The organism is Herbaspirillum sp. C9C3 (genome assembly GCF_013359625.1).
Classification (GTDB): Bacteria; Pseudomonadota; Gammaproteobacteria; order Burkholderiales; family Burkholderiaceae_D; genus Herbaspirillum.
Genome location: NZ_JABFMQ010000001.1, coordinates 1 through 57,337, shown reverse-complemented (window position 1 = coordinate 57,337; position 57,337 = coordinate 1). Strand labels below are relative to the sequence as shown.

Below are 57,337 nucleotides of genomic sequence, written 5' to 3'. Positions count from 1 at the left end.
GCAACCGCAATGGATCCTGGCGGGCAAGAGTGCCGAGGGCATCAAGGGGGTGCTGATCCCCAACGATGCCGATGGCCTGGAAGCGCTCATGGATGCCATGAAGACCCGCCTGCCCGGCTATGACGACGACAAGAATTACGAGACCGTGATCGCCGCCATGTCGGCCATGGAAGGCAGCTTCCACGTCTGGCACCGTCCTGCGGCCTGACGGGCTTCAAGGCGCAGGCTTGGCACCCGGCGCCAGGGCCGGTTCCTGCGCCAGGCGCTGCGCTAGGAACTGCACGAAGGCGCTCAGGCGCGGTGGCAGGTGGCGCGTGGCCGGATACAGCGCCCACAGCTCGCCGCAATAGCGCGTCCTGAAACTCCACTGCGGCAGCACCTGCACCAGACTCCCCTCCTCCAGCCGTGGCCTGGCGATGAAATACGGCAGGCTGGCAATCCCCAGATGGCGCAAGGTGGCATCGAGACGCACGCCCGTGTGGTTGGCCGCATACCTCCCCCGTACCTCGACATTGACTGATTTGCCCTGGCGGCGAAAGCGCCAGCGCGCGTCTGCCGGCGACTCACCCAGGTAGATGCAGTCATGCTCCTTCAAGGCCCGGGGATGGTCCGGCATCCCGTGGCGCTGCAGGTACTGCGGCGTGGCGCACAGCAGATGATCGATGCGCATCAGGCGCCGCCCCATCAGGCCCGGCGGCGGCTGGTCGGTGATGCGGATGGCCAGGTCGACCTGGTCGTCGATGAGATCCATGTAGCGGTCTTCCAGCCTGAGCAGCACGTCCACCTTGGGATGGGCCGCCAGGAAATCCGGCATGTGCGGGTGAATCAGTGCATGCCCGACCGCCTTGGGCACACTCACCCTCACCTGCCCCTGCGGCTCGGCGTCGAAGGCACCGGACACCGACAGCACGGCCTGCGCGGCGTTGAGCATGTCGCGGCAACGGGCGTGGATCTCCTCGCCGCTTTCGCTCAGGCGCAGCTTGCGGGTGGTCCGTTGCAACAATTGCGTGCCGAGGGCTTTTTCCAGGCGGGCGATGGCGCGGCTGGTGGCCGACGGTGTTGCACCCAGCTGGCGGGCCGCTTCCGAGAAGCTGCCGGTCTCCACTACCTTGGCGAAGATGGCCATTTCGTTGAGCAGGGCGATGCTTTTATTTGTGCTCATGGAGCAAAGATCCTTTGCAGTGTTGCTGGATTATCGCAAGTCCATCCTGTCGATACAATGCACGACACTCGCCGCAGTTTCATTGAAAGCCTCGTCATGACCGAACGTCTCTACCTCACCGACCCCGCCTTGCGCGCCGACATCCAAGTGCTGGACTGCACTGCGCAGGACGATGGCCGCTACGCCGTGCGGCTGTCGGCCACACCCTTTCATCCGCAGGGTGGCGGACAGCCCAGTGATACCGGTCGGATCGGTGCGGTGGAAGTACTGCGCGTGAGCAGCGAAAGCGAGGGCATCGTCCACTACACCACCGCCCCCGTGGCGCCTGGCCCGGCGCTGGCCTGCGTGGATGCGCAGCCGCGCCAGCTGCACGCCCGGCTGCATTCAGCGGGCCACGTGATCGGGCAGGTACTGGCCGAACTGGGATGGAAGCCCACCAAGGCGCATCACTGGCCGGGGGAAGCGCGCGTGGTGGGCGTGGCTGCCGCCGCAGATGGCACAGCCCAGGAACTGGTGCCGGCAGAGCTGGAGCGCCGCTGCAATGACTTGCTGGCGCAGGATTTACCCTGCGTGATGGCCATGGAGAATGGCTTGCGGCAGATCGGTTTTGGCGAGCTGCCTGCCTACCCTTGTGGCGGGACGCACGTGGCGTCGCTGGGAGAGATCGGGCGAATTCGTATTGACTCCATACGGGTCAAGAAGGGGGAGGCGTCGGTGCGTTATGACGTTACTCCCTGAGCGAATATCTGCCCTCAAAAAACACTGGTTTGATTCGCGCTCATGGCGGTGAAAAAAACCGTCTCAAAAGACGGCTACTCCCCAAGAATTGACTCACTCTTTTTGCGCATCTTCATCCCACTGCCGCAAGGTCGCCAGCTTTTCGCCTATCTTGATTTCCAACCCCCTTGGAACCGGCTGGTACCAGCCCGGCTCAGCGATCCCCTCCGGCAAATAAGTCTCCCCCGCCGCATAGGCATTGGGCTCATCATGGGCATACCGGTATTCATGCCCGTAGCCCAATTCCTTCATCAACTTGGTCGGCGCATTGCGCAGATGCACCGGCACTTCCCGGCTCTTGTCCTGTTTCACGAAAGCGCGCGCAGCGTTGTAGGCGTTGTAGCCGGCATTGCTCTTGGCCGCCACCGCCAGGTAGATCACCGCCTGCCCCAGTGCCAGTTCGCCCTCGGGGCTGCCCAGGCGCTCATAGGTCAGCGCGGCATCGTTGGCGATCTGCATGGCGCGCGGGTCGGCCAGGCCGATGTCTTCCCAGGCCATGCGCACGATGCGCCGCGACAGGTAGCGCGGATCGGCGCCACCATCGAGCATACGGGTCAGCCAGTACAACGCCGCATCCGGATGTGAGCCGCGTACCGACTTGTGCAAGGCCGATATCTGATCGTAGAAATTGTCTCCACCCTTGTCGAAACGACGGCTGTTGAGCGTCAGCGCATTCTGCAGGAACTCGGCCGTAACCAGCTGCGTGCCGGTCGTGCGGGCGGCCGTCTGAGTCTGCTCCAGCAGATTGAGGAAGCGGCGAGCATCGCCATCGGCGTAGCCGATGATGGTGTCGGTGGCCTGTCCGTCGAATTGCAGATCCCCCAGCGCCTTGTCCTGCGCACGCTTGAGCAACTGCTTCAGTTCCTCATCGGTGAGCGACTTGAGCACGTAGACCTGCGCCCGCGACAACAGCGCCGAATTGACCTCGAAGGAAGGATTCTCGGTGGTGGCGCCGATGAAGGTCACCAGGCCGCTTTCCGCATAGGGCAGCAAGGCATCCTGCTGCGACTTGTTGAACCGGTGAATTTCATCCACGAACAGGATCGTGTGCTTGCCCATCGCCAGATTCTGCTCGGCCTGCTCCATGGCCGCACGAATATCCTTGACCCCCGAAAACACCGCCGACAGCGCAATGAATTCACACGCAAAGGCGGTGGCGGTCAGCCGCGCCAGCGTGGTCTTGCCCACACCCGGCGGCCCCCAGAAGATCATCGAATGCGGCTTGCCGGACTGGAAGGCCAGCCGCAAGGGCTTGCCTTCGCCCAAGAGATGCGACTGCCCGATCACCTCGTCAAGCGTCTTGGGGCGCAGCGCTTCAGCCAGCGGCGCAGCGGGTTCTTGCGCGAACAGGTCAGCCATGCACCGCCCCCCGCAAACTCGGAAGATCGGAGAAGAAGAACCGCAACAGGGCGGCCAGGGAAATAAAGTTCATAGTCATCAGGATGCGGGCGCGGCGCCGGATTGCAAGGCGCATTCACCAAAGGCCGTAGTCTAACGCAGCAGGCCGCTACAGGGGCGATGGCGCAGCCATGCCCGCGCCTGCAACCATCCGGCCCAGCGGGTAAAATGCAGCCTGCGCTTTTTTCTTCATATCGCCCTTTTTCCTGCCTCTCCCTGCGTCTCCATGCCCTTCGTCGTCACCGATTCCTGTATCCAGTGCAAGTACACCGATTGCGTCAGCGTCTGCCCCATGGATTGCTTCCTGGAAGGCCCCAATTTCCTGGTCATCGACCCGGACGGCTGCATCGACTGCTCCATGTGCGTGCCGGAATGCCCGGTCGGTGCCATCTACAACGCCACCGACCTGCCCGCCGCCCTCTCCCACTTTGAGGACCTCAACGCCCGTCTGGCCAAGCTGCCCGGCTGGAAGCCCATCACCCAGGCCAAAGCGCCCCTGCCCGACCACGAGCAATGGAAGGACCTGCCCGACAAGCTGCCCCAGCTGAAGATGCCCGACCTCTGAAGCACCAGCAAAACAGCCCCGCAAGCGCAAGCCTGCGGGGCTGTTTTGCTACGGGCGGACAAGCTCAGTTGTTGAATACGTCCGCACCCTTGGGAATGGTGAAGCTGAAACTGTTGCTCTTGAGCGGCGGATTCTTCTCGAAGCTGTCGAAGCTCAACAAAGAAACCTGGCCGAAGGAATCATGCAGCTCCATCGCCACCGGGGTGCCGTTCTTCAAGCCAATGCCGATGGTGTCGAAGGTCGTGTCCTTGCTCTTGGGGATGGCTTGCAGCCATTCCAGGCCATCCTTGGTGCCGGCTTCCTTCAGTGTGAAGTTTTTTTCCAGATCATTGCTGCCGAAGAGGATGGCGGCCGGCGAAGAGCCCAGCGCATTGCCCAGTTTCTTGGTGGTGACCTGGTTGAGGTCCTTGTCGTAGATGAAGAGTTTTTCCCCATCGGCCTGGATCACCTGTTCATACGGCTTCTGGTAGGTCCAGATGAATTTGCCCGGACGCGAAAACACGAAGCTGCCGCTGGAGGTGTTGACCACCTTGGACGTGCCATTCTCCACCCGCACCATGCGCTGGGTGAACGCACCCTTGGCCGACTGCGTGCTGCTGACGAATTGCTTGAACTGGTCCAGCGCGGCAGCCGAGGCACGGTTTGGTGTCAGCGCGGTGATGGCGATGGCCCCGGCCACGGCCAGCGCGGAAAGACCGGCCGCCATCATCAGGCGGCGCAGGTTGAAGGTACGGGCTTGCGCAGGGCGCGAGCGGAAAGCGTTTCTGGAATTGTCCATGTTGTTTGATTCCTTCTTGACTAGGCGCCACCGGCAAGGTGGCGGCCGGCGCGACGGTGGCCGGCCTTCAGGGCAGCTTGATGTGGAGGGAAGACCGCTTATTCAGCCGCATCGCCAGCACCCGCCGGCACCAGGATTTCACGGTTGCCATTGGACTGCATGGTGGAGACCAGACCGCTTTGCTCCATCTGCTCCAGCAAGCGCGCCGCACGGTTGTAGCCGATGCGCAGGTGACGCTGCACCAGCGAGATCGAGGCCCGGCGATGTTTCAGGACCACGGCCACGGCCTGGTCGTACATCTCGTCGCCTTCTCCACCGCCTCCGGCGCCAGCTGCGGCACCGCCGCCAGCACCGCCGTCGGCGTCTTCCAGCACGCCTCCCTCTAGGATGCCCTCGATGTAATTCGGTTCCCCCTGGGATTTCAGGTGCTCCACCACGCGGTGCACTTCATCATCCGACACGAAGGCGCCGTGCACCCGCACCGGCAAGGCCGTACCCGGCGGGTTGTAGAGCATGTCGCCCATGCCCAGCAGGGTTTCAGCGCCCATCTGGTCGAGAATGGTGCGGGAGTCGATCTTGGAAGAGACCTGGAAGGCAATGCGCGTCGGCACGTTGGCCTTGATCAGGCCGGTAATGACGTCCACCGACGGACGCTGCGTGGCCAAAATCAGGTGGATGCCAGCCGCGCGCGCCTTCTGGGCGATGCGGGCGATCAGTTCTTCCACCTTCTTGCCCACCACCATCATCAGGTCGGCCAGTTCATCGATGATGATGACGATGGTTTCCAGCTGCTCCAGTGGTTCGGGGGCATCGGGCGTGAGGCTGAAGGGATTCGGAATTTTCTCGCCGCGCTTCTCGGCATCGATGATCTTCTGGTTGTAACCAGCCAGGTTGCGCACGCCCAGCTTGGACATCTTCTTGTAGCGGCGCTCCATCTCTTCCACCGCCCAGTTCAGCGCGTGGCCGGCCTGGCGCATGTCGGTCACCACCGGCGCCAGCAGGTGCGGAATGCCCTCGTAGATCGACAGTTCCAGCATCTTGGGATCGATCAGGATCAGGCGCACCTGGCGCGGTGAAGATTTGTACAGCAGCGAGAGGATGGTGGCATTGATGCCCACCGACTTGCCCGAGCCGGTGGTGCCGGCCACCAGCAAGTGCGGCATCTTGGCCAGGTCGGCCACCACCGGATTGCCGGCGATGTCCTTGCCCAGCGCCACGGTCAGGCTGGAATGGCTGTCGTTGTAGACCTTGGAGCCCAGGATCTCCGTCAGGCGCACGATCTGGCGCTTGGGATTGGGCAGTTCCAGACCCATGAAATTCTTGCCCTGGATGACTTCCACTACGCGAATCGAGGTCAGCGACAGCGAACGCGCCAGGTCACGCGCCAGGTTGACGATCTGGCTGCCCTTCACACCGGTGGCCGGTTCGATCTCGTAGCGGGTGATCACCGGGCCGGGATAAGCCGCCACCACCTTGACCTCGACGCCGAAGTCGGCCAGCTTCTTTTCGATCAGGCGGCTGGTGAATTCCAGCGTTTCCACCGAGACCGTCTGCTGCGCGGGCGGGGCCTCATCGAGCAGCGACAGTGGCGGCAGTTCGCTGTTCAAGTCATCGAAGAGGCTGGTCTGCTTTTCCTTCTGGACGCGGTCGGACTTCTGCACCTCCACGATCTGCGGTTCGATGCGGATCGGCGGGGCTTCCACGATCTTGGCGCGCTCCTGCACCACGGTTTCCTCACGCTTGACGGCCGCTTCCTGGCCGGCGCGGCGGTCGGCACGGGCGGCGAAGAAGTCGCGCACCCAGAACAGGCCATCCTCGATCATGCCACCGATGCGTTCCACCGCCGCCAGCCAGGACACCTGGAACAGCAGCGAGAAGCCCAGCCCGAACAGCAGCAACAGCAGCAGCGTGGCGCCGGTGAAACCGAAAGTGGGCTGCATGGCCGAACCGATCATCTCGCCCAGCACGCCACCGGAGGAATGCGGCAGCTTGGGGGCGAAACGCTGCATGCGGGTGAACTCGATCCCCATGCTGCCGGTGAGCATGAAGACAAAGCCGACGGCGCGGATGAGCGGTTCCTGTCGATGTTCCGGCTCCACCGGCTGGGACACCAGGAAGCGGTTGGACAGGCGCCGATAACCGGTCCACACCGAGCGCGCCAACAGCACGCACCACCACCAGGCCGACAGCCCGAAGATGTACAGCATCAGATCGGCCATCCAGGCACCGACCCGGCCGCCCCAGTTGCCCACGCGGGGCACCGAGCTGGCCACCGACCAGCCGGGGTCGGTCTTGGCATAGCTCAGCAGGATCAGCACCAGATAGGCCAGCAGGGCCGCCAGCGCCAGCCAGCGCGCTTCCGATAACAGCCTGACCAGGCGGCTGGGCATCGGGGGCGCCGGCGTCTTGGTGGTGCGGATGTGGGCTTGACTCGTCTTGGACATAACTTCCGTACAAAAAAAACACGCCGTCATTGTAACGGCATTGAATTGGCGCTTCGCGGTTTTGCGCAGGCCAGCGGGAAACCCGCTGCACTGACCGTCACTGGCCGCTATCGTTCTGGCTGTGCTGTCTTTTTGTTCATATTCTGGACAGTAGCCCTGCCACTGCCCCCGCAGCCGCCGACTATTGCCGACATAGCGTAATTCCATGAGCCCCGCAGAGGGCATGGACTATAATCTTACCCGTTTTGCAGCGCGGCAAACCGCAAACTTGTGCGCTGGCAAGCACCCGCTTGTGCCGGACGGCCTGGCTGACGTGCCGGGCCGTCCGGAATTGAAATCTCCGGGAGTCGCCTCATTTGCAGAAGCGATCCCACAACATTTGATGAGTAGCTTATGAGCACGCCCAAACATGCCAAGGTCCTGATTCTCGGCTCCGGCCCCGCCGGCTATAGCGCCGCCGTCTATGCCGCGCGCGCCAACCTGAACCCGGTGCTCATCACCGGGGTGGAACAAGGTGGCCAGCTGATGACCACCACCGACGTCGAAAACTGGCCGGGCGATCCGCTGGGCGTGCAAGGACCGGAACTGATGCAGCGCCTGCTGCAGCACGCCGAACGCTTCAAGACCGAAATCATCTTCGATCACATCCACACCACCAAGCTCTCCGAACGCCCCTTCCGCCTCATCGGCGACAGCGGCGAATACACGGCCGATGCCCTGATCATTGCCACCGGCGCCTCGGCCCAGTACCTGGGCCTGCCCTCGGAACAAGCCTTCATGGGCCGCGGCGTATCGGCCTGCGCCACCTGTGACGGTTTCTTCTACCGTGGCCGCGAAGTGGCCGTGGTCGGCGGCGGCAACACTGCCGTGGAAGAAGCGCTGTATCTCTCCAACATCGCCAGCAAGGTCACCATCGTGCACCGCCGCGACAAGTTCCGTGCCGAGCCCATCCTGATCGACCGCCTGCTGCACAAGGTCAGCGAAGGCAAGATTGCCATCCAGTGGCACGCCACCCTGGATGAGGTGGTCGGCGACGACAGCGGCGTGACCGGCATCAAGATCAAGTCGACCCAGGACGGCGCCATCACCGAAATCCCGGTGCACGGCCTGTTCATCGCCATCGGCCACAAGCCCAACACCAGCATCTTCGAAGGCCAGCTGGAGATGCACAACGGCTACCTGAAGACCCGCACCGGCACCGAAGGCTTCGCCACCGCCACCAGCATCGACGGTGTCTTTGCCGCCGGTGACGTGCAGGACCACGTCTACCGCCAGGCCATCACCAGCGCCGGCACGGGCTGCATGGCAGCACTGGATGCACAGCGCTATCTGGAAGGCCTCGAATAAGGTAAATCAATGTAAAATGCTGCGCTGCGAGAACTCGCAACGCGACAGGCACTCAAAAGGCCGGTGACGAGTTGTCGTCCCGGCTTTTTTGTTTCACTCGAGCAATCAAACACAAGAATCATCAAGACCGAGGAAAGCATCGTGCCCTATCATTCATCTCCCTCCCGTTCCGGGCGCAGCTCGCCGGCATTGAAGGCGGTATTGGTCACGCTGGGCCTGGGTGCCGTGCTGGTCGCCTGCAGCGCTTCGCGCGACACCCCGGTGGCCGATGCCACGACCGGCCAATGCGATGCCTCCCGCGCCGATCACCTGATCGGCGAGAACTACAGCGGCTACGTCGAACGCCAGGCGCTGGCCGAATCGGGTGCCGCCGAGATCCGCGTGCTCAAGCCGGACGATGCCGCCACCCTGGATTTCAACCCGCGCCGCCTGAATCTGCAGGTCGATCCGGGCATGGTGATCATCAAGGTCGCCTGCGGCTGAAGAGCGCGCCCGCTTCTGCTAAAGTAGCCATTCGGGGAACAATACGCTACAGGGTTGGGTGGCTGTCATGGCGACAATGAAAGATTTCTCGGCGCTCCAGGGATTGCGCCGCGATCTGCAGGAACAGGAAAAAGCGCGCGCACTAGCCCTGGCCGAGCGCCAGCGCCAGGAAGCGGCAGCCCGCGAGGAAGCCAACATCTTCCGCAACAGCATCGGGCAGGTGGCGCCCTTGCGCCCCAAGGTGGTCGACAAGGCCCTGTGTCTTCCGGAACCTCCCCTCCCCATTCCGCGCCAGCATTTGGCCGATGAACAGGCCGCACTGCTGGAGTCGCTCTCGGATGAGTTCACCATCGAGACCCTGATGGACAGCGACGAAAATCTCAGCTTCGCCCGCCCCGGTGTGGGCATGGATGTATTGAGCAAGCTGCGTCGTGGCAACTGGGTGATCCAGGCCCAGTTGGACCTGCACGGCTACCGCCGCGACCAGGCGCGCGAGGCCCTGGGTGAATTCCTGCGCCAATCGCGCCGCCGCGGCCTGCGCTGCGTGCGGGTGATCCATGGCAAGGGGCTCGGTTCGGTAAACAAGGAACCCGTACTCAAGCACAAGGTACGCAACTGGCTGGCGCAGAAGGATGAAGTGATGGCCTTTTGCCAGGCGCGCGCGGCCGATGGCGGCGCGGGAGCACTGGTGGTGCTGCTGCGCTCCAGCGAGCGGGCCTGACTACCGCGCCTGCGGCATCAGCCCGCAGACAAATGGTCCAGCATGGCCACGATGGCCTCGAAATGCGGCCGTGCGGCGGCGTCAGGGCTCAGACAAGCCTGGCGCACACCGGCCAGCGCGGCTCGCTGCTTCTGGCCCGCCTCATCTTCCGGCTGGCCATGCGCTAGCAACTCTTCCAGCAGACAGCCATAGGCCCGCACTTCCATGGCCTGCACACCCCAGGCATGGGGCTGTTCGACATCGTAGAACCAGGCCGCACCGAAATCGCCGAGCAGGGCTTCACCCTCCCGATGCAGGATGTTGTGACCGTAGAGGTCGCCATGCACGATGCCCTGCGCATGCAGGTGAGCTGCTGCCGAGGCGATATCGCGTGCAATGACGATCACCTGGCTCCAGGTCAGCATGAAGCCTTGCGCATAGACATCGCGCGTACAGGATTGCAGGTCAGGCGGGCCGGCCAATACCTTGAAATCGCGATCAATCAGCGGCATGACCAGTCCCTGCACCGCTTGCGGATGACCTTGCAATCGCCCCAGCACGGGAATCAGCCCGCGATGGCGGCCGGCCATGATGCAGGCCGCCATCTCGCGCTCGGGCAGGCCGTCGCTGGTGACGGCACCCTTGAAGAGCTTCAGCGCCACCGGCTGCGTCTTGTTCGCGTCCTTCCAGCGAGCGGCGTAGATCACGCCGGAAGCACCCTCGCCCAGCTTGTCGGCCAGTTGCAGATCCCGCCAGTGGATTGCCGCCACCTGAGCATGGCGGTCTGCCGCTTCTTCCACCGCCGCGCACCAGGCATTGCCGGCCATGGCCAGCCAGCTCAGACGCGGCAGGGTCAGCAGCCAGTGTGGAAACGCCTCCAGTGTATTGGCCGACAGGCGCAACAGTTCCAGATGGCGGCAGGCCGCCAGTTCCGATGGCAAGGTGCGCAGGCGGTTCCCGGCCAGCATCAGCTTTTGCAGGCGACTGCATTGCCCGATGCTGGCGGGCAGCCGGGTGATGCGATTGTCGGTCAGCACCAGCCAGCGCAGCGAAGGCGGCAGCGATTCGGCGGGGACGTGTTCGATGCGGTTGGCCTTGAACCCGATCATTTCCAGCGCAGGACAGCGCCCCAGCACGGTTGGCAATACGGTAAAGGCATTGTCGGAACAGAACACGATGCGCAAGCGACGCAAGCGCGGCAGGTCGTCGGGCAAGGCAGCCAGCGCGTTCCCGCTCAGGTCCAGAATCTCCAGGGTTTCAGCCAGTGTGAAGATTTCTGGCGGGAATTCGCGCAGGCCGCACGACAGAGACAGGCGGGTAATGCCTTTCAGGGCGCCGCTGCGCAATTGTTCCAGGGTGTGCATGCAGAGAGGTGAAGAAAAACGTCAGAAAGCGCGGAGTTTAACAGTGCCCGCCCGGCCCTTCAGAACAGATCCAGCTGGGCATCGCCTGGTGATCTGCCGGACCTCGCCTGCGGTCGCCGAAAACGGCTGGCATCCAGCGTGGCAAAGGCCCGGTTGCGGTGATCGATGCCGAGCCGCCGGCTGGCCTTCTCGAAACGCTGGTGCAGCAGGTCGGCCCAGACGCCGGTGCCACGCATGCGGGTGGCGAAGTCGGCGTCGTAATCCTTGCCGCCGCGCATGTCCTGGATGCGGTTCATCACCCGCGCCGCCCGGTCGGGGAAGTGCGCCTGCAGCCACTGCCGAAACAGCGGGCTGACTTCCCACGGCAGGCGCAGCACGATGTAGCCCGCTTGCCGCGCACCGGCGTCGACGGCGGCTTCCATCACACGTTCCAGGTCTGGCTCGGTCACGAAGGGAATCACCGGGGCAATCGATACGCTGACCGGAATACCCGCCTCGGCCAGGGTACGAATCACCCGCAGCCGCCGCGCCGGGCTGGCCGCGCGCGGCTCCAGCGTGCGTGCAATGGCGGCATCGAGCGTGGTGATGGTGACCGCGACGATGGCCTGCCCCTTGGCGGCCATCGGGGCCAGCAAGTCGATGTCGCGCTCGATCAGGGAAGACTTGGTAATCATCGCCACCGGGTTCTCGCAATCGTGCAGGATCTGCAGGATGCGCCGGGTCAGTTGGTGCTCGCGCTCGATGGGCTGGTAGGCATCGGTATTGATGCCCACCGTGATGGTGTCGGGTTCATAGGACGGCTTTGCCAGTTCGCGCAGCAGCAGGTCGGGCGCATTGCGCTTGGCGACCAGCCGGCTTTCGAAATCCAGACCGGGCGAGAGGCCCAGATAGCTGTGCGAGGGCCGTGCAAAGCAGTAGATGCAGCCATGCTCACAACCCCGGTAGGGATTGAGCGAGAGCGAGAACGGCAGGTCCGGCGAGCTGTTGCGGCTGATGATGGAGCGCGCGTCTTCCTCGGTGACGATGGTCTTCAGGCGCGGCGGCTCGTCATCCTCCATCACCTCGGCTGCAAGCGGCTCGACGGCGGCAAAACTGACCGCCTGCCAGCCATCATCGAACTCTTCCCGCGCCACCGATTCGTAGCGCCCGCGCAGATTGGTGACGGCTCCCCGACCCTTGCGCGCGACCTGGTTGCGATGGACGAAGGTTTCCGGCGTGAGGGTGGCGTCATCCTCGCCAGGAGGCGCAGGCTGGTCAGGAAAAGGCCGGGCAATGCCCTGCGGGAATTTGGGGAAGGAAGCCAAGGCAAGCTCAACGATACTGTATATATGAACAGTATTTTGCCTTCACTTGGGGCGCACTGCAAATGCTGTTTCAATTTGTCCGGGTGCCGCATTAATCGGTTATGCTTGTTCACCCTCAGCTTCCCATCAGCGAAGAAAGCGACCACAAAGGGGGAACAAGGACCACCCGAGGTCCCAAGGAGACAAGGATGCAATACCAGGCAAACCGGCGCGCTGCCGGTGCATTGCTGGGCGCCTCGCCCCTGGTGCAGTCCGGCGCCGATGCGCTGCTGGATCTGCAGGCTATCGAACGCTCGCACCAGCGCAGCTCGTCCTACGGCATCACGCGCGGCCAGCGGCCCGACTTGGACGCGCTCTCGCGCGCCGACCTGGCACAGACGCTGGAAGCCAACCAGGCCCTCTCCGGCCACGCCCGCCCGGTCATGGAAACCCTCTACGACCAGATCCGCAATACCCACAGCATGGTGATCCTGTCGGACGCCGAAGGTACCATCCTGCACACCCTGGGCGACAGCGATTTCCTGGCCAAGGCCGACCGCGTGGCGCTGGGTCCGGGTGGATGCTGGTCGGAACAATTGCGTGGCACCAATGCCATCGGTACGGCCCTGTTCGAGCAGAAGCCGACCACCGTACATGCCCAGCAGCACTATCTGGATGCCAACCGTTTCCTGACCTGTTCAGCCGCCCCCATCTTCGACCATCGCGGCCAGGTGCTGGGGGTGCTGGACGTCTCCGGCGAATGCGGCAGCTTCCACAAGCACACCATGGCGCTGGTACGCATGTCGGCGCAGATGATAGAAAACCACCTGCTGGCCGGCAGCTTCCCCGATTGCATCACCCTGCACTTCCACAGCCGTGCCGAATTCGTCGGCACGCTGGTCGAAGGCATCGTCAGCTTCACCCCGGGCGGACGCTTCCTGGCGGCCAACCGCAGTGCGCAGTTCCAGTTGGGGCTGACGCTGGCGGCGCTGCAATCGCATACCTTCGCATCGCTCTTCGGGGTACCGCTGTCGCTGCTGTTCGAGCACCATCGCAAGGCCGCCCCGGGCTTGCTGGAGCTGTGCCTGCACAACGGCATCCGCATCCATGGACGGGCCGAACTGCGGCTGCGCGACCAGCATTTCCAGAATGCGCGCGAAGCCATCATCGATACGCCGCACACGATCCCCGCCGCCCGCCCGGCGCCCGTAGCACGGCCTCATGCAGGCCCGCCGCGTCCCGGCCTGCAGGCACTCGATACCGGCGACGCTCGCATGAGCGCCCTCATCGCCAAGTTGCGCAAGGTCATCGACCGCGATATTCCCATCCTCATCACCGGCGAGACCGGTACCGGCAAGGAATGGCTGGCTCAGGCCATCCACCGCGAGAGCGCGCGCTTCCGGGCCACGCAAACCCGGACAGGCGCAGCGCCTTTCGTGGCCGTGAATTGCTCGGCCATTCCGGAGAATCTGATCGAGGCCGAACTGTTCGGCTATGAAGACGGCGCTTTCACCGGTGCGCGTCGCAAGGGAGCGCTGGGCAAGATCGCCCAGGCCCAGGGCGGCACCCTCTTCCTCGATGAGATCGGCGACATGCCGCTGGCCCTGCAAGGCCGCCTGCTGCGGGTCTTGCAGGAACGCGCGGTGACGCCCCTGGGCAGCCAGCGCGTCATCCCGGTGGACTTCGCGCTGGTGTGCGCCACCAACCAGCCACTGCGCGAAATGGCCGCGCGTCATGCCTTCCGCGAAGACCTGTACTACCGTATCAACGGCTTGCAGGTGAAGCTGCCAGCTCTGCGCGAACGCAGCGACCTGGTCGGCCTGATCGAGCGCATTCTGGAGCAGGAAGGCGGCGCCGACGCGCCGCGCTTCGATACCCAGGCCCTGGCCCTGCTGCAGGCCAGCCGCTGGCCGGGCAATCTGCGGCAGCTCTCCAACCTGATCCGCACCTCCCTGGCCATGGCCGAGGGCCAGGCCTGGATAGGGGTGGAACACCTGCCAGATGACTTTCTGGAAGAGGCGGCGCCCGTGCAGGCGGCTTGCGAGATGCCGGTACACATGGCATATGAAGAAAAACGCGAAAAATCGCTCTCCATGCACGACAGCGAATGGGCTGCCATCGAGCGCGCCCTGCACACCCATGACGGCAACGTCAGCGCCGCTGCCAAGGCGCTGGGCGTGTCGCGCAATACGCTCTACCGGCGCTTCAAGTCACGCGGGCACTGAGCGGCGCCAGCGCGTCGTATTCCTCATCGGTAAACAGCCGCGAGCGCGTCAGGAAGCGCTTGCCGCTGCCGTTCTCCAGCGAGAACATGCCGCCGTTGCCATTGACCACGTCAATGATCAGTTGCGTATGCTTCCAGTATTCGAACTGGTCGGCGCCGATGTAGAACGGCACGCCATCGATCTCTCCCAGATGCACATCGGTATCGCCCAGCGTGAAGTCGCCGGCGGGATAGCACATCGGCGCGCTGCCATCGCAGCAACCGCCGGACTGGAAGAAGATCAATTCACCATGCCGCCTCTTCAACTGACGCAGCAAGTCCACCGTGGCCTCGGTGGCCGTTACCCTGGGCAATGCCTTCATCGCCATTCTCCTGTCGGATCTACCATAAAAGCGGCGCCGGCCGCGGGGAGGCGGACCGGCGCCGAAGCTGCCTTGCTGCAAGGAGTCAAACGAAGATCACGCGATCAGAAGAAGCCCAGCGCCTTGGGGCTGTAGCTGACCAGCAGGTTCTTGGTCTGCTGGTAGTGGTCCAGCATCATCTTGTGGTTTTCACGGCCGATGCCGGATTGCTTGTAGCCACCGAAGGCCGCATGCGCCGGATACAGGTGATAGCAATTGGTCCATACGCGACCAGCCTGGATCTCGCGACCCATGCGGAAGGCACGCGTGCCATCGCGGGTCCACAGACCCGCGCCCAGGCCGTAGAGGGTGTCATTGGCGATGGACAGGGCTTCTTCCTCATCCTTGAAGGTGGTCACCGAGACGACGGGGCCGAAGATTTCTTCCTGGAAGATGCGCATCTTGTTGTTGCCCTGAAACACCGTCGGCTTGACGTAATAGCCCGTGGCCAGGTCGCCGCCCAGTTCTTCACGTCCGCCGCCGGCCAGCACCTTGGCGCCTTCCTGCTTGCCGATGTCGATGTAGGAGAGGATCTTTTCCAGCTGCTCCTGCGAGGCTTGCGCGCCGATCATGGTGCTCTTGTCCAGCGGATTGCCCTGCTTGATGGCGGCCACGCGCTTCAAGGCGCGTTCGATGAAGCGCTCGTAGATCGATTCCTGCACCAGCACGCGCGAAGGGCAGGTGCAGACTTCGCCCTGGTTCAGCGCGAACATGGCGAAGCCTTCCAGGGCCTTGTCGAAGAATTCGTCATCCTTGTCCAGCACGTCGGCAAAGAAGATGTTGGGCGACTTGCCGCCCAGCTCCAGGGTCACCGGGATCAGGTTCTGCGAGGCGTACTGCATGATCAGGCGGCCGGTGGTGGTCTCGCCGGTGAAGGCGATCTTGGCGATACGCTTGTTGGAGGCCAGCGGCTTGCCCGCTTCCACACCGAAGCCCTGCACGATGTTGACCACGCCGGGCGGGATCAGGTCAGCGATCAGTTCGATCAGGACCATGATGGAAGCCGGGGTCTGCTCGGCCGGCTTCAAGACTACGCAGTTGCCGGCGGCCAGCGCCGGGGCCAGCTTCCACACCGCCATCAGGATGGGGAAGTTCCAGGGGATGATCTGGCCGACCACACCCAGCGGCTCATGGAAGTGGTAGGCATAGGTGTCGTTGTCGATGGGGCAGATGCTGCCTTCCTGGGTGCGCACGGCGGCGGCGAAATAACGGAAGTGGTCGATGGCCAGCGGGATGTCGGCGGCCATGGTTTCGCGGATGGGCTTGCCGTTGTCCAGAGTTTCGGCGGTGGCCAGCAGCTCCAGGTTGGCTTCCATGCGGTCGGCGATCTTGAGCAGCATGTTGGCGCGCTCGGTGGGGGAAGTCTTGCCCCAGCTCTTCTTGGCGGCATGGGCGGCGTCCAGCGCCAGTTCCACGTCTTCGGCGCTGGAGCGGGCCACTTCACAGAAGGCGCGTCCGATCACCGGGCTGATGTTCTCGAAGTATTCGCCCTTGACCGGGGGCACGAATTTGCCACCGATGAAGTTGTCGTAGCGTTGCTTGAAGGGGTCGCGTACGCCGAGTTTGCTGATGTCTGCCAGGTTCATGTCGTCTCCGTTCGGGTTATGGTTGAAATCCCGCCGCGATCATGGCCGCGGCGGAGGTTCATCCCTCTGGATGGCAAATCGCATGCCAGCCTGCAAACCTGCTCTGGAAGCGCCTTGCGCGCCAGCATCATTGTCACGCTGTGTCAATCTGGCGCAGCCCGGGACAGCGCAGAGGGACAGCCTGACACACTCTTTTTCTTGCACTGCGGACGTAAAAAAACCGGCCAGCGGCCGGTCTCTCGTGATGCTTGCGCTGTCCTGAATCAGACGGCATCCGGCCCGGTTTCGCCGGTACGGATACGGATCACCTGTTCCACTTCCTGCACGAAGATCTTGCCGTCGCCGATCTTGCCGGTGCGGGCGGCCTTGATGATGGCGTCCACGGCCTGCTCGACCACCTTGTCGTCCACCACGACCTCGATCTTGACCTTGGGCAGGAAGTCGACCACGTATTCGGCACCGCGATAGAGTTCGGTGTGGCCCTTCTGGCGACCGAAGCCTTTCACTTCGGTGACCGTCAGGCCCGTGACGCCGACTTCGGCGAGGGATTCACGCACCTCGTCCAGCTTGAACGGTTTGATGATGGCGGTCACTTGTTTCATGGCAATTCCTCTCTTGGTATGTCGTAAAGAAACGATCTCAACGATCTATTGAATAGCGGATACAGCATTTATTATTATTTTACTGGCAAGACCATGGCGTCCTGCCCACTTGCACATTGTCAATCAGGCGTGCCCAGCTTTCAACCTTCTTGCACAAGCCGGGCCATAAAAAGCCGGATTCAGTCCTCCAGATCGGGAATACGTTCCAGATCCCGGAGCCAGACGGTGGCCTCGCCATCGCTGGGTGCGCGCCAATCCCCACGCGGCGAGAGCGAGCCGCCCGAGCCGACCTTGGGCGCATTGGGCACGCAGGAGCGCTTGAACTGGCTGGTCTTGAAGAAGCGATAGACGAAGATACCCAGGTTTTTCTTGATCTGCGGCAAGCTGTACTGGTTGCGCGCACCATGCAGGCCATCCGGCCAATGGCCGATGCTGCGGTCTTGCCAGGCGCTGTGCGCCAGGAAAGCCACCTTGGCCGGCGTGAAGCCATAGCGCAGGATGTAATAGAGATTGAAGTCCTGCAACTCGTAGGGACCGATGAAGTCCTGGGTACGCTGGCCCGGCTCGCCGTCCGAGGCACCCGGCACCAGTTCCGGGCTGATTTCGGTTTCGAGGACGTGGATCAGCACTTCCGGCTGTTTCAGTTCCAGCGAACCGGATTCCGCCACCCAGCGCACCAGGTGGGTGATCAAGGTCTTGGGCACGCTGGCGTTGACGTTGTAGTGCGACATGTGGTCGCCCACGCCATAGGTACACCAGCCCAGCGCCAGCTCGGACAGGTCGCCGGTGCCGATGACGATGGCACCGTGATGATTGGCCAGGCGGAACAGGTGATTGGTGCGCTCACCCGCCTGCACGTTTTCGAAGGTGATGTCATAGACCGGCTCACCGCGTGAATACGGGTGATCCAGGTCCTTCAACATCTGTTCGCAGCTGGGGCGGATATCGATCTCCTGCGCCGAGCAGCCGACCTGCGCCATCAGCTGATGCGCCTGCACCAGCGTGCGGCTGCTGGTGGCAAAGCCGGGCATGGTATAGGCCAGGATGTTGGAACGCGGCAGGCCCAGCTTGTCCATGGCCTTGGCGCAGACCAGCAGCGCATGGGTCGAATCGAGACCGCCGGACACACCGATGACGACCTTCTTGATGTTCGAGGAAGACAGGCGCTGCACCAGTGCCTGCACCTGGATGTTGTAGACCTCGCGGCAGCGCAGTTCGCGCTGTTCGGCATTGGCCGGCACGTAGGGGAAGCGTGCCACCCGGCGTTGCAGCGGCAAGGACTGCTCCTGCGGGATCTGCACATCGAAACGTACCACTTCGAAGCGGCGCACTTCGTCGGCGTGGCGGCGCACCGACTGGCCAAACGTGGTCTGGTGGAAGCGCTCACGGGAGAGGCGTTCCAGGTCGATGTCGGCATAGATCACGTGACCGCCTTCGGCAAAGCGCTCGGACTCGGCCAGCAGTTCACCGTTCTCGCAGATGAGCGCCTGACCATCCCAGGCCAGGTCGGTGGTGGATTCGCCATTGCCCGCCGACGAATACAGATAGGCCGCCAGGCAGCGCGCCGATTGCTGCGACACCAGCTGATGGCGGTAACCCGACTTGCCGACCACGATGTTGGAGGCCGACAGGTTCACCAGCACGGTGGCACCGGCCAGCGCGGCAAAGGAAGACGGCGGGATCGGCACCCAGACGTCTTCGCAGATCTCGATGTGGAAGCGGAAGTCGGGGATGTTGCCGATCTCGAACAGCAGATGGCTGCCGAAGTCCACGTCCTGCCCCAGCAGGCGGGTACGGCGGGTGACGGCGCAATCGGCGCTGCTGAACTGGCGCGCTTCGTAGAATTCGCTGTAGTTGGGCAGGTAGCTCTTGGGCACCACACCCAGGATGCGGCCGTTGTGGACCACCACGGCGCAGTTGTAGAGCTGGTGATCGACCTTCAGCGGCATGCCCACGATGAGAGCGGCGGAGATGCGCATGGACGCTTCCAGCACCGATTGCAGGGCCTGCAGGGAGGCTTCCAGCAAGGCGCGCTGCTGGAACAGATCTTCGCAGCTGTAGGCCGACAGGCCCAGTTCGGGGAAGGACACCAGGGCCGCACCACGGGCGGCGGCCTGTTCGGCCAGGGCGATGGTAGCTTGCGCGTTGAAGCCGGGATCGGCCACCTTGCAGTCCGGCACTGCCACGGCGACGCGGGCGAAACCGTGGTTGTAGAGATTGAAGAAGGGGCTTTGCATAGCGTGTGTTGGACTCCGTGCACTTCGCCAGGGCGGCGACGCGTTCTGTTCATTTTGCGTAGAATGCCTGTTCGAGCGGGCCGTGGGCCGCGCCATCTTTCGCAGGTCACTTGCAGTCCATGGATTATCGCACGCGAATCGTTTCTTCTCTGGCCGAGATCGGCCCGTCCCGCTGGGATGCGCTGGTGACAGCCCAGGCCGAGGGCAATCCCTTCCTCTCCTACGCCTTCCTGCATGCGCTGCACGAGAGCGGCAGCGCCAGTCCGGAATCCGGCTGGGAGCCGCATTATCTGACGCTGTGGCAGGCCGATGGCGAGCAGGAGCAACTGGTGGCCGCCCTGCCCCTGTATCGCAAGTTTCACTCGTATGGCGAATACGTCTTCGACTGGGCCTGGGCCGAGGCTTACCAGCGGCATGGCGTGGACTACTACCCCAAGCTGCTCTCGGCCATCCCCTTCACGCCGGTACGCGGCGCGCGCCTGCTGGCCATCGACGAGACTGCCCGCGCGGCGCTGGTGACCGCATTACGGGCGCTGCAGGAGCGAAGTGAAGTTTCCTCCACGCATATCCTGTATCCCCCGCCGGAACAGGCGCAGCTGCTGGCGGACGACGGGTTCCTGCTGCGCAGCGGGGTGCAGTTCCACTGGCACAATGAAGGGTATGGCAATTTTGCGCAATTCGTCGATACGCTGGACCGCAAGAAGCGCAAGAACATCCTGGCCGAACGGCGCAAGGTGGCCGAGCAAGGCGTGCGCTTCGCCTGGCTGCGCGGGGCCGAGATCACGGAGGCGCACTGGCGCTTTTTCAATCGCTGCTATCGGCACACCTATGCCGCGCACTACTCCACGCCTTACCTGAACCTGGATTTCTTCCGCCGTATCGGTGAAACCATGCCGCAGCACCTGCTGCTGACGGTGGCGCTGCGGGGGGATGAGCCGATCGCTTCCTCGCTGACGGTGCATGACGCCGATACACTCTATGGCCGCTACTGGGGCGCACTGGAACACGTGCCCTGCCTGCATTTCGAGACCGCGTATTACCAGCCGCTGGAATTCTGCATCGCCGAGAAGATCACCTGGTTCGAAGGCGGTGCCCAGGGCGAGCACAAGATGGCACGCGGTTTCCTGCCGCAGAAAACCTGGTCGGCACACTGGCTGGCGCATCCGGGGTTCTACGATGCGGTGGAGCACTTCCTCTCGCGGGAAAGCAACGGCATCGATGGCTATATCTCGGAGCTGAACGAGCACAATCCCTTCCGGGATCCGCCACGCTGATTCGTCCTTCTCTCGCAGACATGAAAAAACCGGTCCGTGCACCACACGGACCGGCCTCATCAAAAAATATAAACGATTTAAATCGTTTAAATCCTTTTAATTATTTATAGCCAACACGATCCAGCATCTGCAACACCTTCTGCTGGTTGGCACCGACCGCACCCACGTTGATGACTTCGGCCTTGAACGGACCCATCTTCACCAGTGCCGGATTCTCGGTCTTCACGCTCTTGACGGCGGGCCACTCGTTGTTGCCTTCAGCGAAGTAGCGCTGGGCCGAATCGCTGGCCAGGTATTCCAAGAACTGCACGGCTTCGGCCTTGTGCGGCGCGTTCTTGGCCACACCGCCACCGGCGATGTTGACGTGCGCACCGTAGCTCTTCTGGTTGGGCCAGACGATGCCGACCTTTTCCATCAGCGCCACGTCTTCCGGCTTGGTCGAACGCAGCAGGCGCGCCACATAGTAGGAGTTGGAAATGGCCACGCCGCACTCACCCGAACCGACCGCCTTGATCTGATCAGTATCGCCACCGACCGGCTGGCGCGCCTGATTGGCGACCATGCCCTTCAACACGGCTTCGGTCTTGGCCGCGCCGTCATGCTCCAGCAGCGCGCCGAACAGCGACACGTTGTAGGGGTGCGAACCACTGCGGGTGCACAGCTTGCCCTTGTTCTTCGGGTCGCCCAGGGCTTCATAGGTATCGACGTCTTCCGGCTTGACGCTGGCCTTGTTGTAGACGATCACGCGGGCGCGGGTGGAGAAGCCGAACCACTGCGTACCCTCGCTGCCTTCCTTGCTGTGCAGGTTGGCGGGAATGCGCTCGTCGAGCAGCTTGGACTTGACCGGCTGGAACAGCCCTTCGCTCTGCGCCTTCCACAGACGGGCCGCATCCACCAGCAGGATCACGTCGGCCGGGCTTGAAGCGCCTTCGCTCTTCAAGCGCGCCAGGATACCGGCATCGTCGCCATCGACACGGTTGATCTTGATGCCGGTGGCCTTGGTGAAATCGGCGTAGAGGGCTTCGTCAGTCTGGTAGTGGCGCGCCGAATAGAGATTGATGACCTTCTCCTGCGCGAAGCTGGAAGCGGCAATGGCAGCCAGCACGGCGCCGACGGCGAGTTGACGGTGGAACATGGACCATCCTTTTCAAAAAGAGTGAACGACCGCCGTCATTGAAACGGCGTTTTCTTTTGGCGCGGAAGGCGGTCCGGGGATGTGGGACTTGGCTGTCGCAGTGGGCAATCTCGGGATCGCCTCGTTGTGGACTCAAGGCGTAATGCCTGAGCGGTTCATGGACCGCTGACGACTATATCACAAACAAGAAGCATTATCATCTGCGCAAATCCATCCGGCGCAGCACGATACAAAACACCCTTGCCGGCAGCCGCGCGGCAAGGGCGTGTTGGAGGCGATATGAAGCAATCAGATGAGCTTGACCGCAAAGTCCACACCGATGCCGGCCCACCATTCCTGCTCCTTCTGGAACCAGAAGGAAATGCTCGGATGTTCCCTGATGTAGTCGCGGCGGATCTCCAGGTCGATACGGCTCTTGAGCTTGACCCGCACCTTCTCCAGATCCAGAGTGATGTGTGCATGGCGGAACATCACCGCCAGCCGCAAGGCCAGCACCGCCTTGGCGAAATCGACATCGGCCAGCATCTCGCTGATCTTCTTGAGGTTGCCCTTCTGCCCGAGGATCAAGGTACTCATCAGACGCTGTTCGCGCGTGGTGAAACCGGGCAAGTCGGCATTGGCGATCATGTAGGCCGAATGCTTGTGGTAACCGGTGGGCGAAACGACCAGCCCGGTCTCGTGCAGCAGTGCGCTCCAGTAGAGATAGCGCGCGTAGGAATCGGTAGCGGGCTTGAGCAGCTGGAAGAAACCCAGCGCGGTATCGGCCACACCATGCGCACGGGCGGCATCGACGTGAAAGCGGCGGGCGAACTCTTCCACCGAACGGTCACGACGGTCGGCCTTGGTGGCGCGCAATTGCAGGTCCCACATCACGCCCATGCGCAGGCCGGCTTCCACCGGCGTGATCAGCGCAATGCCGAACTCCTGCATGAAGCCGATCAGCACCGCCAGCCCACCCATGATCACGCCGGCGCGATCAGCCTTCATGCCATCGAGCGCGATCTGGCTGACGTGGCCGAAATCGATCAGGCGCTGCATCAGGTCGGCCAGGCTGGGCAGCGTGATACGGCCATCACCCATGTTGTTGCGACGGATGGTATCGGCGATGGCGCGCATGGTGCCGGAAGATCCGTAGACGTTGACACTGGTCGCATCAAAGCTGAAGAGATGCACCGCATCTTCCACATGCGAACGCGCCGAAATGATGGCGCGCTCGAAAGCGGCCGCCGTAATGGCGCCGTCGGGGAAGAAGGCCAGGCTCTGGTTGACGGTGCCGATGCCGAAGGATTCGACGTGACGGATATGTTCGCCCAGACCACGGATGACTTCAGTGGAACCGCCGCCAATGTCGATGACCATGCGTTCCTCGCCGCCATCGGCCAGCACCCCGGCCACGCCCATGTAGATGAGGCGCCCTTCTTCCTCACCGGAAATGATCTCGACCGGATAACCGATGGCGCGCTCCAGTTCGGGCAACAGTTCGGTGGCATTCCTGGCTACGCGCAAGGTATTGGTGGCCACTACCCGTACGGCCGTGAGCGGATAGTCGCGCAGAATGGAGCGGAAACGGGTGAGCGAATCAATGGCACTCTGGCAGGCCTGCGGCGTCAGATTGCCGGTCTTGTCGATGCCCGCCGCCAGGCGGATGGGGTCACGGGCGCTCTTGATGACGCGTATGCCGTCGTCCTCGTACTTGCCGATATGCAAGCGAAAACTGTTGGAACCGAGATCTACCGCAGCAAACATTCATTTCCTTTCGCAAGGGCTGTACGCCGAACGGCACACAGCAATTGCTAAATAATTTAAACCGCATCCTGTCTCCCAGCCGACAAGATAATGGGCGCGCATTACACTTTGATGACAGCCTGCACCCTGTAAAATGGCGGGTCGGCGAAGTCGTGCTGCGTTGCAAATATTATTTTATACAATTTATCCCATTTCCCTTCCATGCCCGGCATTCTTTACCTGGTTCCCAACACGCTGGGAAGTACCGAACTCCTCACCGACGCTGGCGCCATGCACCCGCTGGAAGCCATCATCCCGCGCCAGGTGCAGGCCATCGCGGCGCGCCTGGATTATTTCGTGGCCGAAAACGCCAAGACCACGCGCGCCTTCCTCAAACTATTGGGGAGCAATACCCCGCTGGCCCAGCCCATCCAGGCAATCCAGATCAGCGAGCTCAACGTCAACACGCCCCCTGCCGCCCTGCCCGCCCTGCTGGCACCGCTACTGGCGGGCCGTGACGGCGGCCTGATCTCGGAAGCGGGCGTGCCGGCCGTGGCTGACCCCGGCGCCAACCTGGTGCGACTGGCGCATCAGCATGGCATCCAGGTGCGACCGCTGGTCGGTCCGTCTTCGCTCTTGCTGGCGGTGATGGCCAGCGGATTGAATGGCCAGAGCTTCGCCTTCAACGGCTATCTGCCCACCGATGCCGCAGCACGCACCAAGCGCATCGGCCAGCTGGAAGACCGTTCCCGCAAGGAGAAGCAGACCCAGCTGCTGATCGAAACGCCCTATCGCAACGGCGCCATGCTGGAGGCACTGGCGCAGTCCTGCCAGCCGGGCACGCTGATCTGCGTGGCCACCGATCTGTCGCTGCCTACCGAAGCGGTGCGCACGCAGACCGCCGCGCAATGGAAGGCGGCGCTGGCGGCGAACAAGGCACCGGACTTCCACAAGAAGCCCACGGTATTCCTGCTGCTGGCCGAATAAGCCCTCGCCCCGCCACAAAGACAAAGGCCGATTGCGTCAGCAACCGGCCTTTGTCATGGGGGCTGCGCAATGGCTTATCGCAAATGCGACAGCGGTGCCGACATCAGTGTCTTGGCAAACCCGGCACCGAAGGCCACGCCGAACTTCTTCAACACGCGTTCGGAGAGGTTCTCGGTCTGGGTGTAGTCCACCACGTCCTCGGCCTTGATGACGTCACGCGCCACGCTGTCGACCGTGCCATAGCCATCGGCCAGACCCAGCTCGACTGCCTTGGCACCGGTCCAGACCAGACCGGAGAAGGTGTCCGGGGTTTCCTTGAGGCGCGTGCCACGCCCCTGGCGCACCACGTCGATGAACTGCTGGTGGATCTCCTGCAGCATCGACAGCGCATAGTCACGCTGCTTCGGGCTTTGCGGGCTGAAGGGATCGAGGAAGCTCTTGTTCTCGCCCGCCGTGAGCAGGCGACGTTCCACGCCCAGCTTGTCCATCAGCCCGGTGAAGCCGAAACCGTCCATCAACACGCCCACCGAACCGATCAGGCTGGCCTTGTTGACGAAGATCTTGTCGGCGGCCACGGCGATGTAATAGCCACCGGAGGCGCACATCTCCTCGACCACCACGTAGATCGGCTTCTTGGGGTACTCCTTGCGCAGGCGGGTGATCTCGTCGTTGATCATGCCGGCCTGCACGGGGCTGCCACCGGGGCTGTTGATCTTCAGGATCACGCCCACCGAATCGCTGGCGGCGAAGGCCTTGTCCAGCGCCGGAATGACCACCGCCGCCGAACCCTGGCCTTCGGACTCGATGGTGCCGCGGATTTCCACCAGCGCAGTATGCGGACCCAGCGGCTCGCTCTCGATCTTGTTGTAGGTAAAGGCCATCCAGCCGCCCAGCACGATCACCGCCAGGATGGCGATGCGGAAGAAAATGCCCCAGCGGCGGCGGGCGCGCTGTTCCTTGACGGCGAACAGGGCCAGCTTTTCCAGGACATCACGTTCCCAGCCGCTCTTCTTGTCCTCGCGCACGCTGGCGGGAATGGAGGAAGACGGCGACGGGGAAGACTGGGGAGGACGGTCTTGCGGGTTGTCAGATTGGTTGTTGCTCATAGGCTCACTCTAGGCAGCGCAGCCGCGCTGCACTGGTTTTCCGCGAAGCTCATGCCTCGACGGGCTGGACGATGTCATCCGGACGCCAGAACACCTGGCCGTCCCGTTCCACCGCCATGATCTTACGCAAATGCGCGCCGGTACAAGGTCCGCCTTCGCATTTTCCGGTATCGGGCGCATAAACCGCGCCATGTGTTGCGCACATGAGATACAGGCCGCTGGATTCGAAGAATTCGCCCTCGGCCCAGTCCAGTTCGATGGGTACATGCGCACAGCGATTCAAATAGCCATAGACCACTCCGCCGTAACGCACCACGAAGCCGGTGGTCTCGTCCCCATGCAGCTGCACCGGGAAACGCTTGCCCAAACCGCCCTCCTGAAGGGCGCTGGAGGGGCAGATGAAGATTTCTTCTGGTGTCGTCACGGCCATGCGCCTCAGGCGTGCTCATTGAGCCACTGATGCAGCTCGCGGATGGAAGGGGCTGAATAAAGTGGCGACAACGCCTGCAACTGCTGCGGCGGATGCGCGCCAAACTCCACCGCCACGCCCCTGGCACCGGCATTGATGGCCATCTGCAGGTCATGGGTGGTGTCACCGATCATCAGGGTGCGGTGCATGTCCTGGCCCAGTTCGCGGGTCAGTTCCTGCAACATGGCCGGATGCGGCTTGGAGAAGGTCTCATCGGCGCAGCGGGTGGCGTCGAACTTGGAGAGCAGGCCGGTGGTATTCATGGCCCGGTTCAGCCCGACGCGGCTCTTGCCGGTGGCCACCGCCAGGAAGTAGCCCTGCTGTGACAGGTCGGCCAGCATCTCCGGCACGCCCTCGAAGAGCGTCAGATCCTTGTCCTGGCCAAGATAATGATGGCGATAACGCTCCACGATGCGCGGATAGTACTTCGGATCCACATCCGGAATGGCCGCCTGCATCGCATCCTGCAAGCCCAGGCCGATCACGTAGGAGGCCGCGCTCTTGTCGGGAATGGGCAGACCCAGGTCGCGCGCAGCCGCCTGGATGCAGCGCACGATGGTGGAGGTGCTGTCCATCAGGGTGCCGTCCCAGTCGAAGACGATCAGGTCGAATTGCTTTCTTGCCATGTGTCGAGTTCTTTCTGCTGGCATGTCCTGGCGCTGCTTGCCGGATCGGCAATTGGCAGAGGGACATGCGATTGTGTCAATGCCGGGCAGAAAGTATCACATCCCGGACCGCTGCGTGCACCCCTTCACTGTTCTGTCCCGGCCAGCATGTTGTGGGGCAGCAGATCGCCCTCGGCACCGCCTTCGAGGCTGCGCAGGAAACGCGCGCATTCTTCGGGCAGCCCAGCCTTGAGAGTGACGGTCTCGCCGCTTTCCGGATGGCGGAAGCTGATGCGCCAGGCGTGCAGGAACATGCGCTTGAAGGCCACGCGGCTGCCCTCGGCCTTTTGCAGCGACTTGTTGAGGGTGAAGTCCCCGTACTTGTCGTCGCCCACGATGGGAAAACCGCTGGAAGAGAGGTGCACCCGGATCTGATGGGTGCGACCGGTCTTCAGTTCAGCTTCCAGCAGGGCAAATTCACCGAAGCGGCGCAACAGCGAAAAGATCGTGTGCGAAGGCTGGCCGTCGGCCTGCACCCGCACGCGGCGCTCGCCATCGGGCGTGCTGTACTTGAACAGCGGCAACTTCACGTGCTGGCGCGCGTTCTTCCAGTCCCCCTGCACCAGCGTGAAATAACGCTTGTCGGTGGTGCCTTCGCGCATCTGGTCGTGCAGGTTGGTCAGGGCCGAACGCTTCTTGGCGATCAGCAGCACGCCCGAGGTATCGCGGTCCAGGCGGTGCACCAGCTCGAGGAACTTGGCCTGGGGGCGCGCCGCGCGCAACTGCTCGATCACGCCATAGCTCACGCCGGAGCCGCCGTGCACGGCCACCCCGGCCGGCTTGTCGATGACCAGCATGTGGCTGTCTTCCAGCAGGATGCGGAATTCGGCACCGGGCACGACCTGCTCTTGCTTTTCTGCAACTCGTATTGGCGGCACGCGCACCACGTCGCCTTCGGCCAGGCGGTAGGTCTGGTCGATGCGGCCCTTGTTGACGCGCACCTCGCCCGAACGCAGGACACGGTAGATATGGCTCTTGGGAACGCCCTTGCAGATGCGCAGCAGGAAATTGTCGATCCGCTGCCCCGCTTCCTCGTCGGAAATGGTCAGCAACTGCACCTGGGGAAGGTTCTGCGAGGCTGCTTCGCTCCGGGAGGCGGGCGCGGCTGCGGCGCTTTCAGAAGCCCCCCTAGAAAATCTCGCTAAGTCCTTCATTTTGAATATATAATCGATTGACGCCGATCAAAAAACGGCGTCAGTAGAATAAAAAAGGAACATTCTACACAAGAGGAGTCTTCGTCAGCCTCGCTCATTTGCAAAATAGACGAAGGGGGCCCCGAAAACCACGACGCGCGGCATCGCAGACGCAATAAAAGCGCTGCAACGGTTGACAATACAGCCGATCATGTCGCTTGCCTGGTCCACGTAAAGGCCTCGAAACGAGTACGCACCTTCCTTGCGCGATTCCAGTTTGCACCGCAGTTGCAATCGGACAGCGCGCCTGGAAGTGGAACAGAATTGTTTGGATCATCAGGATAAAAGTCTGGCAAGACTCGCATCCGGTGTTCCGGTTCAGGTCCGCAGCGCACAGCCCCCGGCAATATGCTGCAACATGCAGCATCATGCAGCGCAACCGGTGGCAGGCTCATCCGCCCGCCCCTCTTGCAGCGCATTGCCCGGGCCCTGCCGCAGTCCTGACCGAAGCACCGCGAGGCTTGCCGGTTGATGCAGCAGAACCCGATCGCCGTCGCCAACCCATCACCATGTTACGTTTGGCTCCACAGACCAGCTTACCGTCCGCAGTTGCCTGCGCGACCGCCTATGGCGGAGCGCGCGGCGCGGATACGGTGCTGCCCGGCGTTCCCGTCTGCCGCATCCGCGCCCCCTTGTGCTGGAGCGCCCGCTAAGGCGCACTGACACAATCAAGGCAATTGCCTCCCCAATCACTTCGTTCTCGCGTACATCCCCTGTACTTTTGGCCCGCTACCACATACGGACGGGCCATTTGAAGGATCTTCGGATCCCGGAGTGAAAACATGAAACGTATGTTGTTCAACGCCACGCAGCAGGAAGAACTGCGCGTCGCGATCGTTGACGGTCAGAAGCTGATCGACATCGACATCGAAACCACCGGACGCGAGCAGCGCAAGTCCAACATCTACAAGGGCGTCATCACCCGCATCGAGCCCTCGCTGGAAGCCTGCTTCGTCAACTACGGCGAAGAACGCCACGGCTTCCTGCCCTTCAAGGAAGTGGCCCGTTCCTACTTCAAGGAAGGCATCGACGTCCGTAACGCCAGCATCAAGGAAGCGCTGCGCGAAGGTCAGGAAATCATCGTCCAGGTCGAGAAGGAAGAGCGCGGCAACAAGGGCGCGGCCCTCACCTCGTTCATCTCCCTGGCCGGCCGCTACCTGGTGCTCATGCCCAACAACCCGCGCGGTGGTGGCGTGTCGCGCCGTGTCGAAGGCGAAGACCGCCAGGAACTGCGCGAAACCATGGACAAGCTGGACCTGCCCAATGGCATGTCCGTCATCGCCCGCACCGCCGGCATCGGCCGCAACGTCGATGAACTGCAGTGGGACCTGAACTACCTGATGCAGCTCTGGCGCGCCATCGAAGGCGCCGGCCAGACCGCCTCGGGCGCCTTCCTGATCTACCAGGAATCCTCGCTGGTCATCCGCGCCATCCGCGACTACTTCCAGCCCGACATCGGCGAAATCCTCATCGACACCGACGACATCCACGACCAGGCCCAGCAGTTCATGGCCCACGTGATGCCGGACATGGTCCACCGCGTCAAGCGCTACCGCGACGACGTCCCCCTGTTCTCGCGCTTCCAGATCGAACACCAGATCGAGACCGCCTACTCGCGTACGGTCCCGCTGCCCTCGGGCGGCGCCATCGTGATCGACCACACCGAAGCCCTGGTGTCGGTGGACGTGAACTCGGCGCGCGCCACCCGTGGCAGCGACATCGAGACCACCGCCTTCAACACCAACCTCGAAGCGGCCGATGAAGTGGCCCGCCAGTTGCGCCTGCGCGACCTGGGCGGCCTGATCGTGATCGACTTCATCGACATGGAGAACTCCAAGAACCAGCGCGAGGTGGAAGGCCGTCTCAAGGACGCCCTGCACCACGACCGCGCCCGCGTTCAGATGGGCAAGATCTCCCGCTTTGGCCTGATGGAACTGTCGCGCCAGCGCCTGCGTCCGTCGCTCTCCGAAGGCAGCCACGTGACCTGCCCGCGTTGCAACGGCACCGGTCACATCCGCGATACCGAATCCTCGGCCCTGCAGGTGCTGCGCATCATCCAGGAAGAGGCCATGAAGGAAAATTCAGCTGCCATCCACGTGCAAGCGCCCGTGGACGTGGCTGCCTTCCTGCTCAATGAAAAACGGGGCGAAATCCTGAAGATCGAGACGCGCCATCGCGTCACCGTCATCATGATCCCCAACAAGCACCTGGAAACCCCGCACTACAAGATGGAACGGATCAAGCACGACGATCCGCGCCTGGACGACGCCCAAGCCAGCTATACCATGGCCGAGCAAGCCGATACCGACATCGGCTACAGCCAGCGCCAGAAGGAAGAAGTGCGTCCGCGCCAGGAAGCCGTGGTCAAGGGCATCACCCCCGACCAGCCGGCCCCCATCGTCGAGCGCAAGGCCCCGGAACCGGTGGCCGCTGTCGTACCGCCGCCGACCCTGGCACCGGAGTCCGGTCTGCTGGGCAAGATCTTTGCCTTCTTCCGCAAGAAGCCGGTTGCACCGGTGGAAGCACCTGCTGCCGTCGAAGCCAAGACCCCGGCCAAGCGTGAGGGTGAGCGCAATGGCCGCGGTGGTGATCGCAATGGCCGCAACCGCAACCGTGGTGAACGCGGTGAACGTGGCGAGCGCGTTGAACGTGGCGAGCGTGGCGAACGCAACGCAGAACAGCGCGCAGCACGTGGCCCGGCCGCCGTCGAACTGAAGGCCGGCGAAACTGCCGAAGCCAAGCAGGCCCGTCCGCCGCGTGGTCCGCGCGAACCGAGGGAAGGCCGCGAGCCGCGTGAAGCCCGCGAAGGCCGTGAGCCGCGCGAGGCCCGCGAAGGCCAGGAACCGAAGGAAGCCCGTCGCAACGAAGCGCGTGAAGTCCGCGAGCCGCGTGAAGGCCGTGAACCGCGTGCCCCGCGTGAACCGCGCGCACCGCGCGGTGAACGCAAGGACCCCAAGGCCGAGGAAGGTCTGCCGCTGGAAGCCGCGCTGGCTGCCGGCGCAGCCGCCACCGCAGGCGTGGCCGTGGCCCTGTCCGGTGACGAGCAGGCTGCCCAGGTGGATGCCGCACAAGTCGAAGGATCCGAAGGCGCTGAAGGCGTCGAGGGTACGCAAGCCGCTGAAGGCGCTACCGAGCCGCGTCGTCGTCGCCGTCGTGGTGGCCGCAACCGTCATCGTCGCGAACGCGATGAAAACGGCAACGTCATCGACAATGGCGAAGGTGAAGCCAATGAGACCGCCGAAGGCGTCGAAGCTGTCGAAGGCGTCGACACGGCGGTCGTGGCCAGTGCCGCCGCCGTCAGCATGAACGTCGAGACCGTCGCTGCCGACACCCCGGCTGCACCGATGGAAGTCGCCCAGGCGGCAGTGGCGCAAGCCTCCTTCGCCGCCTCGCCAGTGCCGGAACAAGCCCAACCCGAAGTGGCTGCCCAGGTCGAAAGCGGTGTGAATTCCGTGGAAGCCGTGGCCGCTGCCGCTGCCGAAGCGACCCAGGCCGTGTTCGCGAACCAGCCGGTCATCGAACCGGCAGCGCCGTCCATCGATGCCAGCTTCGCCCCGGCTCCGGCCTTCGAGCCGGTCCAGGCCCCCGTTGCTGCTCCGGCCGCATCGGAAGCCCCGGTCGAGGTGGTGCAAGCCGCTCCGGCCGCTCCGGCAGCTCCTGCGGTGCCGCAACAGATCAGCCTGCTCGATAGCGTCGAGGCCGTGGAAGCCAGCCCGGCCCCGGCGGTCATCGAACCGGCACCGGTGGCAGCCTCCCCTGCTGCCGCGCCTGCCGCCCATGCCAGTTCCACCGGCAACGGCGCACAGTGGGACTCGCTGCAGCAGATGCTGTCGCAAGCCGGCCTGACCCTGGCCACGACCGATCCGGTCAAGCTGCGCGCCGCCCAGGAAGCCGCCGCCTCGTTCGTCCCGGCACCGCACGTGCCGCGCGAGCGCAAGCCGCTGCCGCCGCCATCGACCGAACCGTTGGTGCAGGTCGAAACCCGCCGCTGAGACAGGATGACAGGCGGTGTGCCGCAAGGCCCCGCCTGACACTGAAATAGCGGCAGTGAACAAGGGAGCTTCGGCTCCCTTTTTCATGTCTATTGCACCTGATGTGAAGCCTCAAGCACAAGGCCGCATCGGCAAACCAGAACCTATTTGCGAACAGTTGCCCGCTTCCGGCAACGATACAGTCAGCACCCCCCGAAATGGCCGCACAAGCCCGATGCCAGCGGGGCCGCACGGGTGGCGGCCTTGCGCATGGAATTCAGTTGCAGCGATACACTATATGTACGATTGTGCATCTACGCGGCGACCTCAGGCGTGCTATCGTTACACACCTCTTATCGTCAGATCGTATGAACAAGCGCGTCATTCCCATCGTCGATGTCCGGCAAGCCCCGTCCGCCAGCCCCTCAGGACCTGGCGTGCCGGTTGCCGTGCAGCCCGTCGGCTGGCTGGCCGACAGCCTGGGGCGTCCACTGCATGATCTGCGCATCTCGGTAACTGACCGCTGCAATTTCCGCTGCGTGTACTGCATGCCCAAGGATGTCTTCGACAAGCAGTACCAGTTCCTGCCGCATTCCGACCTGTTGACCTTCGAGGAACTGACCCGCGTGGCGGCCCAGTTCGTGGCCCACGGCGTGCGCAAGATCCGCCTGACCGGTGGCGAGCCGCTGCTGCGCAAGAACATCGAGACCCTCATCGCCATGCTGGCCGCCCTGCGCACGCCGGACGGCGAGGAAATCGACCTCACCCTCACCACCAACGGCACCCTGTTGAAGCAAAAGGCCCAGGCGCTCAAGGCCGCCGGGCTCAAGCGCGTGACCGTGTCGCTGGATTCGCTGGATGACCAGAGCTTCCGCCGCATGAATGACGTCGATTTCCCGGTGGCGCGCGTGCTGGAGGGCATCGAAGCGGCGCACGCCGCCGGTCTCGGTCCGGTCAAGATCAACATGGTGGTCAAGAAGGGGGTCAACGACGACCAGATTTTGCCCATGGCGCGCCATTTCAAGGGAACGCCGGCCATCCTGCGCTTCATCGAATACATGGACGTGGGCTCCTCCAACGGCTGGCGCATGGACGAGGTCCTGCCTTCGCACGACGTGGTGCGGCGCATCTCTGCAGAGATGCCGCTGGAAGTGGCCGACCCCAACTACACCGGCGAGACCGCCGAGCGCTGGCGCTATGTCGATGGCAGCGGCGAGATCGGCGTCATCTCCAGCGTGACCCAGGCCTTCTGCCAGGACTGCTCGCGGGCGCGCCTGTCCACCGAGGGCAAGGTCTACACCTGCCTGTTCGCCAGCCAGGGCCACGACCTGCGCAGCCTGGTGCGCAACGGCAGCAGCGACGCCGAACTTGCCGGCGCCATCGCCGCCCTCTGGGGCCAGCGCGGCGACCGTTATTCCGAACTGCGCAGCGCCCTGCAAGCCGCACCGCTGCGCAAGGTCGAGATGTCCTACATCGGCGGCTGAGGTCGCGCCCTGCCTGCCCCATCTGCATCATGTCTTCCCGTACCGATCTCTTCTCCGCCAGCCACATCACCGGCCTGGTGCTGGCCGGTGGCCGGGGCACGCGCATGGGCGGGGTGGACAAGGGCCTGCAAGTCCTGCACGGCAAGCCGCTGGTCCAGCACGTGCTGGAACGCCTGGCCCCGCAGGTCGGCTCCCTGGCGATCAACGCCAATCGCTCCCAGCTGGAGTACGCCCGTTTCGGCTATCCGGTCTGGCATGACCTGCAAGGGGATTTCCCCGGCCCGCTGGCCGGCCTGCAATGCGGCCTGACCCATTGCCACACGCCGCTGCTGGCGACCGTCCCGTGCGACTCGCCGCTGATCCCCTATGACCTGGTGGCGCACCTCTACGACGCCCTCACCGCCAGCGGTGCACAGGCTGCCATCGCGGTCACTGACGGCGTACACGGACGGCAGCGCCATCCTGTATGCTCGCTGCTTCAGACGACTACGCGCGCTTCGCTGGACGCCTTCCTGGCCGCCGGTGAACGCAAGATGGACCACTGGTTTGCCAGTTTGGATTGCATCGAAGTGGATTTCCCCGACGAGCGCGCCTTCAGCAACATCAATACCGGGCTGGATTTGCAACAGCTCGAAGCAGAACAATGACCGAGACCCACACCGCCACACTCCACGACATCGTCAGCTGCATCAGCGGCTATGATCCCAACGCCATGACGGTAGCGCGCGCGCAAGCCGTGATCCAGGAATTCATCACGCCCATCGAGGCCGTCGAAAAGCTGGCCATCCGCAGCGCCCTCTCGCGCGTGCTGGCACGCGACATCGTTTCCCGCATCGACGTGCCGGCCCACGACAACTCGGCCATGGATGGCTATGCCCTGCGCGGCGAGGACGTGGCCGAGGGCAAGCAAGTGCGTCTGCAGATCATCGGTGCGGTGCATGCCGGCGAGCGCTTCACTGGCCACGTCGGTCCCGGCCAGTGCGTGCGCATCATGACCGGCGCGCCCATGCCGCCCGGCTGCGACACCGTGATCCCGCAGGAACTGACCACCGACGCCGACGAGCAAGGCGTGACCCTGCCCGCCGGTCGCGTGCGTCCCGGCGACAATCGCCGCCTGCGCGGTGAAGATCTGGCTCTGGGCAGCGTGGCGCTGCCGCGCGGCCGCGTGCTGCGGCCCTCCGACATCGGCCTGCTGGCCTCGCTGGGCATGGCCGAAGTGCCGGTGCAGCGTCGTCTGCGCGTGGCCTTCTTTTCCACCGGCGACGAATTGCGCTCGGTGGGCGAGCCGCTCGATGCCGGCTGCGTCTATGACTCCAACCGCTACACCCTGCACGGCATGTTGACGCGCCTGGGTTGCGAGGTGCTGGATCTGGGCGTGGTGCCGGATGACCCGGCCGCGCTGGAAGCCGCCTTCCGCAGCGCCTGCGAAGAAGCCGATGCCGTCATCACCTCCGGGGGGGTCTCCGTGGGCGCGGCCGATTACACCAAGCAGATCATGGCCAGCCTGGGCGAGATGACGTTCTGGAAGATCGCCATGCGCCCCGGCCGCCCGCTGGCCTTCGGCCGCATCAGCTCGCGCGGGCGCAATGCCTATCTGTTCGGCCTGCCGGGAAATCCGGTGGCGGTACAGGTGAGTTTTTCCTTCTTCGTGCGCGATGCCCTGCTGCGCCTGGCCGGTGCCGAAGCCAATCCGCTGCCGCGTCTGCGCGTCAAGTCCGCCACGGCCATCCGCAAGAAGGCCGGCCGCACCGAATACCAGCGCGGCATCCTGGCCCCTGATGAGGAGGGCCGATGGAACGTGCGCCTGACCGGCATGCAGGGCTCCGGCATCCTGCGCTCGATGTCGGATGCCAACTGCATCATCGAGCTCGAACATGAGCGCGGGGACGTGGCCGCAGGCGAAGAGGTGGCGGTGGTGCTGTTCGACGGGCTGGTGTGAGGGGTTTCAGGCCGATATGAAGAAAAAGGGACGGCAAGCCGTCCCTACACCGCCCCCTCCTCCGGGGTGACTTCCCGGGATGAAGAATCAGACGATTTCACCCTCCTCGCCCAGATCCAGCTCCCCCGTCCCCAACAGCTTCTGCGCATTCTCCACCGGCAAGGCTTCCACCGACTTCAACTTGCGCGTCATCTGGCGGGTGCGGGTCTCGGCCTGGTCGATGTTCTTGGCCACGCGTTCCAGTGCGCTCTTGGTCGAAGCCAGCACTTCACCGAATTTGCCGAACTCGGTCTTGACCGCGCCCAGCACCTGCCACACTTCCGAGGAGCGTTTTTCCAGCGCCAGCGTACGGAAGCCCATCTGCAGGCTGTTGAGCAAGGCCGACAAGGTCGAGGGACCGGCAATGGTGACCCGGCAGGTCCGTTGCAATTCATCCGACAATCCCGGTCGACGCATGACCTCGGCATACAGCCCTTCGGTCGGCAAAAAGAGGATGGCGAAGTCCGTCGTCAGCGGCGGTGACAGGTATTTCTCGGCAATCGTCCTGGCCTCACTACGCACAGCTCGCTCCAGTTCGCGGCCGGCCGTGGCCACGCCCTCGGCATCGGCGCGCTCGGCTGCATCGACCAGGCGCTCGTACTGTTCCTTGGGGAATTTGGCATCGATGGGCATCCAGACCTGGCCCGCGTCTTCCTTGGCACCCGGCAGACGGATGGCGAATTCCACGCGCTCGCCACTGGCCGGGACGGTCTCGACGTTCTTGGCGTACTGGTCGGGCGTCAACATCTGTTCCAGCAGGATTTCCAGCTGCACTTCACCCCAGGTGCCGCGTGTCTTGACGTTGGTCAGCACGCGCTTCAGGTCGCCCACGCCGGTGGCCAGTTGCTGCATTTCGCCCAGACCCTGATGCACCTTGTCCAGCCGGTCCGAGACCAGCTTGAAGGATTCACCGAGTCGCTGCTCCAGCGTGGCATGCAGTTTTTCGTCCACGGTCTTGCGCATCTCTTCCAGCTTTTGCGCATTGTCGTTCTGCAGGTCCTTGATCTTGGCTTCGAGCGTAGCGCGCACCTCGGCCATGCGCTGGGCGTTCGATTCGGTCAGCGCCGACAGTTGCTGGTTCAGCGTATCGCCGAAGCGCTTGAGCGAGACCGCCTGCTCTTCGCGGTTCACCTGCGCCTGCAGGGTGATGGACTGGCGCATGCTTTCCAGTTGCTGCGCATTGCTTTCGTTGAGCTTGACCAGTTGCTGCGCGAACCCATCGATCTGCTGGTTCTGCAAACCCGCCACGCTCGTCAGTTGTGTCGCCAGCGTCTGCTGCAACTGGGCGAAGTTGGCGCCCAGTTCCTGGCGCGTGCTCTGGGCGCTGGCCTGCACCTGGCTGCGCAGCTCGCGCTCGATGCGTTCACCGGTGTCCTGCTGATGGCGCTGCAGGTCCTGCTTGACCTGCAGCAGCGCATCTTCGATCACCAGTGCGGTGTCATCGTCATGGCGCTGGCCGGACCGCAGCAGGATCAACAATTGCAGGACGAGGCCGACCACGACCAGCCCGGCAAGGATCATTTCGAAAAGAGACATGTCACCAGTCCAGTGCGATTTACTCGGGCTTGTTGCGCATCCAGTCGGCCGTCTGGTAGAGCGCCGCCAGCAGGCGTTTCATCAGGTCTTCCGGCAGGCCCACGTCCTGCATGGCCCAGGTCATGCAGCGCAGCCACTGGTCACGCTCCGAGATGCCGATGGGGAAAGGCAGGTGGCGCGCGCGCAGGCGCGGATGGCCGAATTTTTCCATGTACAGGCTGGGACCACCGGTCCAGCCGGAGAGGAACATGTAGGTCTTGTCGCGCGAGCCGTCCAGCGAGGGCGGATGCAGCGCGCGGATGCCGGCGAACTCCGGCTCCAGGTCCATCAGGTCATAGAAACGGTCGACCATCTCGCGCAGCTTCTCAGCGCCGCCGATGAGTTCGAACGTGGTCGGTTGGTTGGGATCTTCGATTTGCATAAGACCGCCATGATACCGCAGCCGGACTGCCGCGTCGGCGCAGTCCGGCGGCACTCGCCGGCTTTCTTGATCTGCGTCGTATCCGGCCGGGATCAGGCTTCGCGCAAGGTCTGCAGCGGTGGACGGCGCAGCACGTGACGCAATCCGGCCCAGCCGCCCAAGGCCGAACAACCCGCCCCCAGGCCCATGCCGGCCACCCAAACCAGCGGACTGAAGCTCCACTCGAAATTGAAGATGTAATGCGCCAGCGCCCAACCGATACCCGCCGCACCGCTGGCCGCCAGCAGCCCGGCCAGCGAACCCACCAGCAGCACCTCGATGCGCTGGGCGCGAGAAAGCTCCTGGCGGGTCGCACCGAGGGCACGCAACAGGCCAGCTTCCCGTACACGTTCATCCTGGGACCCTGCCAGTGCAGCGTACAGTACCAGTACACCTGAGCACAAAGTGAACAGGAAGAGGAACTCTACAGCAGCAATCACTTGACCGACCACTTCCTGGATCTGTCTCAGTACACTTCCTATGTCTACCACGGTCAGATTGGGGAAATCGCGGGCCAGTGTATTGCCCAGCGCTTCCTGCTGCGCTCTCAGGTGGACGGCGGTGATCCAGCTTTGCGGCGTATCGCGCATCAATGTCGGGTTGAGGATGACGAAGAAGTTCACCCGCAGCGAGCCCCACTCCAGCTTGCGCAGGCTGGTCACCGGCGCCTCCACCAGCTGGCCGGCGATATCGAATTGCAGGCGGTCCCCCAGCTTGATGCCCAGGGTCTGGGCCAGTCCGCGTTCCACCGAGGCTTCGGGATGGCTGTCGTCGTACCAGCGACCAGCCACGATGCCATTGCCCGGCGGGATGTTGGCCATGGTCGAGAGATTGAACTCCCGGTCCACCAGGCGCTTGGCCCGATCTTCCTGATAATCCGCCGCATTGACGGCATGACCATTGATCTGCACCAGGCGCCCGCGAATCATCGGATACAGCGCCACATCCTGTACCCCGCCCTGGCGCAGCGCCTGTTGCACGGCCTCGCGCTGGTCCGGCTGGATGTTGATGATGAAGCGGTTGGGGGCATCCGCAGGCGTGGCCTGGCGCCATGCGCCCACCAGATCGCCACGGATCACGGTCAGCAACAGCAAGGCCATGAGCCCCAGCCCCAGTGCCACCACCTGCATGACCGCCGCCGCCGGACGGCGTTGCAGGCCGTCGATGGCAAAGCGCCAGCTCTGGCGATCCACCAGGCCGCGCAGCGAACGCAGGGCGCGCAGGCACAGCCAGGCCACCAGTGCGAACAGCGCGAAGCCGCCGAGGAAACCCGCGATGGTCAGCAAGCCCAGCTTGAGATCGCCCGCCTGCCACAGCAGCAATCCCGAGAACACCAGCGTGCCCAGCACATAGCTGGCCACGGTCAGCGCCTGCGGTGCGCCCTGGTCGCGGCGGATCACCCGGTTGTGCGGCACGTTGCGCAATTGCAGGATGGGCGGCAAGGCAAACCCGACCAGCAACAGCAGCCCGGTGGCCACGCCCTGCAAGGCAGGTGCCCAGCCCGGCGGCGGCAAGGCGGTCGGCAGGAAACTGCCCAGCCATTGCAGCAACGCAAAGTGCGCGGCAAAGCCGACCAGCATGCCGATGATGCTGGCCGCCAGCCCGATGAGAACGAATTCGGTGAGATACAGCCGGGTCACCTGGGCCTGGGTCAGGCCGAAACAGCGCAGCATCGCGCAGGCATCCAGATGGCGCAGCATGAAGCGACGCGCCGCCATGGCCACGGCCAGCGCCGCCAGCATGGCTGACAGCAGGCCGACCAGGGAGAGGAATTGTTCGGCGCGATCCAGCGTGGCGCGCATTTCGGGGCGGCCGTTTTCCAGCGACTCCACGCGTACGCCGCGCAGCTTGTCGGCCTCGATCTGGCCTTCGATCTGCTGCTGGTAACGCTGCACGGCCTCGACGGGTCCGGCGATCAACAAGCGATATGTCACGCGCGAACCGACCTGCACCAGGTGCGTGGCGGCCAGATCGGCCTCATTGACCATCACGCGCGGCGCGAAGTTGACGAAGGCGCTGCCGCGATCCGGCTCGACCGAGATGACGGCGGCGATCTTCAACGGCAAATCACCCAGTTTCAAGGTATCGCCGAGCTTCACGTCAAGCTGCGACAGAATCTGCGGATCCACCCATACCGTACCGGCCTGCGGGATGCCATCGGCGGGCCGGTCGTGTCCGTCCTTGCCTTCCAGTCGCAGCTGGCCGCGCAAGGGATAGCCCGCCGTGACGGCCTTGATGGAGGACAGCACCGAGCGCGCCGCATCGCCCTCCCCGGCCTGGGCCATGCTGGGAAAGACCTGGGTCTGCGCCTGCAGCAGGCGCTGCCCGCTGGCCTGCTGCAGCCAGGAGGATGGCAGTGGCTGGTCGGCCGCGATCAGCAGATCGGCCCCCAGCAGCTGGTGGGCATCGCGCGTCATTCCGGCGCGCATGCGATCGACGAAGAAACCGACCGAGGACAGCGCGGCCACCGCCACGATCAGGGCGATCAGCAGGAAGCGCAGTTCACCGGTGCGCCAGTCGCGCAGGGTCATGCGCAGTGCTTGTTGGAACATGCAGGGCCAGTCGTAAGAAATCAGGAATCGGGAATCAGGAATCGTGAAGCAGGAACGGCGAGTCCGCCATCACGAAAGACGCAGGCCGCCATCAGCGCAGCCACACCGCCACCACGCCCACGGCCAGCAGTACACAGGCCGCACCCAGCATGCGCAGGCGGCGCCGCATGCCATCCATGATGGCCACCAGTTGCGCATTCTGCTCGGCCAGGGTGTTGATCAGCTGGCTGGCGTCGAGTTGCTCGGCTTCCAGCTGGGCGATGCGCTGGGCCAACTGGCCGAGCTCGCCGCTCACCGGTGCGGCCGGTGCGGCATCGACTGCCGTCTTGGCCTTGCGCGTGCGCGACCACAGCTCACGCGCGCCCTTGACGATACCCGGGGTGGCCTGGACCACATCCCCCCAGGGAATCAATTTGATGGCCGATAGCCAGCTCAATCCCATCTGCACTACTCCTGAAAAAGGGTTGGACAGGGAAAATCAGATACGACTTGTTGCAATTTCGTCGCAAAAACGGCCGAACCGCACTGCCCTGTCTTCTTCTAAGACAGGCAAAATGTCATTTTATCCCGACAAGCTGCAAGCACCCGCCGGCCCTGCGATCTCTGGCCCGCGGCACCGCCTGCGCAGTCTCGCCTTCTGAGAAACTGGAGTCCCCATCGATGAAAGCCCCCCTGTCCCTGCTGGCCGCCGCCCTGTTGCTGTGTGCCGGCAGCGCCTTTGCCGCTGATTGCACCCAGGCCGCCACCCAGGCCGAGATGAACGCTTGTGCCTCGGAGACCTTGACCCATAACGACGCGGACCTCAATACCACTTATATGGCCTATCGCGACAAACTCAACAAGGCACAGCAAAACAAGCTGCGCGAGGTGCAACTGGCCTGGCTGAAGTACCGCGACCTGTCCTGCCGCTTTGAAAGTTCGGCCAGTGCGGGCGGGTCCGCTGCCGCACTGGCCCTGCAAACCTGCCTGGCCGAGAAGACCCGTCACCGTACCGATGAACTGAAGGCGCTGGCAGGCTGCAAGGAAGGCGATCTCAACTGCGTGCGCTAGTCAGGACATAAACTTTCATGCTGTAATGCTCCCGTCTGAAGAATCATACCGATCAGACCCACGAATCCACCTTGCCCCAGGGAGTCTTCCATGAAAAAAATGCTCTTCGCCATGACCTCGTTCGCGCTGGCTGCCCCGCTGCTGCTCAGTTCTCCCGCCATGGCGCAGAACGCCCAGCAGAACAAGATGAAGCAATGTAACGCCGATGCTGCCGGCAAGAAGGGCGACGAGCGCAAGGCTTTCATGTCCTCCTGCCTGAAGAAGGAACAGCCCAAGCCGGCCACCCAGCAGGACAAGATGAAGCAATGTAACGCCGACGCTGCCGGCAAGAAGGGCGATGAGCGCAAGGCTTTCATGTCCTCCTGCCTGAAGAAGAAGTAAGGCGTCCACCGTCATCCGGCCCGGCCCGATCGGGCCGATCAAGCCGATCAACAAAAAACCCGCAAGGCAGCTTGCGGGTTTTTTGTTGTCTGCGCGGCGCCGCGATCAGTGCTGGGCGCGCTTGAAGAAGAACAGGCCGGCGCCCACCAGCATGAGCACCCCGCCGAAGAAACGGTTCTGCGCCTTGATCGCCTTCTGGCTGCGGAAGAAGCGCTGCAAACGGCTGGCCGCGAAGGCATAGCCGTGCATGACCACCAGATCCACCGCCACCATGGTCACGGCCAGCACCAGCAATTGCAGCCACAGCGGGCGCTCGTGGTCGATGAACTGCGGCAGCACCGCCACCATGAAGACAATGCCCTTGGGGTTGGTGGCGTTGGTGAGAAAGCCCGTCATGCAGCGCTGCCACCAGTGCTGGCCGCGCTGGGCGCGGGCCACGGCATTGGCGGCGTCGATGGCTTCGCCTTCCTGCTCGGACGGCACGTGCGCGCGCCACTGCGAGAAACCGAGATAGATCAGGTACAGGGCACCGGCAATCTTGACCACGTTGAAGGCGGTTTCGGAGGCCACCAGCAACGAGCCCACACCGGCACCGGCGATGATGAGAACCACCACCAGCGCAATTTCCAGTCCGAGAATGGTGGCCGTGGTGCGGCGCAGGCCGTAATTGAGACCGTGGCTCATCGACAGCACGGCGCCCGAACCGGGCGAGATGGCAATGAGGCAGGCAGCGAAGAAAAAGGTGATCCAGGTTTGATAAGCCATGAAGAACTCGGTCGGAGGGCGCAGCGTGGAATGGGGAGTCGACCATTATAAGCAAAGCTGCAACGAATGCTTACAAATACACGATGAATTGAAACACTTTGACGTCGTCCTTCAGGTCGACGGCTCGTTATAGGAAGCAAGGCGACACGAAACGATGAAGCGATTACGCAAAATCAAGCGCCGAGCGTAACAACCACTTTCTAAAGGACATTGCCATGAAAACCAAATCCGTCATCGTCGCTTCCCTGCTGACCGCACTGGCCCTGCCGGTGTTCGCCCAGACCGGCAGCACTGCGCCGGCCGCGCCAGCAGCAGCCACGGCCAAGGCGGAAGCCGGCAAGACCGACACCGCACACAAGGCCAAGACCAGCCATCACGCCAAGCACAAGAAGTCGGCCAAGAAGTCCGAAGCCAAGACTGAAAAGAAGGACGCCGCCGATACGGCAGCCAAGACCAAGTAAGACTGTACCGGGCCACTCCCGGTACACCTGACAGACACGCAGCACACACCGTACACACAGTACTACTGACGCAAACAGACACTTGTCTCTGAAAGGACATCACCATGAAAACCAAGACCATCATCCTCGCTTCCCTGCTGTCGGCCCTGACCCTGCCGGTGTTCGCCCAGACCGGCGCAGCAGCGCCCGCCGCTGCCCCGGCCAAGGCCGAAGCCGCCAAGACCGAGACCGCACCGAAGGCCAAGGCGGAACATCACGCCAAGCACAAGAAGTCGGAAAAGAAGGCTGAAGGCAAGACTGCGAAGAAGGCAGAGAAAAAGGCCGAGAAGAAGGAAGCCGCCGGTACTGAAGCCAAGCCGGCAGCTGACGGCGCCGCCAAGTAAGCCGTCCGCAAGGAGCACCACCCCGGGCGCCAGTGTTCTCTGATGCCCGGACATGTCAGGGATGACAGGAGTATCGCCCCCGCACCATGAGGTACGGGGGCGATATTTTTTATATCATTTGGCGTTGTTGATCCAGGCAGCGCTTCGCATCACCGGCTCGATTCAGTCCTGCTGCCAGCGCAAGGCGATGCGCTCCGATGCGGCAGCGGCGGCAATGTCGGCAAAATGCTCGCAGTCCATGCCCACCCCGGCCGCAAACAGCAAGGCTTCACCCGCCCATACCAGCGGCAGATAAGGGCGTTCCCAGGCGGGCACATCGGCGCTCTGGTACTGCTGCTTGAGGCTGCGCGCCGGACGGTTGACGGCCAGCCTGATGCGTTCGCCACCGCTGCGCCCGCACACCAGCAAGGATTGGGCACGCAGCCAGTGCGCATCGAAACCGGGCCGCGCATCCCCTGGCGCAATCGGGTCGAAGTGCAGCGTGCCGTAGAAGGCCGGCACCTGCACCTGCGCCTGCCCGCTCCAGCGCAGCGACAAGGCCGCGCCCTCATCGGGCAGACGGCGGCGCGGTGCCAGGAACACGCGATCGCGATAGCGATGCACTTCGCCATCGGGGTGGGAGACGCACAACTGGGCCTCCACATCGGCCTGCAGCAATTGCGTGCGCATCTCCTGCATCCACGCCGCCGAGGGCATGCGCATGCCGCGCAGTCCGAACCAGTGACGCATCAGATTGAGAAAGCGCTGCTCGCTCAAGGCGCGCAGCGCTGGCATGCGCAGATGATCGTCCTGGCGACATTGCGCCAGATCCTCTTGGGCCACTTCGCGCAGCAACACCTGCGCACCCTGCGCGTGTCCGGCGGCGCGTGCCAGACGTTGCTGATATCCGGGGAAGACCTGAGCGAGCGCGGGCATGACCTGATGACGCAAGGCATTGCGGGTGTAGCGCGGATCGCTGTTGGACTCATCCTCGATCCAGCTCAGCGACCAGGCACGAGCACACGCTTCCAGCTGCGCGCGCGCAAGTGCCAGGAAGGGCCGCGCAATCATGGTCTGCGGATCGCCCAGCAGCGCCGCAGCGGTACTGCATTGATCCATGCCCGACATCCCCGCCAGGCCACTGCCGCGCAGCAGTTGCAGCAGCACGGTTTCGGCCTGGTCGTCGAGATGATGGGCGGTGAGCAGCAGACGTGCGCCGTGCGCCCGGCACAGCCGCCCCAATGCAGCGTAACGCGCCAGCCGCGCCGCTTCTTCCACACCGCTGTCGGCTACCCGCTCCAGCTGCACACGCTCATGCGCGCAGGTGATGCCATGCCGCGCACAACGATCCTCGACATGGGCCAACCAGGCATCCGCATGGGGCGAGAGCCCATGATGCACATGCAGCGCCACCAGTGATGCACCCTGCTCACGTTGCCACTGCGCGGCCACTTCCAGCAAGACCGTGGAATCGAGCCCGCCGCTGAAGGCCACGGCCAGCGTGTCCCGCGCGGGATCGAAACCGGCGGCAGCCAGCGTGGCCTGCAATGCCTGCAATACCTGTGGCAGCTTGCCCGGGGAGGGAGAAAGAAAGGGATGATCGGACATGAGAAAAAGCGGTGCCGGAAAAGACAAACGCCAGCGAAGCAATCGCTGGCGCCTGCAATGACGTGAACGGAACGCGGACGATTACTCGGCCGAATTGAGTTCCTTGAACTTGCCATAGGCCATCAGCTTTTCGTGACGCGCAGCCAGCAGGTCCTTGGTCTTCATGCCCTGGAACTGGCGCAGCGAATCCGACAGCGCGCGCTTGAGCAGTCCGGCCATCTGCTTGGGATCGCGATGGGCGCCGCCCAGCGGCTCGTTGACGATCTTGTCGATGAGGCCAATGGCCTTCAGGCGATGCGCGGTCAGGCCCAGCGCTTCGGCCGCATCGGCGGCGCGGTCGGCGGTCTTCCAGAGGATGGAAGCGCAGCCTTCCGGCGAGATCACCGAATAAGTCGCATATTGCAGCATCAGCACCGAGTCGCCCACGGCGATGGCCAGCGCACCACCGGAACCGCCTTCACCGATGATGGTGGCAATGAGCGGCACCTTCAGCTCGGCCATCACGTAGAGATTGTGGCCGATGGCTTCGGACTGGCCGCGCTCTTCGGCATCGATGCCGGGGAAGGCACCGGGGGTGTCAACGAAGGTAAAAATCGGTAAACCGAACTTTTCGGCGACCTTCATCAGGCGCATGGCCTTGCGATAGCCTTCCGGCTTGGGCATGCCGAAGTTGCGCATGGCGCGTTCCTTGGTGTCGCGCCCCTTCTGGTGGCCGATCACCATGCAGGCCTGGCCGTTGAACCGGGCCAGACCGCCGACGATGGACTGGTCGTCCGCAAAGGTGCGGTCGCCGTGCAGTTCGTGGAAGTCGGTGAAGATCTCGCGCACGTAGTCCATGGTGTAGGGACGCTGCGGATGGCGCGCAATCTGGGAAACCTGCCAGGGCGTGAGCTTGGCGTAGATGTCCTTGGTCAGCTGCTGGCTCTTCTTGACCAGGCGCTCGATCTCTTCGGAGATGTCGACGGCCGAATCGTCCTGTACAAAACGCAACTCTTCAATCTTGGCATCCAGCTCGGCGATGGCCTGCTCGAAGCCCAGAAAAGTCGTTGTCGATTTACTCATTGTGTTCCTTTTTCAACAAGTCCGATCATGCGGCGAGAATCGCTGAAAACGCCGGCCCGGTGCGGGTTGCGGCTCGATGATCCCCGGATGTATCGGTTTGCCTTCAAATCTTGGGAGGTGCGGAGTATACACCAGCGCAGACCCTGCACGGCAGGTCTGCCCGCGCCCTCTTCCCCTTGGTTCAATAATCGGAGGGCACCGGATCGAGGCTGCGCCACAGATACCAGGTGGCCACGGTGCGCCACGGTTCCCAGTTCGCAGCGACTTCCCGCGCATCGCTGCGCGAGACCGGTTCTCCCGAGAAATAACTGACGCTGATGCCCTTGAGCAATCCCAGGTCATCCAGCGGCAGCACGTTCGGGCGCAGCAGATTAAATATCAAAAACATCTCGGCTGTCCAGCGGCCGATCCCACGGATCTGGATCATCTCGGCAATGACGGCTTCGTCTTCCATCTCCGCCCATTTGTCGGGATGCACCGTCTTGGCCTTGAAATGCGCTGCCAGGTCGAGGATGTATTCGGCCTTGCGCTTGGACAGACCGCAAGTGGCCAGTCCGTCGGCTCCGGTACGCATCACCTGGGCCGGCGTGCAGCGCGGACAGGCTTCCAGGAAGCGCTGCCAGACCGCATTGGCGGCCTTGGTCGAGATCTGCTGGCCGATCACCGAGCGCGCCAACGTGGTGAAGGCGTCGCCGCGCACCGTCAGTTGCAGATCCCCGAACTGCGGGATGATCTTGCGCATGATGCGGTCACGCTTCATCAGCTCGGCCTTGGCCTCTTCCCAGTAGGCCGGCACGATCAGGCTGGGATCGGCTTCGCTGGCTTTTCGGTTGGTATTCAAATCAAGCTCTCCGCCATTCGGTCAGGCCGCCCGGTTTGTCTTCCAGAATGATGCCGGCCTCGGTCAGCACGGCGCGAAGTCGGTCGGCTTCGGCGAAGTCCTTGCCTGCCTTGGCTGCCTTGCGCGCTTCAATCAAGGCTTCGATCTCGGCCTGGCCCAGACCGTCGGCCGCCGCCACGCCACCCTTGAGGTACTCGTCCGGTGCGCGCTGCAACAGGCCGAGGATACCGGCCAGCGCCTTCAACTGGCGCGCCTGCACCGGCGAACGGTCACGGTTGACTTCATTGGCCAGCTCGAAGAGCACCGACACCGCCATTGGCGTGTTGAAGTCATCGTTCAGGGCCTCTGTGAACCTTTGTGCATGGGACTCGTCGGCCAGCAGGCCGCCCGCTTCCGGCGGTACATCCTTCAAGGCCGTGTACAGGCGGGTGAGCGCCTGGCGGGCATCGTCCAGATGCGCATCCGAGTAGTTCAGCGGGCTGCGGTAGTGGGCGCGCAAGATGAAGAAACGTAACACTTCCGGGTCGTACTTCTTGAGCACGTCGCGAATGGTAAAGAAGTTGCCCAGGGACTTGGACATCTTCTCGTTGTCGATGCGCACGAAGCCGTTGTGCATCCAGTAGTTCACGAAGGTGTGCTGGTGCGCCCCCTCGGACTGGGCGATCTCGTTTTCGTGATGCGGAAACTGCAGGTCCTGGCCGCCGCCGTGGATGTCGAAGTGGTCGCCCAGCAGATCGCTGGACATGGCCGAGCACTCGATGTGCCAGCCCGGACGACCGCAACCCCAGGGCGAATCCCACTTGGCCTCGTCCGGCTCGCTGGGCTTGGCCGCCTTCCAGAGCACGAAGTCCAGCGGATCGCGCTTGCCGGTGTTCACATCGACCCGTTCGCCGGCGCGCAGGTCGTCCAGCGACTTGCCGGAGAGCTTGCCGTAGCCGGGGAAGTCACGCACCGAATAGTTCACATCGCCATCGCTGGCCTTGTAGGCCAGGCCGTTCTTTTCCAGCTTGCCGATCAGGTCCAGCATCTTCGGCACGTATTTGGTCGCACGCGGCTCATGGTCGGGACGCTGCACGCCCAGGGCGGCGGCATCCTCGTTCATGGCATCGATGAAGCGATTGGTCAGCTGGGCGATGGTTTCGCCGTTCTCGGCGGCACGATGAATGATCTTGTCGTCAATATCGGTGATGTTGCGCACATAGGTCACGGCATAGCCGCAGGCGCGCAGCCAGCGCTGCACCATGTCGAACACCACCAGCACGCGCGCATGGCCGATATGGCAATAGTCATACACGGTCATGCCGCACACGTACAAGCGCACCTTGCCGGGTTCGATCGGGGAAAAGGTCTGCTTGTCACGCGCCAGCGTGTTGTAAATCTTGAGCTCGCTCATGGGATGGGAATTCTGGGGTTGGCGTTGCCGCAACGGGCGACGGGTTCATGCAGTTTGCGTAGGGCTGACACCGGCATGAAGCGCGGCGCTGGCAGGCCCCTGCCTGGGATTCATTGTTCTAGCAGCAATTGCAACATGAACGGATCACGGTAGCCAAACCTCTTTTTGTATTACTTGTTTGATATAAAATGCCAGCTTTCTTCGAATTTCTTCGAGTATAGCATCGATAAAACCATGGCCCCAGAATCACAAGAACAGACATCCATTCATGGTTTGCGCGGTTTGATCAGCAAGACTGCCCACAAGACGGCAGTGTTGTCCAGCCTGGTGGCGGCCCTCTTCGGGGTGCCCGCCACGCTTGCGCATGCCAGTGAAATGTCTGACATCAACAAGCTGATGCGGGCCGGACAGTATGCCGAAGCACTGACCAAGACCGATGCCGTACTGGCCAAACACCCGCGCGATGCGCAACTGCGTTTCACGAAGGGACTGATCTTAGCAGAACAAAACCGTTCTGCCGAGGCCATTGCCGTGTTCACCAAGCTGACCGAGGACTTCCCCGATCTGCCCGAACCGTACAACAACCTGGCCGTGCTGTACGCGGCCGATGGCCAGTACGACAAGGCGCGGGCTGCGCTGGACATGGCCATGCGCACCAACCCGACCTATGCGACGGCACTGGAGAACCTGGGCGACGTCTACGCCAAGATGGCCAGCCAGGCCTATGACAAGGCCTTGCAGATCGATCCGGGTGCCAACGTCCCGCAGCCCAAGCTGACGCTGTTGCGCTCGCTCAACGGCAACACCACCGGTGGCACGGTACCGCGCCTGGCCTCGGCCGCCTCCGCCCAGCGCGATGCCAAGGCCAAGGCCGACGCCAACGCCGCCGAGCAGCAGCAGCGCGCCAAGGCCCTGGCGGCCGAGAAGCTGGCCCAGCAGGCCGCCGCCGACCGCGCCGAGGCCGAGAAGACCGCCATCGCCAAGGCCACCAGCGAAAAGGAAAAGGCCGCAGCCGACAAGGCGGCAGCGGAAAGAGCCGCAGCCGAGAAGGCCGCAGCCGACAAGGCTGCTGCGGAAAAGGCGGCCGCCGAGAAGGCCGCCGCCGAGCGCGCCAAGGCCGAGAAAGCCCGTGCCGAGCAACTGGCCGCCGAACAGGCGCAGGCTCAGAAGGCCGCGGCCGACAAGGCTGCCGCCGAACAGAAGCAGAAGGAACTGCAAGCCCGCAAGGACAAGGAACAAGCCGACAAGCTGGCCCGCGAGCAAGCCGCCCGCGCCGAGAAGGAAAAGGCCGCCCAGGCTGCCGCTGAAAAAGCCAGGGCGGACAAGCTGGCTGCGGCCGAGAAGGCAAAAGCCGAGAAGCAGGCTGCGGCCGACAAGGCCAAGGCGGAGAAACTGGCCGCCGCCGACAAGGCGCGTGCCGACAAGGTCCACGCCGACAAGGAAAAGGCCAGCGCCGAACAGGACAAGGCCGCCGTGCTGGCCGCCCTGAGTGGCTGGGCCAAGGCCTGGAGCGACAAGGACGTGCGCGGCTATCTGGGCCATTATGCCGGCGACTTCGATACGCCCCGTGGCGCCTCCCGCAAGGAATGGGCCGAAGAGCGCCGCGCCCGCATCGAGGACAAGGGCCACATCAGCGTCAAGGTCAGCAATGCCTCGGTCACCATCAATGGCAACACCGCGACCGTGCGCTATCGCCAGATATATAATTCGGATCGGCTGACGGTGGACAGCCGCAAGACCCTGATCTTCGTCAAACAGGGCAATCGATGGCTGATCAAACAGGAACGATCGGGAGGGTAATTGGTGGCTAGCGCTTTGCAAGGGCGTCCCGCGCGCATGCTGGGACGCCTGTTGATGTTGTGCCTGGCAGGTCTGCCTGCCATGGGCAGCGTGGCATCCTCGTCGGCCCTTGCGCCGCCCGCCAATACGGTGGGCGCAGCGGCCATCAAGCCGGATCCGGAAGCCCTGCTCATCGATATCTACAAGGATCTTGGCGCCGACCGCCTGCACCAGGCGCAGGCCAAGGCCGACGCCTTGGTCGCGGCCTATCCGACCTTCCGACTGGGCCACCTGGTGCGCGGCGATCTGCTGCTCATGCACGCGCGTCCGGTGCGCAATTTCGGCGCCATGGCCGATGGCCCCAGCGACAAGCTCAAGGAACTGCGCGATGAAGCCATGGTGCGCATTCGCTCGCTGCAGGAAAAACCGGATCCCGCGCTCATTCCCAAGCCCGTGCTGCAGCTGGGCGAGGACCAGAAGAACGTGCTGGTCGTCGATACCACCCGCTCGCGCCTGTACGTCTACGAGAACCAGGGTGGCGACCTGAAGTATGTGAGCGACTACTACATTTCGCAGGGGCGCCTGGGCGCCAACAAGACCAAGTCCGGCGACCAGCGCACCCCTATCGGGGTGTATTACATCAACAACCGCATCCCCGGCCCCAAGCTGCCGGACTTCTATGGCACGGGTGCGCTGCCGCTGTCCTATCCCAATGAATGGGACAAGCGCAATGGCCGCAGCGGCTACGGCATCTGGCTGCATGGCACGCCCTCGGACAACTTCAGCCGCCCGCCGCTGTCTTCGGATGGTTGCGTGGTGCTGGCCAACCCGGACCTGCAGAGCCTGTATTCGACCGCCGAGGTCGGCAAGACGGTAGTGGTCATCAGCCAGCACGTGCAGTTCGTCAACAAGGATGCGCTGATCAAGGAACGTGACGCCGCCTCGGCCATGCTGGAACAATGGAGCCAGTCGCTGGAGGATGCCGATGCCGAGAAGGTGCTGTCGTATTACTCGCCGGAATTCCGCTCGGCCCAGGGCGAGAACCTGGCCACCTGGTTCGGTCGCCAGCAGAAGAGTCTGAACGGCGCGCGCTATACCAGTGTCAAACTGCGCGATGTCAGCCTGTTCCGCTATCCCGGCGCACCGGAAGACATGATCGTCAGCACTTTCACCCAGGAAAGTGCGGTCGGCAAGAGCAAGAACGCGATCCGCAAGCGCCAGTACTGGGTGCGTGAAGGATCGCAATGGAAAATCATTTACGAAGGCAACGCATGATCCTCTCCCGTCGTCATCTGCTGCGCATGGCAGCAGCGTTTTCCCTGTCGGCCACGCTGGCCGCGCCGGTCCTGGCCGCCAATGCCCCGCGCGTGCTGCTCAAGACCAGCATGGGTGACATCACCCTGGAACTCAATCCCGAAAAGGCCCCGGTCTCGGTCGACAATTTCATCAAGTACGTCAAGAAGGGCCAGTACAACGGCACCGTGTTCCACCGCGTCATCAACGGCTTCATGATCCAGGGCGGCGGCTACGACCAGAACATGCGTGAGAAGCCCACCGAGGCCCCCATCAAAAACGAGGCCAATAACGGTTTGAAGAACGAGGTTTATACTGTGGCGATGGCGCGCACGTCGGCACCGCATTCGGCCACGGCCCAGTTCTTCATCAATGTGGCGGACAACCGCTTCCTGAACTACCCCGGCCAGGACGGCTGGGGCTATGCCGTCTTCGGCAAGGTCATCGCCGGCACTGACGTGGTCGACAAAATCAAGCAGGTGCGCACCGGCGCCGGCGATGTGCCGGCCACTCCCGTGGTGATCGAGTCGGCCACCCTGCTCAAGTAAGGCCGGCGTCTCGTCGCGCAGCCAAGGCGGGCCCAAGTCGCCCGCCGGTTTTTTTATTTCCCCCACCAGCAAAGGAATTCATCATGGCAGTTCTGCTCACCACCAACCACGGCGCAATCAAGATCGAACTGGATGCGGAAAAAGCCCCCAAGACCGTTGAGAACTTCCTGGCCTACGTCAACGCCGGTCACTACAATGGCACCATCTTCCACCGCGTCATCGACGGTTTCATGATCCAGGGCGGCGGCTTCGAACCCGGCATGAAGCAGAAGGAAACCCGCGATCCGATCGAGAACGAAGCCAAGAACGGCTTGAAGAACGAGCCCTACACCCTGGCCATGGCACGCACTGCCGCCCCGCACTCGGCCTCGGCGCAGTTCTTCATCAACGTCAAGAACAACAGCTTCCTGGACTACCCGGGCCAGGACGGCTGGGGCTACTGCGTCTTCGGCAAGGTCGTCGAAGGCACTGAAGTGGTCGACAAGATCAAGGGTGTCAAGACCACCCGCGCCGGCATGTTCGCCGACGTCCCGGCGGAAGATGTGGTGATCGAGAAGGCAGAAGTGGTCTGAGCCTGATCCTGACCGCTGACTTCATCGACCATGACTGATTTCCAGTTCATGCAGAAAGCGCAACCGACGGTTGCGCTTTTTGTTTCCGACCTCCATTTGCAGGCCGCCCTGCCCCGCACCACCGAGGCTTTCCTGGCCTTCCTGCAAAGCCACGCGGTACAGACGCAGCAACTGTACTTGTTAGGTGACGTGTTCGAGTACTGGGCCGGTGACGACGACCGTACTGCTCCCTACAACCAACTGATTGCTGATGCACTGAGAACTGTACAGGGCCACGGCGTGCAACTGTACTGGATGGCGGGAAACCGCGATTTCCTGGTCGGACAGGATTTTGCCGATGCCGCCGGGCTGACGCTGCTGGCGGACCCGCACGTCATCACCGTGGCAGGCCGCACCCTGGCGCTGGCACACGGCGACGCGCAATGCACCGATGACCAGGCCTACATGGCCTTTCGCGCGCAGGTGCGCCAGCCGGCCTACCAGCAGCAGTTCCTGTCCATGCCGCTGGCGCAGCGCAAGGCCATCATCGAAGGCATCCGCAAGAACAGCCAGGACGCCAACCAGAGCAAGGACATGGCGATCATGGATGTGAACGCCGGCGCCATCGATGCGCTCTTCGCGCAGACCGGCACCGACGTGCTGATCCACGGGCACACGCACCGCCCTGCCCTGCATCGACTCGGTGATGGCAAGCTGCGCTATGTCTTGCCGGATTGGGAATATGACGTGGAGACGCCGCGTGGCGGCTGGATCAGCCTGACAGCCGATGGCGTACTGCATCGGCATGGCGTGGACGGACGCGAGATCGCCTGATCCCGCGTTGCACTTCATCGCAGCCGGATTGTACCGGCTGCGCTTTCCTCATCAATCGACCAGCCGGTTCAGTTGCGCGGCGTCGAATTGCCCAGCCTCTTCCAGGCGTCGACAGCCTATCCCCGCACCCTGCAAGGCGGCCAGCACGGCTTCCAGTTGCTGCTCCTGGGCGGCGACTTGATTGATGAGTCCGTGCAATGCCTTGGAAAGCGGATCATCGCCATTGGGCATCACCCCGTAGGCTGCGAACAGGCGGGCTGCCGCCTGTTCACGCGCGGTCGGCGCGGCATTGCGCTCGACGATGCGCGCCGGGTTGCCTACCGCCGTCGCTCCCGCCGGCACTTCTTTGGTGACCACCGCATTGGAGCCGACCTTGGCGCCATCTCCCACCGTAAAGCCGCCCAGCACCTTGGCTCCGGCACCGATGATGACGCCGCGTCCCAAGGTGGGATGACGCTTGGCGCCCTTGGCCAGCGACGTCCCGCCCAGGGTCACACCCTGGTAGATGGTGGAATCGTCGCCGACAATGGCAGTCTCGCCGATCACCACGCCCATGCCATGGTCGATGAAGACGCGGCGGCCGATGGTTGCGCCCGGATGGATCTCGATGCCGGTGAGCGTGCGGCCGATCTGCGAGATGAAGCGGCCCAGCCATTTCAGATCGGCCTGCCAGCAAGCCTGGGCCCAGCGATGCAGGATCACCGCGTGCAGACCGGGATAACAGGTCAGCACCTCCCAGCTGTTGCGCGCGGCGGGATCGCGCTCGCGGATGCTGGCGATGTCTTCTCTGAGTCGGCTGAACATGGTGTGCTTCCTGAAACGTTGAAAGAAAAAGTGCTGCAAAAAAAAATCGCCGGACGCAAAGTCCGGCGATGGTGTCATGCGGGGATGACCGGACTTACCTGGGCAAGCGCTGGCGTCGCGCCTCGTACAGACAGACGCCGGAGGCCACGGAGACGTTGAGGCTCTCGACCGAACCGAACATGGGGATGTTGACCAGCACGTCGCAGGTCTCACGGGTGAGACGGCGCATGCCTTCGCCTTCGGAGCCCATCACCAGTGCGGTGGGGCCGGTGAAGTCGCCTTCGTACAGCCCCTTCTCGGCATCATCCGTGGTACCGATGATCCACACGCCGCGCTCCTTCAGGTCGCGCATGGTGCGCGCCAGGTTGGTGACGGTGATGTAGGGCACGGTGTCGGAGGCGCCGCTGGAGACCTTCATGGCCGTGGCATTGAGCCCCACGGCGCGGTCCTTGGGAGCGATCACGGCATGCGCGCCGGCACCGTCGGCCACGCGCAGGCAGGCACCCAGGTTGTGCGGATCGGTGATGCCGTCGAGGATCAGCAGCAGCGGCGGACCGACCACGGCGTCCAGCAGTTCATCGAGGGTGCGCGCCAGCGACAGCGCGGCGGCCTTGGCCACCACGCCCTGGTGACGGCGCGTGCCGACCATGGCGGCCAGGCGCTGGTCGTCGGCCTGGATGATGCGCACATTGGCTTCCTTGGCGGCATGCAGCAAATCCAGCATGCGGCGGTCGCGGCGCTCGGCATCCACGTAGATCTCTTCCACCGAGGAAGCCTCGTGGCGGATGCGGGAGGTCACGGCATGGAAGCCGAAAATCATTTTGCTCTTCATAGATCCTGCTTGTGTCTTTCGTCTTGCTTGGGGCATCTGCCCATCGTTCCATCAAACCCGGCCTGTGCGGTACCCAAGACCGGGGACATGCTCATCGCTTCTTCTTGCCCTTGCTGTAAGCCTTGGCGGCCGCGCGCTTGCGGTCAGCGTCGCCAGGACGTGCCGCGCTGGTGCGCGCCGCACCGGCCTTGGCCTTGGCACCGCCCTTGGGCTTGCTGCCGGCGGCGGCTGCGGCCGGCTTGGCCACTGCGCCCTTCTTGCCGCGCGCGGCGGGCTGTGCGGCGTCCTGGGCCTGCCTGCTGCCACCGGACTTGCCACGCGCAGCGTTTTCGGCGCGCTTGGCTTCGTTCTTGATCAGCGTGCGGATACCCGGTTCGTTGACCAGGGCCAGATCGATCTTGCGCGCATCCAGATCCACCCGGCTGACCTGCACGGTGACGCGGTCGGTCAACTGGTAGCGGATGCCGGTACGTTCGCCGCGCAGTTCGTGGCGCGCCTCGTCGTACTGGAAGTAATCGGCGCCCAGTTCGGTGACGTGCACCAGACCCTCGATATACAGCGCATCGAGCTGCACGAAGATGCCGAAGGTGGCCACACCGGCGATGGTGCCGGTGAACTCCTCGCCCAGCTTGTCGCGGATGAAGTAGCACTTGAGCCAGGCTTCCACGTCCCGCGAGGCCTCGTCGGCACGGCGCTCATTGGCCGAGCAGTGCAGGCCCAGCGCTTCCCAGATCGCCAGCGCGCTTTCGCCGCGCGGCTTCTTGCCGGCCGCCTTGTCGGTGGCGCGCTGCAGTGCCTGCGCCTTGCGCGCCGCCGGTGAGATCGAGGTGTTGAGCGCACTGCTGTCGATGCCCTTGGGCTCGTAGCGCTTGCCTTGCAGCACGGCCTTGATGGCACGGTGCGTCAGCAGATCGGGGTAGCGGCGGATCGGACTGGTGAAGTGCGCATAGGACTCATAGGACAGGCCGAAGTGACCGATGTTGTCGGGGCTGTAGACCGCCTGCTGCATCGAGCGCAGCAGCATGGTCTGGATCAGCACTGCATCCGGACGCGCCTTGACCTTGGGCATGAGCTCGGCATAGTCCGACGCGCTGGGGGTGTCGCCACCGCCCAGAGTCAGGCCGACCTGCTTGAGGAAGGTACGCAACTGGGTCAGCTTTTCCTTGGTCGGGCCGGCGTGGATGCGATAGAGCGCCGGGTGATCGTGGCGCTTGAGGAGGTCGGCCGCACAGACGTTGGCGGCCAGCATGCACTCTTCGATCAGGCGGTGTGCATCGTTGCGGGTGCGCGGCAGGATCTTCTCGATCTTGCCGGCGGCGTTGCAGACGATGTAGGTCTCGGTGGTCTCGAAGTCAATGGCACCGCGCGCCTGGCGGGACGTCAGCAGCGCCTGGAAGACTTCGTAGAGGTGCGTCAGGTGCGGTACCAGACCGATGCGGCGCGCCGCTTCAGGGCCCTTGGTGTTGGCCAGGATGGAAGCCACTTCGGTATAGGTCAGGCGCGCTGCCGAGTGAATCACGGCCGGGTAGAACTGATAGGCCTTGATCTCGCCCTTGGCGGTGATGACGGCATCGCACACCAGGGTCAGGCGGTCGACGTCCGGGTTCAGCGAGCACAGGCCGTTGGAGAGTTTTTCCGGCAGCATCGGGATGACCCGGCGCGGGAAATACACCGAGGTGCTGCGCTCCAGCGCATCCGCGTCGAGGGCGTCATTGGGCTTGACGTAGTGGCTCACGTCGGCAATCGCGACGATCAGGCGATAGCCCTTGGTGCGGCCGATCTTGACCGGTTCGCAGTAGACTGCATCGTCGAAGTCACGCGCGTCTTCGCCATCGATGGTGACCAGCGGCACGTCGCGCAGGTCGACGCGATCCTTGAGGTCGGCGGCCTTGACTTCGCTGGGCAGCTTGGAAGACAGCTTCTTGGCGGCTTCCGAGAATTCGTGCGGTACGCCGTACTTGCGCACGGCGATTTCGATTTCCATGCCGGGGTCGTCGATGTCACCGAGGATCTCGACGATCTTGCCCACCGGTTGCGTGTAGCGGGACGGATGCTCGGTCAGCTCCACGCTCACCACCTGCCCGGCCTTGGCCTTGCCCGGGGGGCCGGCCAGCAGCACATCGTGGCCGATGCGCTTGTCTTCGGGGGCGACCACCCAGACGCCGTTCTCATTCAACAGGCGGCCGATCACGTGGGTATTGGCGCGCTCGACCACTTCGACGATGGTGCCTTCGGGGCGGCCGCGGCGGTCGGTGCCGGTGATGCGAGCCTGCACGCGGTCGCCGTGCATGACCTTCTGCATTTCCTTCTCGGGAAGGAAGAGGTCATCGGTCCCTTCATCGGGCAGCAGGAAACCGAAGCCATCGCGATGGGCCGAGACGCGGCCCAGGATGAAATCGGGCGAGTGGGTCAGCTTGTAGTTGCCGGCGCGGTCCGGCTTGATCTGGCCGTCGCGTTCCATGGCGTTGAGGCGGCGCGTCAGGCCATCCATTTCTTCAGGCTTGACGCCAAGCGCAGCGGCCAGTGCGGCAACGTTTTGCGCGCCCGAGGAAGTACGCAGGATGCCGAGGATCTCTTCCCGGCTGGGAATGGAATAGGGGAATTGGCTCAAAAGTTTCGTTTCGCGCAATTGTTATAAATGCCGAGGCGAAGACTGCCCAGGCGAACGGAAGTCCTTAGTGTAACGGAGTTGCGCCCATTTACCTAACCGCAATACGGGGGTAAAAAGCCGGGTCGGCATCGTATTGCAACGAAATTTGCGTCATGGGGATGAAAATGTTGTTGACAGCAGCTTCAGACCGACTATAATCACGGTCTTCGCTTTACAGCGCAGCCCACGTGGCGGAATTGGTAGACGCGCATGGTTCAGGTCCATGTGCCGCGAGGT

At 63.4% G+C, this 57,337-nt stretch carries 50 protein-coding genes (1 of these 50 cut by a window edge); 22 read left to right on the top strand and 28 right to left on the bottom strand.

Features of this window, described 5'->3' with window-relative positions; translation table 11 throughout:
* Positions 1-208 carry the end of a hypothetical protein gene (locus HNO82_RS00250; RefSeq protein ID WP_008327940.1) on the top strand. 416 nt of this gene lie to the left of the window's left edge, so 208 of the gene's 624 nt are visible here — the last part of the coding sequence; its start codon lies beyond the left edge, outside the window; the stop codon is at positions 206-208.
* Between the two features lie 6 nt (positions 209-214).
* Here the strand turns inward: HNO82_RS00250 and HNO82_RS00245 are convergent, their stop codons facing one another.
* Positions 215-1,162 (bottom strand): LysR family transcriptional regulator, encoded by a 948-nt coding sequence (locus HNO82_RS00245; protein ID WP_175342391.1) that lies wholly within the window; start codon positions 1,160-1,162, stop codon positions 215-217.
* A 96-nt stretch (positions 1,163-1,258) separates the two neighbouring features.
* On the opposite strand from HNO82_RS00245, the gene HNO82_RS00240 reads away from it, so the two are divergent.
* Positions 1,259-1,900: an alanyl-tRNA editing protein gene (locus tag HNO82_RS00240; protein WP_175342390.1), complete on the top strand. Its 642-nt coding sequence runs from the start codon at positions 1,259-1,261 to the stop codon at positions 1,898-1,900.
* 93 nt (positions 1,901-1,993) lie between these two features.
* Here the strand turns inward: HNO82_RS00240 and HNO82_RS00235 are convergent, their stop codons facing one another.
* A complete protein-coding gene (locus HNO82_RS00235; RefSeq protein WP_175342389.1) occupies positions 1,994-3,298 on the bottom strand; it encodes a replication-associated recombination protein A in 1,305 nt (434 codons plus the stop codon).
* A 265-nt stretch (positions 3,299-3,563) separates the two neighbouring features.
* On the opposite strand from HNO82_RS00235, the gene fdxA reads away from it, so the two are divergent.
* On the top strand, positions 3,564-3,902 hold the full coding sequence (fdxA, locus tag HNO82_RS00230; protein WP_008327929.1) for a ferredoxin FdxA: 339 nt from the start codon (positions 3,564-3,566) through the stop codon (positions 3,900-3,902).
* Positions 3,903-3,966: 64 nt separating this feature from the next.
* Here the strand turns inward: fdxA and lolA are convergent, their stop codons facing one another.
* Positions 3,967-4,680, bottom strand: coding sequence for an outer membrane lipoprotein chaperone LolA (gene lolA / locus HNO82_RS00225; RefSeq protein WP_008327926.1), 714 nt, complete (start codon positions 4,678-4,680; stop codon positions 3,967-3,969).
* Between the two features lie 98 nt (positions 4,681-4,778).
* Positions 4,779-7,124: a DNA translocase FtsK gene (locus HNO82_RS00220; RefSeq protein WP_008327922.1), complete on the bottom strand. Its 2,346-nt coding sequence runs from the start codon at positions 7,122-7,124 to the stop codon at positions 4,779-4,781.
* Positions 7,125-7,517: 393 nt separating this feature from the next.
* On the opposite strand from HNO82_RS00220, the gene trxB reads away from it, so the two are divergent.
* The 3 genes from trxB (at position 7,518) to HNO82_RS00205 (ending at position 9,675) form a co-directional block, all read left to right on the top strand.
* Entirely contained in the window at positions 7,518-8,471 is a 954-nt protein-coding gene (trxB, locus tag HNO82_RS00215) for a thioredoxin-disulfide reductase (RefSeq protein ID WP_008327920.1), read from the top strand.
* 141 nt (positions 8,472-8,612) lie between these two features.
* Positions 8,613-8,954, top strand: a complete 342-nt coding sequence (locus tag HNO82_RS00210) for an I78 family peptidase inhibitor (protein WP_175342388.1) — start codon at positions 8,613-8,615, stop codon at positions 8,952-8,954.
* A 67-nt stretch (positions 8,955-9,021) separates the two neighbouring features.
* Positions 9,022-9,675 carry a Smr/MutS family protein gene (locus HNO82_RS00205; protein WP_175342387.1) on the top strand — a complete coding sequence of 218 codons (654 nt, stop codon included), beginning with the start codon at positions 9,022-9,024 and terminating at the stop codon, positions 9,673-9,675.
* 17 nt (positions 9,676-9,692) lie between these two features.
* Here HNO82_RS00205 and HNO82_RS00200 read toward each other — a convergent pair whose 3' ends face one another.
* Both HNO82_RS00200 and HNO82_RS00195 read right to left on the bottom strand, forming a co-directional pair.
* Complete coding sequence (locus HNO82_RS00200) at positions 9,693-11,018, bottom strand: leucine-rich repeat-containing protein kinase family protein (RefSeq protein ID WP_175342386.1); 1,326 nt, start codon at positions 11,016-11,018, stop codon at positions 9,693-9,695.
* Positions 11,019-11,077: 59 nt separating this feature from the next.
* A complete protein-coding gene (locus HNO82_RS00195; RefSeq protein WP_008327909.1) occupies positions 11,078-12,322 on the bottom strand; it encodes a PA0069 family radical SAM protein in 1,245 nt (414 codons plus the stop codon).
* Positions 12,323-12,510: 188 nt separating this feature from the next.
* Between HNO82_RS00195 and HNO82_RS00190 the strand changes: the two genes are divergently transcribed.
* Entirely contained in the window at positions 12,511-14,526 is a 2,016-nt protein-coding gene (locus HNO82_RS00190) for a sigma-54-dependent Fis family transcriptional regulator (protein ID WP_175342385.1), read from the top strand.
* On the opposite strand, the gene HNO82_RS00185 is transcribed toward HNO82_RS00190, so the two are convergent.
* The 4 genes from HNO82_RS00185 to HNO82_RS00170 form a co-directional block, all read right to left on the bottom strand.
* Complete coding sequence (locus tag HNO82_RS00185) at positions 14,507-14,887, bottom strand: DUF779 domain-containing protein (protein WP_175342384.1); 381 nt, start codon at positions 14,885-14,887, stop codon at positions 14,507-14,509. The two genes, HNO82_RS00190 and HNO82_RS00185, sit on opposite strands and share 20 nt — an antisense overlap.
* A gap of 104 nt (positions 14,888-14,991) precedes the next feature.
* Positions 14,992-16,512, bottom strand: coding sequence for an aldehyde dehydrogenase (gene adh, locus HNO82_RS00180; protein ID WP_175342383.1), 1,521 nt, complete (start codon positions 16,510-16,512; stop codon positions 14,992-14,994).
* Between the two features lie 263 nt (positions 16,513-16,775).
* Positions 16,776-17,114 (bottom strand): P-II family nitrogen regulator, encoded by a 339-nt coding sequence (locus HNO82_RS00175; protein ID WP_006463535.1) that lies wholly within the window; start codon positions 17,112-17,114, stop codon positions 16,776-16,778.
* 179 nt (positions 17,115-17,293) lie between these two features.
* Positions 17,294-19,351, bottom strand: a complete 2,058-nt coding sequence (locus HNO82_RS00170; protein WP_175342382.1) for an NAD(+) synthase — start codon at positions 19,349-19,351, stop codon at positions 17,294-17,296.
* Between the two features lie 119 nt (positions 19,352-19,470).
* Between HNO82_RS00170 and HNO82_RS00165 the strand changes: the two genes are divergently transcribed.
* The gene (locus tag HNO82_RS00165; protein ID WP_175342381.1) at positions 19,471-20,625 is read left to right on the top strand and encodes a GNAT family N-acetyltransferase; all 1,155 of its coding nucleotides are present in this window, start codon (positions 19,471-19,473) and stop codon (positions 20,623-20,625) included.
* Positions 20,626-20,725: 100 nt separating this feature from the next.
* On the opposite strand, the gene HNO82_RS00160 is transcribed toward HNO82_RS00165, so the two are convergent.
* Positions 20,726-21,760 carry a Fe(3+) ABC transporter substrate-binding protein gene (locus HNO82_RS00160; protein WP_008327901.1) on the bottom strand — a complete coding sequence of 345 codons (1,035 nt, stop codon included), beginning with the start codon at positions 21,758-21,760 and terminating at the stop codon, positions 20,726-20,728.
* A gap of 288 nt (positions 21,761-22,048) precedes the next feature.
* Complete coding sequence (locus tag HNO82_RS00155) at positions 22,049-23,506, bottom strand: Ppx/GppA phosphatase family protein (RefSeq protein WP_008327900.1); 1,458 nt, start codon at positions 23,504-23,506, stop codon at positions 22,049-22,051.
* Positions 23,507-23,707: 201 nt separating this feature from the next.
* On the opposite strand from HNO82_RS00155, the gene HNO82_RS00150 reads away from it, so the two are divergent.
* Positions 23,708-24,472 carry an SAM-dependent methyltransferase gene (locus HNO82_RS00150; RefSeq protein ID WP_175342380.1) on the top strand — a complete coding sequence of 255 codons (765 nt, stop codon included), beginning with the start codon at positions 23,708-23,710 and terminating at the stop codon, positions 24,470-24,472.
* A gap of 74 nt (positions 24,473-24,546) precedes the next feature.
* Here the strand turns inward: HNO82_RS00150 and HNO82_RS00145 are convergent, their stop codons facing one another.
* The 4 genes from HNO82_RS00145 to rluC form a co-directional block, all read right to left on the bottom strand.
* Positions 24,547-25,578, bottom strand: coding sequence for a S49 family peptidase (locus HNO82_RS00145; protein ID WP_008327898.1), 1,032 nt, complete (start codon positions 25,576-25,578; stop codon positions 24,547-24,549).
* A gap of 49 nt (positions 25,579-25,627) precedes the next feature.
* Entirely contained in the window at positions 25,628-26,008 is a 381-nt protein-coding gene (locus HNO82_RS00140) for a Rieske (2Fe-2S) protein (RefSeq protein ID WP_008327897.1), read from the bottom strand.
* A gap of 5 nt (positions 26,009-26,013) precedes the next feature.
* Positions 26,014-26,673 carry an HAD-IIIA family hydrolase gene (locus HNO82_RS00135; protein WP_008327891.1) on the bottom strand — a complete coding sequence of 220 codons (660 nt, stop codon included), beginning with the start codon at positions 26,671-26,673 and terminating at the stop codon, positions 26,014-26,016.
* Positions 26,674-26,798: 125 nt separating this feature from the next.
* Positions 26,799-27,866 (bottom strand): 23S rRNA pseudouridine(955/2504/2580) synthase RluC, encoded by a 1,068-nt coding sequence (rluC, locus tag HNO82_RS00130; RefSeq protein WP_034350188.1) that lies wholly within the window; start codon positions 27,864-27,866, stop codon positions 26,799-26,801.
* Positions 27,867-28,687: 821 nt separating this feature from the next.
* Between rluC and HNO82_RS00125 the strand changes: the two genes are divergently transcribed.
* The 4 genes from HNO82_RS00125 (at position 28,688) to moeA (ending at position 35,299) form a co-directional block, all read left to right on the top strand.
* The gene (locus HNO82_RS00125) at positions 28,688-31,897 is read left to right on the top strand and encodes an Rne/Rng family ribonuclease (RefSeq protein WP_175342379.1); all 3,210 of its coding nucleotides are present in this window, start codon (positions 28,688-28,690) and stop codon (positions 31,895-31,897) included.
* Between the two features lie 347 nt (positions 31,898-32,244).
* Positions 32,245-33,360, top strand: coding sequence for a GTP 3',8-cyclase MoaA (gene moaA, locus HNO82_RS00120; protein ID WP_008327885.1), 1,116 nt, complete (start codon positions 32,245-32,247; stop codon positions 33,358-33,360).
* 29 nt (positions 33,361-33,389) lie between these two features.
* On the top strand, positions 33,390-34,007 hold the full coding sequence (gene mobA / locus HNO82_RS00115; protein WP_175342378.1) for a molybdenum cofactor guanylyltransferase MobA: 618 nt from the start codon (positions 33,390-33,392) through the stop codon (positions 34,005-34,007).
* Positions 34,004-35,299 carry a molybdopterin molybdotransferase MoeA gene (moeA, locus tag HNO82_RS00110; RefSeq protein ID WP_175342377.1) on the top strand — a complete coding sequence of 432 codons (1,296 nt, stop codon included), beginning with the start codon at positions 34,004-34,006 and terminating at the stop codon, positions 35,297-35,299. The genes mobA and moeA overlap by 4 nt, the downstream gene beginning before the upstream one ends.
* 87 nt (positions 35,300-35,386) lie before the next feature.
* Here the strand turns inward: moeA and HNO82_RS00105 are convergent, their stop codons facing one another.
* From HNO82_RS00105 to HNO82_RS00090, 4 genes are all read right to left on the bottom strand, one after another.
* Positions 35,387-36,874, bottom strand: coding sequence for a DNA recombination protein RmuC (locus HNO82_RS00105; RefSeq protein ID WP_175342376.1), 1,488 nt, complete (start codon positions 36,872-36,874; stop codon positions 35,387-35,389).
* Between the two features lie 19 nt (positions 36,875-36,893).
* Entirely contained in the window at positions 36,894-37,295 is a 402-nt protein-coding gene (locus HNO82_RS00100) for a group II truncated hemoglobin (RefSeq protein WP_008327879.1), read from the bottom strand.
* A 92-nt stretch (positions 37,296-37,387) separates the two neighbouring features.
* Positions 37,388-39,886 (bottom strand): ABC transporter permease, encoded by a 2,499-nt coding sequence (locus HNO82_RS00095; protein ID WP_008327869.1) that lies wholly within the window; start codon positions 39,884-39,886, stop codon positions 37,388-37,390.
* A 91-nt stretch (positions 39,887-39,977) separates the two neighbouring features.
* Positions 39,978-40,328, bottom strand: a complete 351-nt coding sequence (locus tag HNO82_RS00090; RefSeq protein WP_175342375.1) for a hypothetical protein — start codon at positions 40,326-40,328, stop codon at positions 39,978-39,980.
* 218 nt (positions 40,329-40,546) lie between these two features.
* On the opposite strand from HNO82_RS00090, the gene HNO82_RS00085 reads away from it, so the two are divergent.
* Positions 40,547-40,936: a lysozyme inhibitor LprI family protein gene (locus tag HNO82_RS00085; RefSeq protein WP_175342374.1), complete on the top strand. Its 390-nt coding sequence runs from the start codon at positions 40,547-40,549 to the stop codon at positions 40,934-40,936.
* A gap of 90 nt (positions 40,937-41,026) precedes the next feature.
* Positions 41,027-41,317, top strand: a complete 291-nt coding sequence (locus HNO82_RS00080) for a PsiF family protein (protein ID WP_008327861.1) — start codon at positions 41,027-41,029, stop codon at positions 41,315-41,317.
* 105 nt (positions 41,318-41,422) lie between these two features.
* On the opposite strand, the gene HNO82_RS00075 is transcribed toward HNO82_RS00080, so the two are convergent.
* The gene (locus HNO82_RS00075) at positions 41,423-42,082 is read right to left on the bottom strand and encodes a LysE family transporter (protein WP_175342373.1); all 660 of its coding nucleotides are present in this window, start codon (positions 42,080-42,082) and stop codon (positions 41,423-41,425) included.
* 215 nt (positions 42,083-42,297) lie between these two features.
* On the opposite strand from HNO82_RS00075, the gene HNO82_RS00070 reads away from it, so the two are divergent.
* Positions 42,298-42,543 (top strand): hypothetical protein, encoded by a 246-nt coding sequence (locus tag HNO82_RS00070; RefSeq protein WP_008327851.1) that lies wholly within the window; start codon positions 42,298-42,300, stop codon positions 42,541-42,543.
* Positions 42,544-42,647: 104 nt separating this feature from the next.
* On the top strand, positions 42,648-42,926 hold the full coding sequence (locus HNO82_RS00065; RefSeq protein WP_008327850.1) for a hypothetical protein: 279 nt from the start codon (positions 42,648-42,650) through the stop codon (positions 42,924-42,926).
* Positions 42,927-43,088: 162 nt separating this feature from the next.
* Here HNO82_RS00065 and tilS read toward each other — a convergent pair whose 3' ends face one another.
* From tilS to cysS, 4 genes are all read right to left on the bottom strand, one after another.
* Positions 43,089-44,513, bottom strand: a complete 1,425-nt coding sequence (tilS, locus tag HNO82_RS00060) for a tRNA lysidine(34) synthetase TilS (RefSeq protein WP_175342372.1) — start codon at positions 44,511-44,513, stop codon at positions 43,089-43,091.
* Positions 44,514-44,594: 81 nt separating this feature from the next.
* The gene (locus HNO82_RS00055) at positions 44,595-45,575 is read right to left on the bottom strand and encodes an acetyl-CoA carboxylase carboxyltransferase subunit alpha (protein ID WP_008327848.1); all 981 of its coding nucleotides are present in this window, start codon (positions 45,573-45,575) and stop codon (positions 44,595-44,597) included.
* 181 nt (positions 45,576-45,756) lie between these two features.
* On the bottom strand, positions 45,757-46,416 hold the full coding sequence (locus HNO82_RS00050; RefSeq protein WP_008327845.1) for a DNA-3-methyladenine glycosylase family protein: 660 nt from the start codon (positions 46,414-46,416) through the stop codon (positions 45,757-45,759).
* Between the two features lies 1 nt (position 46,417).
* Positions 46,418-47,809: a cysteine--tRNA ligase gene (gene cysS, locus HNO82_RS00045; RefSeq protein ID WP_008327831.1), complete on the bottom strand. Its 1,392-nt coding sequence runs from the start codon at positions 47,807-47,809 to the stop codon at positions 46,418-46,420.
* Between the two features lie 234 nt (positions 47,810-48,043).
* Here cysS and HNO82_RS00040 point away from each other — a divergent pair, with 234 nt between their 5' ends.
* The 5 genes from HNO82_RS00040 (at position 48,044) to HNO82_RS00020 (ending at position 52,814) form a co-directional block, all read left to right on the top strand.
* On the top strand, positions 48,044-49,609 hold the full coding sequence (locus tag HNO82_RS00040; protein WP_175342371.1) for a YybH family protein: 1,566 nt from the start codon (positions 48,044-48,046) through the stop codon (positions 49,607-49,609).
* 36 nt (positions 49,610-49,645) lie between these two features.
* Positions 49,646-50,863 carry a L,D-transpeptidase family protein gene (locus tag HNO82_RS00035; protein WP_008327828.1) on the top strand — a complete coding sequence of 406 codons (1,218 nt, stop codon included), beginning with the start codon at positions 49,646-49,648 and terminating at the stop codon, positions 50,861-50,863.
* On the top strand, positions 50,860-51,429 hold the full coding sequence (locus HNO82_RS00030; protein ID WP_008327827.1) for a peptidylprolyl isomerase: 570 nt from the start codon (positions 50,860-50,862) through the stop codon (positions 51,427-51,429). The genes HNO82_RS00035 and HNO82_RS00030 overlap by 4 nt, the downstream gene beginning before the upstream one ends.
* 83 nt (positions 51,430-51,512) lie before the next feature.
* Positions 51,513-52,001: a peptidylprolyl isomerase gene (locus tag HNO82_RS00025; protein ID WP_175342370.1), complete on the top strand. Its 489-nt coding sequence runs from the start codon at positions 51,513-51,515 to the stop codon at positions 51,999-52,001.
* A 30-nt stretch (positions 52,002-52,031) separates the two neighbouring features.
* Complete coding sequence (locus tag HNO82_RS00020) at positions 52,032-52,814, top strand: UDP-2,3-diacylglucosamine diphosphatase (protein ID WP_175342369.1); 783 nt, start codon at positions 52,032-52,034, stop codon at positions 52,812-52,814.
* Positions 52,815-52,865: 51 nt separating this feature from the next.
* On the opposite strand, the gene cysE is transcribed toward HNO82_RS00020, so the two are convergent.
* The 3 genes from cysE to rnr all read right to left on the bottom strand — a co-directional run bounded on the left by cysE (position 52,866) and on the right by rnr (position 57,061).
* Positions 52,866-53,618, bottom strand: a complete 753-nt coding sequence (gene cysE / locus HNO82_RS00015; RefSeq protein ID WP_175342368.1) for a serine O-acetyltransferase — start codon at positions 53,616-53,618, stop codon at positions 52,866-52,868.
* Between the two features lie 94 nt (positions 53,619-53,712).
* Positions 53,713-54,450: a 23S rRNA (guanosine(2251)-2'-O)-methyltransferase RlmB gene (gene rlmB, locus HNO82_RS00010; protein ID WP_008327819.1), complete on the bottom strand. Its 738-nt coding sequence runs from the start codon at positions 54,448-54,450 to the stop codon at positions 53,713-53,715.
* Between the two features lie 91 nt (positions 54,451-54,541).
* Positions 54,542-57,061, bottom strand: a complete 2,520-nt coding sequence (rnr, locus tag HNO82_RS00005) for a ribonuclease R (protein WP_175342367.1) — start codon at positions 57,059-57,061, stop codon at positions 54,542-54,544.
* Positions 57,062-57,337 lie beyond the last annotated feature (276 nt).

Coding starts and splice junctions, on each gene's coding strand:
- HNO82_RS00245 (WP_175342391.1), bottom strand. CDS start 1,162: ATGAGCACAAATAAAAGCATCGCCCTGCTCAACGAAATGGCCATCTTC.
- HNO82_RS00240 (WP_175342390.1), top strand. CDS start 1,259: ATGACCGAACGTCTCTACCTCACCGACCCCGCCTTGCGCGCCGACATC.
- HNO82_RS00235 (WP_175342389.1), bottom strand. CDS start 3,298: ATGGCTGACCTGTTCGCGCAAGAACCCGCTGCGCCGCTGGCTGAAGCG.
- fdxA (WP_008327929.1), top strand. CDS start 3,564: ATGCCCTTCGTCGTCACCGATTCCTGTATCCAGTGCAAGTACACCGAT.
- lolA (WP_008327926.1), bottom strand. CDS start 4,680: ATGGACAATTCCAGAAACGCTTTCCGCTCGCGCCCTGCGCAAGCCCGT.
- HNO82_RS00220 (WP_008327922.1), bottom strand. CDS start 7,124: ATGTCCAAGACGAGTCAAGCCCACATCCGCACCACCAAGACGCCGGCG.
- trxB (WP_008327920.1), top strand. CDS start 7,518: ATGAGCACGCCCAAACATGCCAAGGTCCTGATTCTCGGCTCCGGCCCC.
- HNO82_RS00205 (WP_175342387.1), top strand. CDS start 9,022: ATGGCGACAATGAAAGATTTCTCGGCGCTCCAGGGATTGCGCCGCGAT.
- HNO82_RS00200 (WP_175342386.1), bottom strand. CDS start 11,018: ATGCACACCCTGGAACAATTGCGCAGCGGCGCCCTGAAAGGCATTACC.
- HNO82_RS00190 (WP_175342385.1), top strand. CDS start 12,511: ATGCAATACCAGGCAAACCGGCGCGCTGCCGGTGCATTGCTGGGCGCC.
- HNO82_RS00185 (WP_175342384.1), bottom strand. CDS start 14,887: ATGAAGGCATTGCCCAGGGTAACGGCCACCGAGGCCACGGTGGACTTG.
- adh (WP_175342383.1), bottom strand. CDS start 16,512: ATGAACCTGGCAGACATCAGCAAACTCGGCGTACGCGACCCCTTCAAG.
- HNO82_RS00175 (WP_006463535.1), bottom strand. CDS start 17,114: ATGAAACAAGTGACCGCCATCATCAAACCGTTCAAGCTGGACGAGGTG.
- HNO82_RS00170 (WP_175342382.1), bottom strand. CDS start 19,351: ATGCAAAGCCCCTTCTTCAATCTCTACAACCACGGTTTCGCCCGCGTC.
- HNO82_RS00165 (WP_175342381.1), top strand. CDS start 19,471: ATGGATTATCGCACGCGAATCGTTTCTTCTCTGGCCGAGATCGGCCCG.
- HNO82_RS00160 (WP_008327901.1), bottom strand. CDS start 21,760: ATGTTCCACCGTCAACTCGCCGTCGGCGCCGTGCTGGCTGCCATTGCC.
- HNO82_RS00155 (WP_008327900.1), bottom strand. CDS start 23,506: ATGTTTGCTGCGGTAGATCTCGGTTCCAACAGTTTTCGCTTGCATATC.
- HNO82_RS00150 (WP_175342380.1), top strand. CDS start 23,708: ATGCCCGGCATTCTTTACCTGGTTCCCAACACGCTGGGAAGTACCGAA.
- HNO82_RS00145 (WP_008327898.1), bottom strand. CDS start 25,578: ATGAGCAACAACCAATCTGACAACCCGCAAGACCGTCCTCCCCAGTCT.
- HNO82_RS00140 (WP_008327897.1), bottom strand. CDS start 26,008: ATGGCCGTGACGACACCAGAAGAAATCTTCATCTGCCCCTCCAGCGCC.
- HNO82_RS00135 (WP_008327891.1), bottom strand. CDS start 26,673: ATGGCAAGAAAGCAATTCGACCTGATCGTCTTCGACTGGGACGGCACC.
- rluC (WP_034350188.1), bottom strand. CDS start 27,866: ATGAAGGACTTAGCGAGATTTTCTAGGGGGGCTTCTGAAAGCGCCGCA.
- HNO82_RS00125 (WP_175342379.1), top strand. CDS start 28,688: ATGAAACGTATGTTGTTCAACGCCACGCAGCAGGAAGAACTGCGCGTC.
- moaA (WP_008327885.1), top strand. CDS start 32,245: ATGAACAAGCGCGTCATTCCCATCGTCGATGTCCGGCAAGCCCCGTCC.
- mobA (WP_175342378.1), top strand. CDS start 33,390: ATGTCTTCCCGTACCGATCTCTTCTCCGCCAGCCACATCACCGGCCTG.
- moeA (WP_175342377.1), top strand. CDS start 34,004: ATGACCGAGACCCACACCGCCACACTCCACGACATCGTCAGCTGCATC.
- HNO82_RS00105 (WP_175342376.1), bottom strand. CDS start 36,874: ATGTCTCTTTTCGAAATGATCCTTGCCGGGCTGGTCGTGGTCGGCCTC.
- HNO82_RS00100 (WP_008327879.1), bottom strand. CDS start 37,295: ATGCAAATCGAAGATCCCAACCAACCGACCACGTTCGAACTCATCGGC.
- HNO82_RS00095 (WP_008327869.1), bottom strand. CDS start 39,886: ATGTTCCAACAAGCACTGCGCATGACCCTGCGCGACTGGCGCACCGGT.
- HNO82_RS00090 (WP_175342375.1), bottom strand. CDS start 40,328: ATGGGATTGAGCTGGCTATCGGCCATCAAATTGATTCCCTGGGGGGAT.
- HNO82_RS00085 (WP_175342374.1), top strand. CDS start 40,547: ATGAAAGCCCCCCTGTCCCTGCTGGCCGCCGCCCTGTTGCTGTGTGCC.
- HNO82_RS00080 (WP_008327861.1), top strand. CDS start 41,027: ATGAAAAAAATGCTCTTCGCCATGACCTCGTTCGCGCTGGCTGCCCCG.
- HNO82_RS00075 (WP_175342373.1), bottom strand. CDS start 42,082: ATGGCTTATCAAACCTGGATCACCTTTTTCTTCGCTGCCTGCCTCATT.
- HNO82_RS00070 (WP_008327851.1), top strand. CDS start 42,298: ATGAAAACCAAATCCGTCATCGTCGCTTCCCTGCTGACCGCACTGGCC.
- HNO82_RS00065 (WP_008327850.1), top strand. CDS start 42,648: ATGAAAACCAAGACCATCATCCTCGCTTCCCTGCTGTCGGCCCTGACC.
- tilS (WP_175342372.1), bottom strand. CDS start 44,513: ATGTCCGATCATCCCTTTCTTTCTCCCTCCCCGGGCAAGCTGCCACAG.
- HNO82_RS00055 (WP_008327848.1), bottom strand. CDS start 45,575: ATGAGTAAATCGACAACGACTTTTCTGGGCTTCGAGCAGGCCATCGCC.
- cysS (WP_008327831.1), bottom strand. CDS start 47,809: ATGAGCGAGCTCAAGATTTACAACACGCTGGCGCGTGACAAGCAGACC.
- HNO82_RS00040 (WP_175342371.1), top strand. CDS start 48,044: ATGGCCCCAGAATCACAAGAACAGACATCCATTCATGGTTTGCGCGGT.
- HNO82_RS00035 (WP_008327828.1), top strand. CDS start 49,646: ATGCTGGGACGCCTGTTGATGTTGTGCCTGGCAGGTCTGCCTGCCATG.
- HNO82_RS00030 (WP_008327827.1), top strand. CDS start 50,860: ATGATCCTCTCCCGTCGTCATCTGCTGCGCATGGCAGCAGCGTTTTCC.
- HNO82_RS00025 (WP_175342370.1), top strand. CDS start 51,513: ATGGCAGTTCTGCTCACCACCAACCACGGCGCAATCAAGATCGAACTG.
- HNO82_RS00020 (WP_175342369.1), top strand. CDS start 52,032: ATGACTGATTTCCAGTTCATGCAGAAAGCGCAACCGACGGTTGCGCTT.
- cysE (WP_175342368.1), bottom strand. CDS start 53,618: ATGTTCAGCCGACTCAGAGAAGACATCGCCAGCATCCGCGAGCGCGAT.
- rlmB (WP_008327819.1), bottom strand. CDS start 54,450: ATGAAGAGCAAAATGATTTTCGGCTTCCATGCCGTGACCTCCCGCATC.